The sequence below is a fragment of the Rhizobium sp. 05L419 genome, from assembly GCF_056397845.1.
In genome coordinates this window covers 55,813-111,821 of the sequence record NZ_JBFTOF010000002.1, presented here as the reverse complement: position 1 = coordinate 111,821, position 56,009 = coordinate 55,813, and the positions used below count along the sequence as shown (strand labels likewise).

General features: G+C 59.8%; 58 protein-coding genes, 1 pseudogene and 1 riboswitch (2 of these 60 only partly in view). Of the genes and pseudogenes, 27 read left to right on the top strand and 32 right to left on the bottom strand.

Annotated features, from left to right (window positions below):
- Positions 1-295 carry the 5' portion of an acyloxyacyl hydrolase gene (locus AC1DMK_RS02945; protein ID WP_037061376.1) on the bottom strand. 239 nt of this gene lie to the left of the window's left edge, so the window shows 295 of its 534 coding nt (coding positions 1-295); its start codon is at positions 293-295; its stop codon lies off the left edge, out of view.
- A gap of 169 nt (positions 296-464) precedes the next feature.
- The gene (locus AC1DMK_RS02940; RefSeq protein WP_477857022.1) at positions 465-1,883 is read right to left on the bottom strand and encodes an aminotransferase-like domain-containing protein; all 1,419 of its coding nucleotides are present in this window, start codon (positions 1,881-1,883) and stop codon (positions 465-467) included.
- Between the two features lie 79 nt (positions 1,884-1,962).
- Here AC1DMK_RS02940 and AC1DMK_RS02935 point away from each other — a divergent pair, with 79 nt between their 5' ends.
- A complete protein-coding gene (locus AC1DMK_RS02935; protein ID WP_477857020.1) occupies positions 1,963-2,223 on the top strand; it encodes a DUF1127 domain-containing protein in 261 nt (86 codons plus the stop codon).
- Here AC1DMK_RS02935 and AC1DMK_RS02930 read toward each other — a convergent pair whose 3' ends face one another.
- From AC1DMK_RS02930 to AC1DMK_RS02895, 8 genes are all read right to left on the bottom strand, one after another.
- The gene (locus tag AC1DMK_RS02930; RefSeq protein WP_037061337.1) at positions 2,224-2,622 is read right to left on the bottom strand and encodes a hypothetical protein; all 399 of its coding nucleotides are present in this window, start codon (positions 2,620-2,622) and stop codon (positions 2,224-2,226) included. It abuts the gene before it with no gap.
- 48 nt (positions 2,623-2,670) lie between these two features.
- Entirely contained in the window at positions 2,671-3,342 is a 672-nt protein-coding gene (purQ, locus tag AC1DMK_RS02925; RefSeq protein WP_037061338.1) for a phosphoribosylformylglycinamidine synthase subunit PurQ, read from the bottom strand.
- A gap of 78 nt (positions 3,343-3,420) precedes the next feature.
- The gene (locus AC1DMK_RS02920) at positions 3,421-3,567 is read right to left on the bottom strand and encodes a hypothetical protein (RefSeq protein WP_477857019.1); all 147 of its coding nucleotides are present in this window, start codon (positions 3,565-3,567) and stop codon (positions 3,421-3,423) included.
- Between the two features lie 19 nt (positions 3,568-3,586).
- Entirely contained in the window at positions 3,587-3,829 is a 243-nt protein-coding gene (gene purS / locus AC1DMK_RS02915; RefSeq protein WP_037061340.1) for a phosphoribosylformylglycinamidine synthase subunit PurS, read from the bottom strand.
- 32 nt (positions 3,830-3,861) lie between these two features.
- Positions 3,862-4,626, bottom strand: a complete 765-nt coding sequence (purC, locus tag AC1DMK_RS02910; RefSeq protein WP_037061342.1) for a phosphoribosylaminoimidazolesuccinocarboxamide synthase — start codon at positions 4,624-4,626, stop codon at positions 3,862-3,864.
- Between the two features lie 228 nt (positions 4,627-4,854).
- Positions 4,855-7,068: a putative bifunctional diguanylate cyclase/phosphodiesterase gene (locus AC1DMK_RS02905; protein WP_477857263.1), complete on the bottom strand. Its 2,214-nt coding sequence runs from the start codon at positions 7,066-7,068 to the stop codon at positions 4,855-4,857.
- A gap of 192 nt (positions 7,069-7,260) precedes the next feature.
- Entirely contained in the window at positions 7,261-7,539 is a 279-nt protein-coding gene (locus tag AC1DMK_RS02900; RefSeq protein ID WP_477857017.1) for a hypothetical protein, read from the bottom strand.
- Positions 7,540-7,589: 50 nt separating this feature from the next.
- Complete coding sequence (locus AC1DMK_RS02895; RefSeq protein ID WP_477857016.1) at positions 7,590-7,928, bottom strand: hypothetical protein; 339 nt, start codon at positions 7,926-7,928, stop codon at positions 7,590-7,592.
- Between the two features lie 473 nt (positions 7,929-8,401).
- Here AC1DMK_RS02895 and AC1DMK_RS02890 point away from each other — a divergent pair, with 473 nt between their 5' ends.
- Entirely contained in the window at positions 8,402-8,992 is a 591-nt protein-coding gene (locus AC1DMK_RS02890; RefSeq protein WP_477857014.1) for a hypothetical protein, read from the top strand.
- Between the two features lie 306 nt (positions 8,993-9,298).
- Here the strand turns inward: AC1DMK_RS02890 and AC1DMK_RS02885 are convergent, their stop codons facing one another.
- From AC1DMK_RS02885 to AC1DMK_RS02870, 4 genes are all read right to left on the bottom strand, one after another.
- Positions 9,299-10,279, bottom strand: coding sequence for an SDR family oxidoreductase (locus AC1DMK_RS02885; protein ID WP_477857013.1), 981 nt, complete (start codon positions 10,277-10,279; stop codon positions 9,299-9,301).
- Between the two features lie 36 nt (positions 10,280-10,315).
- Positions 10,316-10,609, bottom strand: coding sequence for a hypothetical protein (locus AC1DMK_RS02880; RefSeq protein ID WP_477857011.1), 294 nt, complete (start codon positions 10,607-10,609; stop codon positions 10,316-10,318).
- Between the two features lie 1,292 nt (positions 10,610-11,901).
- Entirely contained in the window at positions 11,902-12,141 is a 240-nt protein-coding gene (locus AC1DMK_RS02875) for a hypothetical protein (RefSeq protein ID WP_477857009.1), read from the bottom strand.
- A 449-nt stretch (positions 12,142-12,590) separates the two neighbouring features.
- Entirely contained in the window at positions 12,591-13,145 is a 555-nt protein-coding gene (locus tag AC1DMK_RS02870) for an RBBP9/YdeN family alpha/beta hydrolase (RefSeq protein WP_037066424.1), read from the bottom strand.
- A 157-nt stretch (positions 13,146-13,302) separates the two neighbouring features.
- Here AC1DMK_RS02870 and AC1DMK_RS02865 point away from each other — a divergent pair, with 157 nt between their 5' ends.
- A complete protein-coding gene (locus AC1DMK_RS02865; protein WP_477857007.1) occupies positions 13,303-14,106 on the top strand; it encodes a DUF2189 domain-containing protein in 804 nt (267 codons plus the stop codon).
- Between the two features lie 110 nt (positions 14,107-14,216).
- Here the strand turns inward: AC1DMK_RS02865 and purB are convergent, their stop codons facing one another.
- The 4 genes from purB to AC1DMK_RS02845 all read right to left on the bottom strand — a co-directional run bounded on the left by purB (position 14,217) and on the right by AC1DMK_RS02845 (position 17,896).
- A complete protein-coding gene (gene purB, locus AC1DMK_RS02860; protein ID WP_037066419.1) occupies positions 14,217-15,524 on the bottom strand; it encodes an adenylosuccinate lyase in 1,308 nt (435 codons plus the stop codon).
- Between the two features lie 63 nt (positions 15,525-15,587).
- Positions 15,588-16,079 carry a hypothetical protein gene (locus AC1DMK_RS02855; protein ID WP_037066441.1) on the bottom strand — a complete coding sequence of 164 codons (492 nt, stop codon included), beginning with the start codon at positions 16,077-16,079 and terminating at the stop codon, positions 15,588-15,590.
- 19 nt (positions 16,080-16,098) lie between these two features.
- Positions 16,099-16,776, bottom strand: a complete 678-nt coding sequence (rpe, locus tag AC1DMK_RS02850; RefSeq protein WP_477857005.1) for a ribulose-phosphate 3-epimerase — start codon at positions 16,774-16,776, stop codon at positions 16,099-16,101.
- Between the two features lie 37 nt (positions 16,777-16,813).
- Positions 16,814-17,896 (bottom strand): ABC transporter substrate-binding protein, encoded by a 1,083-nt coding sequence (locus AC1DMK_RS02845; RefSeq protein ID WP_037066439.1) that lies wholly within the window; start codon positions 17,894-17,896, stop codon positions 16,814-16,816.
- A gap of 169 nt (positions 17,897-18,065) precedes the next feature.
- Between AC1DMK_RS02845 and AC1DMK_RS02840 the strand changes: the two genes are divergently transcribed.
- From AC1DMK_RS02840 to AC1DMK_RS02810, 7 genes are read left to right on the top strand one after another with little or no spacing between them, the layout of a single operon-like run.
- Positions 18,066-18,560 (top strand): flavin reductase, encoded by a 495-nt coding sequence (locus AC1DMK_RS02840; protein WP_037066414.1) that lies wholly within the window; start codon positions 18,066-18,068, stop codon positions 18,558-18,560.
- Between the two features lie 21 nt (positions 18,561-18,581).
- Positions 18,582-19,517, top strand: a complete 936-nt coding sequence (locus AC1DMK_RS02835; RefSeq protein WP_037066412.1) for an AAA family ATPase — start codon at positions 18,582-18,584, stop codon at positions 19,515-19,517.
- A gap of 2 nt (positions 19,518-19,519) precedes the next feature.
- A complete protein-coding gene (locus tag AC1DMK_RS02830; RefSeq protein WP_037066409.1) occupies positions 19,520-20,782 on the top strand; it encodes a vWA domain-containing protein in 1,263 nt (420 codons plus the stop codon).
- A complete protein-coding gene (locus AC1DMK_RS02825) occupies positions 20,779-21,108 on the top strand; it encodes an XdhC family protein (protein ID WP_037066406.1) in 330 nt (109 codons plus the stop codon). Before AC1DMK_RS02830 ends, AC1DMK_RS02825 begins: the two co-directional genes overlap by 4 nt.
- Complete coding sequence (locus tag AC1DMK_RS02820; RefSeq protein ID WP_037066404.1) at positions 21,108-21,815, top strand: XdhC family protein; 708 nt, start codon at positions 21,108-21,110, stop codon at positions 21,813-21,815. Before AC1DMK_RS02825 ends, AC1DMK_RS02820 begins: the two co-directional genes overlap by 1 nt.
- Positions 21,812-23,446 carry an NTP transferase domain-containing protein gene (locus AC1DMK_RS02815; RefSeq protein ID WP_477857001.1) on the top strand — a complete coding sequence of 545 codons (1,635 nt, stop codon included), beginning with the start codon at positions 21,812-21,814 and terminating at the stop codon, positions 23,444-23,446. The genes AC1DMK_RS02820 and AC1DMK_RS02815 overlap by 4 nt, the downstream gene beginning before the upstream one ends.
- Positions 23,447-23,449: 3 nt before the next feature.
- The gene (locus tag AC1DMK_RS02810) at positions 23,450-23,767 is read left to right on the top strand and encodes a TfoX/Sxy family protein (protein ID WP_037066400.1); all 318 of its coding nucleotides are present in this window, start codon (positions 23,450-23,452) and stop codon (positions 23,765-23,767) included.
- 7 nt (positions 23,768-23,774) lie between these two features.
- On the opposite strand, the gene AC1DMK_RS02805 is transcribed toward AC1DMK_RS02810, so the two are convergent.
- The 6 genes and pseudogenes from AC1DMK_RS02805 to AC1DMK_RS02780 all read right to left on the bottom strand — a co-directional run bounded on the left by AC1DMK_RS02805 (position 23,775) and on the right by AC1DMK_RS02780 (position 29,475).
- Positions 23,775-24,197: an NUDIX domain-containing protein gene (locus AC1DMK_RS02805; RefSeq protein WP_037066398.1), complete on the bottom strand. Its 423-nt coding sequence runs from the start codon at positions 24,195-24,197 to the stop codon at positions 23,775-23,777.
- 6 nt (positions 24,198-24,203) lie between these two features.
- On the bottom strand, positions 24,204-25,703 hold the full coding sequence (locus AC1DMK_RS02800; RefSeq protein ID WP_477857000.1) for a DEAD/DEAH box helicase: 1,500 nt from the start codon (positions 25,701-25,703) through the stop codon (positions 24,204-24,206).
- Positions 25,704-26,012: 309 nt separating this feature from the next.
- Positions 26,013-26,435 carry a GFA family protein gene (locus tag AC1DMK_RS02795; RefSeq protein ID WP_477856999.1) on the bottom strand — a complete coding sequence of 141 codons (423 nt, stop codon included), beginning with the start codon at positions 26,433-26,435 and terminating at the stop codon, positions 26,013-26,015.
- A 715-nt stretch (positions 26,436-27,150) separates the two neighbouring features.
- Entirely contained in the window at positions 27,151-28,458 is a 1,308-nt protein-coding gene (locus AC1DMK_RS02790; protein WP_037066388.1) for a peptidoglycan DD-metalloendopeptidase family protein, read from the bottom strand.
- A 28-nt stretch (positions 28,459-28,486) separates the two neighbouring features.
- A pseudogene (locus AC1DMK_RS02785) lies at positions 28,487-29,005 on the bottom strand (DUF455 family protein).
- The gene (locus AC1DMK_RS02780; protein WP_037066385.1) at positions 29,002-29,475 is read right to left on the bottom strand and encodes a peroxiredoxin family protein; all 474 of its coding nucleotides are present in this window, start codon (positions 29,473-29,475) and stop codon (positions 29,002-29,004) included. Before AC1DMK_RS02780 ends, AC1DMK_RS02785 begins: the two are co-directional and overlap by 4 nt.
- Before the next feature lie 120 nt (positions 29,476-29,595).
- Between AC1DMK_RS02780 and AC1DMK_RS02775 the strand changes: the two genes are divergently transcribed.
- Positions 29,596-32,985, top strand: coding sequence for a YhdP family protein (locus AC1DMK_RS02775; protein WP_477856996.1), 3,390 nt, complete (start codon positions 29,596-29,598; stop codon positions 32,983-32,985).
- Between the two features lie 57 nt (positions 32,986-33,042).
- Here the strand turns inward: AC1DMK_RS02775 and tyrS are convergent, their stop codons facing one another.
- On the bottom strand, positions 33,043-34,299 hold the full coding sequence (tyrS, locus tag AC1DMK_RS02770) for a tyrosine--tRNA ligase (RefSeq protein WP_037066381.1): 1,257 nt from the start codon (positions 34,297-34,299) through the stop codon (positions 33,043-33,045).
- 116 nt (positions 34,300-34,415) lie between these two features.
- Here tyrS and AC1DMK_RS02765 point away from each other — a divergent pair, with 116 nt between their 5' ends.
- Positions 34,416-35,537, top strand: a complete 1,122-nt coding sequence (locus AC1DMK_RS02765) for an anhydro-N-acetylmuramic acid kinase (RefSeq protein WP_477856994.1) — start codon at positions 34,416-34,418, stop codon at positions 35,535-35,537.
- Positions 35,538-35,652: 115 nt separating this feature from the next.
- Here the strand turns inward: AC1DMK_RS02765 and AC1DMK_RS02760 are convergent, their stop codons facing one another.
- Complete coding sequence (locus tag AC1DMK_RS02760) at positions 35,653-36,330, bottom strand: alpha/beta hydrolase (protein WP_018902229.1); 678 nt, start codon at positions 36,328-36,330, stop codon at positions 35,653-35,655.
- Positions 36,331-36,533: 203 nt separating this feature from the next.
- On the opposite strand from AC1DMK_RS02760, the gene AC1DMK_RS02755 reads away from it, so the two are divergent.
- From AC1DMK_RS02755 to AC1DMK_RS02720, 8 genes are all read left to right on the top strand, one after another.
- Positions 36,534-37,700 carry a cysteine desulfurase family protein gene (locus AC1DMK_RS02755; RefSeq protein ID WP_477856992.1) on the top strand — a complete coding sequence of 389 codons (1,167 nt, stop codon included), beginning with the start codon at positions 36,534-36,536 and terminating at the stop codon, positions 37,698-37,700.
- A gap of 143 nt (positions 37,701-37,843) precedes the next feature.
- A complete protein-coding gene (sufB, locus tag AC1DMK_RS02750; RefSeq protein WP_477856990.1) occupies positions 37,844-39,313 on the top strand; it encodes a Fe-S cluster assembly protein SufB in 1,470 nt (489 codons plus the stop codon).
- 72 nt (positions 39,314-39,385) lie between these two features.
- A complete protein-coding gene (gene sufC / locus AC1DMK_RS02745) occupies positions 39,386-40,141 on the top strand; it encodes a Fe-S cluster assembly ATPase SufC (RefSeq protein ID WP_037066373.1) in 756 nt (251 codons plus the stop codon).
- A 23-nt stretch (positions 40,142-40,164) separates the two neighbouring features.
- The gene (sufD, locus tag AC1DMK_RS02740) at positions 40,165-41,439 is read left to right on the top strand and encodes a Fe-S cluster assembly protein SufD (protein WP_477856988.1); all 1,275 of its coding nucleotides are present in this window, start codon (positions 40,165-40,167) and stop codon (positions 41,437-41,439) included.
- A 12-nt stretch (positions 41,440-41,451) separates the two neighbouring features.
- Positions 41,452-42,693, top strand: coding sequence for a cysteine desulfurase (locus AC1DMK_RS02735; protein WP_477856986.1), 1,242 nt, complete (start codon positions 41,452-41,454; stop codon positions 42,691-42,693).
- An 11-nt stretch (positions 42,694-42,704) separates the two neighbouring features.
- Positions 42,705-43,085: an SUF system Fe-S cluster assembly protein gene (locus AC1DMK_RS02730; protein WP_037066365.1), complete on the top strand. Its 381-nt coding sequence runs from the start codon at positions 42,705-42,707 to the stop codon at positions 43,083-43,085.
- A 129-nt stretch (positions 43,086-43,214) separates the two neighbouring features.
- A complete protein-coding gene (gene sufA, locus AC1DMK_RS02725; RefSeq protein ID WP_037066363.1) occupies positions 43,215-43,607 on the top strand; it encodes a Fe-S cluster assembly scaffold SufA in 393 nt (130 codons plus the stop codon).
- 134 nt (positions 43,608-43,741) lie between these two features.
- A complete protein-coding gene (locus tag AC1DMK_RS02720; RefSeq protein ID WP_477856984.1) occupies positions 43,742-44,362 on the top strand; it encodes a LysE family translocator in 621 nt (206 codons plus the stop codon).
- Positions 44,363-44,389: 27 nt separating this feature from the next.
- Here AC1DMK_RS02720 and AC1DMK_RS02715 read toward each other — a convergent pair whose 3' ends face one another.
- The 6 genes from AC1DMK_RS02715 to AC1DMK_RS02690 form a co-directional block, all read right to left on the bottom strand.
- Positions 44,390-44,716, bottom strand: a complete 327-nt coding sequence (locus AC1DMK_RS02715) for a flagellar basal body protein (RefSeq protein WP_477856982.1) — start codon at positions 44,714-44,716, stop codon at positions 44,390-44,392.
- Positions 44,717-44,974: 258 nt separating this feature from the next.
- Positions 44,975-45,247 carry a DUF982 domain-containing protein gene (locus tag AC1DMK_RS02710; protein ID WP_037066356.1) on the bottom strand — a complete coding sequence of 91 codons (273 nt, stop codon included), beginning with the start codon at positions 45,245-45,247 and terminating at the stop codon, positions 44,975-44,977.
- 156 nt (positions 45,248-45,403) lie between these two features.
- Positions 45,404-48,268 (bottom strand): aminomethyl-transferring glycine dehydrogenase, encoded by a 2,865-nt coding sequence (gcvP, locus tag AC1DMK_RS02705; protein WP_037066353.1) that lies wholly within the window; start codon positions 48,266-48,268, stop codon positions 45,404-45,406.
- Positions 48,268-48,630 carry a glycine cleavage system protein GcvH gene (gcvH, locus tag AC1DMK_RS02700; protein ID WP_037066350.1) on the bottom strand — a complete coding sequence of 121 codons (363 nt, stop codon included), beginning with the start codon at positions 48,628-48,630 and terminating at the stop codon, positions 48,268-48,270. The genes gcvP and gcvH overlap by 1 nt, the downstream gene beginning before the upstream one ends.
- A 26-nt stretch (positions 48,631-48,656) precedes the next feature.
- Positions 48,657-49,793 carry a glycine cleavage system aminomethyltransferase GcvT gene (gene gcvT, locus AC1DMK_RS02695; RefSeq protein WP_037066436.1) on the bottom strand — a complete coding sequence of 379 codons (1,137 nt, stop codon included), beginning with the start codon at positions 49,791-49,793 and terminating at the stop codon, positions 48,657-48,659.
- Between the two features lie 154 nt (positions 49,794-49,947).
- A riboswitch (glycine riboswitch) is annotated at positions 49,948-50,040 on the bottom strand.
- A gap of 109 nt (positions 50,041-50,149) precedes the next feature.
- Complete coding sequence (locus tag AC1DMK_RS02690; protein ID WP_037066347.1) at positions 50,150-50,419, bottom strand: hypothetical protein; 270 nt, start codon at positions 50,417-50,419, stop codon at positions 50,150-50,152.
- 132 nt (positions 50,420-50,551) lie between these two features.
- Here AC1DMK_RS02690 and crcB point away from each other — a divergent pair, with 132 nt between their 5' ends.
- The 7 genes from crcB to AC1DMK_RS02655 form a co-directional block, all read left to right on the top strand.
- Complete coding sequence (crcB, locus tag AC1DMK_RS02685) at positions 50,552-50,929, top strand: fluoride efflux transporter CrcB (protein ID WP_037066344.1); 378 nt, start codon at positions 50,552-50,554, stop codon at positions 50,927-50,929.
- 90 nt (positions 50,930-51,019) lie between these two features.
- On the top strand, positions 51,020-52,015 hold the full coding sequence (locus AC1DMK_RS02680; protein ID WP_037066341.1) for an RluA family pseudouridine synthase: 996 nt from the start codon (positions 51,020-51,022) through the stop codon (positions 52,013-52,015).
- Complete coding sequence (locus tag AC1DMK_RS02675; protein ID WP_477856977.1) at positions 52,012-52,665, top strand: HAD-IA family hydrolase; 654 nt, start codon at positions 52,012-52,014, stop codon at positions 52,663-52,665. The genes AC1DMK_RS02680 and AC1DMK_RS02675 overlap by 4 nt, the downstream gene beginning before the upstream one ends.
- A gap of 9 nt (positions 52,666-52,674) precedes the next feature.
- The gene (locus AC1DMK_RS02670) at positions 52,675-53,460 is read left to right on the top strand and encodes an ATP12 family chaperone protein (RefSeq protein ID WP_477856975.1); all 786 of its coding nucleotides are present in this window, start codon (positions 52,675-52,677) and stop codon (positions 53,458-53,460) included.
- 70 nt (positions 53,461-53,530) lie between these two features.
- Complete coding sequence (locus AC1DMK_RS02665; protein WP_037066331.1) at positions 53,531-53,989, top strand: hypothetical protein; 459 nt, start codon at positions 53,531-53,533, stop codon at positions 53,987-53,989.
- A gap of 32 nt (positions 53,990-54,021) precedes the next feature.
- Positions 54,022-55,554, top strand: a complete 1,533-nt coding sequence (locus AC1DMK_RS02660; RefSeq protein WP_477856973.1) for an acyl-CoA carboxylase subunit beta — start codon at positions 54,022-54,024, stop codon at positions 55,552-55,554.
- Between the two features lie 126 nt (positions 55,555-55,680).
- Positions 55,681-56,009, top strand: partial view of a DoxX family protein gene (locus AC1DMK_RS02655; protein ID WP_037066326.1) — the 5' portion only. It continues 64 nt past the right edge of the window; only the first 329 of its 393 coding nucleotides appear in the window; the start codon lies at positions 55,681-55,683; its stop codon lies off the right edge, out of view.

The following is a 56,009-nucleotide window of genomic DNA, read 5'->3' as shown; positions in this document are numbered from 1 at the left end:
TCTCGTTGAAGTTTGCCGTCCAGGCAACGCCGGCGAAAACCTGCGTTGCTTCGCCGGATGTCCCAATCGACGTTCCGATGTTGACGCGCGGCCGAGCGAGCCGCTGTTTCCAGTCGGTTGCAGCATCCGATCCGAATGGATCGAAGAAAACCGTTACCTCGGGAAAAACGCCGTCTTCGCGGGAGTTGCCATCCTGTACCGACGCCGAGGCGCCGAAGCGCAACTCGTCGAATATCTTGTCGCCTGCGTAGACTGAAGCGGCAAACAATGAGGCATTGGCAAGAACCGCAGCCATGGCGGCCCCAATCGAGGCTGGTACAAATCCGCGACCATATACCGCCATGCACTGTCCTCGTCCTAGTGCAAATCACCTGGACGTATTGGTAGCATCGATAGTGAGTCGTTAAAGCAACCTGCCGTTGGGAAGGTCAGATTTTCCGGAATGCTGCCGATCGGCAACAACTTCAGATTTCGCCGTCGTACCCGGAGCCGCCACTCTCGAGCAGACGTCGGAGCGTCATGAAGCCCCCAACCAATTCCTCTCTGCTCTTCGGAGAGGAGAAGCTGATACGCACGCGGTGATACACCTTATCTGTGCGCGCTGCCTTGAACTCGTCTTCATCGTCGATCAGCACGCCGTCCCTGAATGCCGCGTTCTTGAAGGTTCCTGAAAGCCAGGGGTCGGGCAGCTTCAGCCACAGGAACGGCACGTGCGGATGCGACACGAAATCGAATCCGTGGAGCTTTTCACGGGACATGTGCTCGCGGATGCTCAATTCGGCGATGCTCGCCTTGCGGATTTCGTGCGCTTGACCGCTTTCGACCAGGCGCGCGCACGCTTCAGCCAGGATGAAGGGCAGTCCGCCGGTGATCATCTTGTGCGTAACCTTGATCCGCTGGGCAAAATGCGGCGGACAGGCGACCCAGCCGCCGCGAACACCTGCGGCGACGGCCTTCGACAGGCCGCTGATCAAAAATGTCCGATCCGGCGCCAAGGAGGCGAGGAGGGGGTTCTCGTCGCCGGTCATGCCGCCGTAGAGGTCGTCTTCTATCAGCCAGACGCCATGGCGCCGCGCGATCTCGGCGACTTTCGCCCGACGCTCATGCGGCATGGTTGCGAGCGTAGGGTTGTGAGCGGTCGGCATCAGAAAAGCCAGCTTGGGATGCTGCTGAAGGCATAGCCGCTCGAAATCCTCCGGAATGACACCGTTCTCGTCGGAGTCGACCGTAATCGTACGGCGACCGAGAATGCGGGCACTGCGGCTCACCTGGGTGTAGCTCAGGTTTTCGAAAACGATCTTGTCACCGGGCGACGACACCGCGGAGATGACAGCGATGGCGGCTGCGTGAGCTCCGAGGGTCGGAACGATGTTTTCCGCCTGCGGCATCCAGTCGTTTCGGGCAAGCCAGCGACGACCCGCCTCGTACCAGTTCTTCGGGAAGACGCGCGAATAGGAGGATATCTCCGACAGATGCTGCTCGCCGATCTCTGCGAGAATGCGCCCGATGATCTTGCCCTGGCCGAGATCTGGCGCCGCTGTCGTGTCGAAGCGAATCTTGTTCGGTGGCGCATCGATTGTACGGGTGCCGCCCAAGGCGATTGTCAAGGGATCCGCTTGATTGCCCGGTGCGGTTTGTGCCCGGTCCAGGACATAGGTACCGCGCCCGACTTCGCCTGCGACCAGTCCGCGCTCGTGCACCAGCGCGTAGGCGCGGCCAATTGTGCCGATTGTCACCCCTATGTCGTAGGCAAGATTGCGTTGTGGAGGGAGCTTGCTCCCCGCGGGCAGTGTGCCGCTCGATATTGCGGATTCGATACTATCCGCCAGCCTGAGATAGACGGGACCGGACCCTCGAGTGACGTCGGGAAGCCAATTTGTCATGATGACAATTTCCTAGATTGTCACTGTTTCGATGTCAATAGTATCAGTGAAATGCTTACAATGATAGATCGGAGCCAAAATGTCTGCCGCCGCCCCTGATGTCAAACACTCAACTGTATGTCTCCCGACGCAGGAGCAAGCGCGTGAGATGGCCATTCGATGCGTTCGATCTGACGTTCCTCGACTTCAGGGGCTTTTGTGGCGCCGTTTCGTGCTGTGGCATCAGAAACGCGAGACGCGCAGAGCGTTGAGAGATCTGACGGACACGGAACTGCTAGACATCGGCCTCACGCGCACAGAGGCGCGCAAGGAAGCGAGCAGGTCATTCTTCTGGGATTGATCAGCTGCAGCTCTTCCTGCCGGATGCCCAACGCGTGACATCTTGGGCGATGCGCGGCCCGAGGGGCGATTGCATCATCGGCCCGAAGGCGTCGAGCTTGGAAGGATTGCCTTCCGCCTGGACAACGAGCAGCGGTCTGCTCTCCGGGCTGCCCTCGTGGACGACGAGAATACGCGGCCGGCCGGAGAAGGAATTCAGCTCCGGTGCCAGCTTGTAAGCCGCAAAGGCCGCATCACGCGATTTGAACCAGCAGGTATTTGCCGCTACTGCAACGCGCTCCATCGTTGACAGCGCGTCACGATCCGGAGCACGAACCGTCGGCTTCGACTGGCAGGAAACGACCAGCGCCGCAGTAGCGGCGATGGCGAGAATATGCAGTGCAGCGAGGCGAGGGCGCATCGATCTTACTCCAGTGGACCGGACGAATGGCCTCTTACGCGGGAAGGGTTAAGCAGCGATTACGTCGAGCGCCGAAGCGAAGAGACCGCGACCGTCGGAGCCGCCGTGTGCAGCCTCGATAAGGTTTTCGGGGTGCGGCATCATTCCGAGAACATTGCCTCTTTCGTTCATGACGGCGGCAATATCGTTGATCGAGCCGTTCGGATTGGTGCCCTCGGCGTAGCGGAAAACCACCTGGCCATCGCCTTCGATCTTGTCCAACGTTCCAGTGTCGGCGAAATAGTTCCCGTCATGATGGGCAACCGGGCAGCGGATGACCTGACCCTTGCCGTAGGCCCGGGTGAAGTCGGTATCCGCGTTCACCACTTCCAGCTTGATCTCGCGGCAGACGAACCTCAGCGATGCGTTGCGCATCAGGGCGCCGGGCAGAAGGCCCGCCTCGACCAGGATCTGGAAGCCATTGCAGACACCAAGAACCTTTACGCCCTTGTTGGCTTTCTCGATGATCGCCTGCATGACAGGCATCCGCGCCGCGATTGCTCCACAACGCAGGTAATCGCCATAGGAGAAGCCGCCTGGAATAACGATCAGGTCGACATCGGGAATCTGCGTTTCCGTCTGCCAGATCGTCACAGGTGCCTTGCCTGAGATCTTAGTAAGCGCAGCGATCATGTCGCGATCGCGATTGAGGCCCGGGAGCTGAACGACGGCTGATTTCATGGGTGCGGTTCAAACCTTGCTTGTGCTTCTGCCAGTTCTCGAAGTTCGAGACGCTTTTCTATGCGGTCAAGTCGTTCGTCATGCCGAACGGATGCCGTAGATGTTATAAATGTCTTGGTGCATCCAAACCATCGGATATCCCCCAAGGGAAACATCTATCTTGTCGGTACGCTGGTGCTTCTTCTTCAACAACTCGTACATGAACTCTTGCGTCACCGCGGCCATCGCACAATCTCCACAACCTTCAGTCGAGAGAAATGGTATAATTCTCGATAACAGTGTTGGCGAGTAGTTTCTCGCACATGGCCTTGAGGTTGTTTTCGGCCATCGCCTTGTCGGCGCCTTCGAGTTCGACGTCGAAAACCTTGCCCTGGCGGACATGGCCGACGCCGTCGAAGCCGAGCGCGCCGAGCGCGCCTTCGATTGCCTTGCCCTGCGGATCGAGAACGCCGTTCTTCAGCGTGACGGTTACACGAGCCTTGATCACTTTGTCTTCCCTGTCTTCTTTGACCGAATGTTTTATTTCACGAGGACGGGCCCCGTGCCGCGCACGGGTTCGTTCTCGTTGATGATGCCGAGGCGGCGTGCCACTTCCGAATAGGCTTCGAGAAGCCCGCCCAGATCGCGACGGAAGCGGTCCTTGTCCATCTTTTCCTGGGTGTCGATATCCCAGAGGCGGCAGGAGTCGGGCGAAATTTCGTCGGCGAGGATGATGCGCATCATGTCGCCTTCGTAAAGGCGCCCGCATTCGATCTTGAAGTCGACGAGCTGGATGCCGACGCCGAGGAACAGACCGGTCATGAAGTCGTTGACGCGGATGGCCAGCGCCATGATGTCGTCGAGCTCGGCGGGGTTGGCCCAACCGAAGGCCGTGATGTGCTCTTCGGAGACCATCGGATCCTCGAGCGCGTCCGACTTGTAGTAGAACTCGATGATCGAGCGCGGCAGGACTACGCCTTCCTCGATGCCGAGGCGTTTGGCCAGCGAGCCAGCTGCGACGTTGCGCACGACGATCTCGAGCGGGATCATCTCCACTTCGCGGATCAACTGCTCGCGCATGTTAAGCCGGCGGATGAAATGGGTCGGAATGCCGATCTTGTTCAGATGATTGAAAATGAATTCGCAAATGCGGTTGTTCAGAACGCCCTTGCCATCGATGACTTCGTGCTTTTTCTTGTTGAAAGCGGTGGCATCATCCTTGAAGAACTGGATCAGCGTGCCCGGCTCGGGTCCCTCATACAGAATCTTTGCCTTGCCCTCGTAGATACGGCGGCGACGGTTCATTGCGATTGTTCTCTGTCGTTGGCGCTCTGGGATAGCGCGAGTGGATCGATCTCGTGGCGTCCCCTTAAAGGAAAAGCGAGGGTTTCACAATCCGCCTGTCACTCCTTCCCCGGATTCCGGATTATCCGGAGCGCCGGCAAGAGAATCGAAAGGTTTCAAGAGCCTATTTTACAGGGTTTTGCATGATAACGGAACGACAGGCGGTGCCTGGTCCCGTTTTGCAGCTATTTATTTGGAGACGTATCCTTTGAACGGCTTGCGCAGGTCCGTCTGCGGGCCTCGGGCGTCAGCTTCGGTCTGCCGCCAGCCTGCGGCGCGCACGAAAGCAGGGATCTGCAACGCCGGCATAGGGCGGGCAAGCGCGTAGCCTTGCAGCATATCGCAACCGAGATCGGCGAGAATGCGGACGTGGTCCATCGTTTCCACGCCTTCCGCGGTGACCAGGATGTTCAGCGACCGCCCGATATCGATGATGGACCGGACCAGCTTTCGTTGCCCTGACGAATGCGGCACCATCCGCACAAGTTCCCTGTCGATCTTCAACGTCTTGGGGCTGAGCTTCAAAAGACTGACGATCGACGCATGTCCGGTGCCGAAGTCGTCGATTTCGATGTCGATGCCCAGCCTGCGCAACTGCCGCAAGTTAGCGATGACGGCCTCGTCGCAATCGTCGAGCGATATCGATTCAAGCAACTCGAATGCGACTGTTCCAGGCACGATCTTCAGCGCGCGAAGCTTCTTCCCGAGATTGGGATCGTCGAGGCGACGGGACGAGACATTGACCGCGATCTTCGGAATGACGACGCCTTCGCTTTCCCACCGGTCCCTGTCCGCCAATGCCTGTTCGAGAATGAGGCCGTCGATAGTCGCGACGACGTTGATATCCTCGGCAATTGCCAGGAATTTATCGGGCGTCATCAAGCCGCGCTCGCGATGCTGCCAGCGGGCGAGGGTCTCGACGCCGGCAATATCAAGCGTGCGGGCATGAAACTGCGGTTGGTAGAACGGAACGAACTCCCGGCGTTCCAGCCCGAGGAGAATATCGTCCGCAAGGCGCTTGCTGGCAATGATGCGGCGACGGGCGTCGGTGGAATAGAACTCGTGGCGGTTCCGCCCGCCGCTCTTTGCGCGATAGAGCGCGATATCCGCATTCAGGAGGAGTTGCTTCCCGTCGAGCGCTGAGCCGCTTCCCGTTGCAATGCCGATACTCGCACCGAAGCGGCAATCGTGGTTTTCGTAGCGGATCGGGCGGCAGAGTTCGCGGATGATTCGCTCCGCGAGGTTGGATATTTTCTTCGGTGTGACGTCGATCGTGCAAAGGACGACGAACTCATCGCCACCGATGCGCGCGACGAAATCGTTTGAGCGCACGTTTGCCTTGAGGACCGTTGCCGCATGTTGCAGCATCGCGTCGCCTGCGCGGTGGCCAAGCGTGTCGTTGATCTGCTTGAACCGGTCCAGATCAATATGAAGCACCGCCAGCGTCAGGTTGTCGCGGCGGCATCTTGCGGAATATTCGTCGAGCATACGGTCGAGATAGCGGCGGTTCGGCAATCCGGTGAGGTAATCGTGTAGTGCAAGATGCTCTATGTTCTCTTTGGCAGCCTCGAGATCGAGGTTGCGGGCTTCGGCAAGGTCTTTGGCGCGTTGAAGTTCGGCGTTCAGAAGGGCTTCCTCCGTCACGTCCCAATTCGCGCCGATCAGCTTGCGGCGGCCATCGCCATCGATGAAAAACGCGCTCTTCGCGCGAATGACGCGTTCTGCACCGTCCCCACGGATAATGCGAAACTCGTGCTGGAAGCCGCTATTTCGCTCTACGTTCTCGGCGATTGTCGCAAACACGCGTTCGCGGTCGTCGGGGTGGAGTGCCTTGGCCCAGGCGTCGCCAGCAGTCTTCCGCGATGGCTGCTCTATGCCGTATATGGCAATCAGACGAGCGTCCCACTCAACGGTGCCCGCGTCGATATCAGCTTCGAACACGCCGATGCTCGAAATATCGAGAGCAAGATCGAGTCGTCGCGACATGTGAGCCAGCCGCTCCTCGGCTGCCTTGCGCGCTGTTATATCCGTATCCGTGCCGATAAGCCGCGCCGGCGCGCCTCGGTCGTCCCATTCGACGCAAGCGCCCCGGCATTCTATCCAGACCCAATGGCCGTCCTTGTGGCGTTCCCGGTACTCGAAAATCTGATAGTTCGGATCGCCGGCATTCTGGCGTTCGATTGCTTCGATGACGAAGTCCCGGTCGTCCGGATGGATCAGCGCGATCCACGTCTGGTAGTCGCCATCCGCTTCCTCCTCCGGAGCCATGCCGCGTATGGCTTTCCACGTATCGGAATAGTATCGCGTACCAAGACGAAGATTGTGGTCCCATACGCCCAGCCCTGAGCCGACAAGAGCGTAGTTCCAACGGCTCTCTCGTTGCACAAGTTCACCAGTCGCCACTCTCAGAGCCGCGTTGCGGGATTCGGTATCCGCGGCGTTGTCTTTTGCAATGACCCGTTTGTCCGGCTTCGTCTGCTTCAATTTGTACACTCGCTCGGCTAGCGCGTGTCAGTGTGCTTTTGTTGAATTAAATTGCCATTAATTTAGAGAATGAAAATAGCCAAACCTTTTCATGTAGATGGGGAACGCGCGTTATCGCTTTGTTTCCCTTCGCTCTTTGCGTCCTTTTGCAATGCGTTCGGCGACTTCAATCGTCGTGCGATCGTACACCTCGTTGGTCATCTGCTTGCTGCTGTGGCCAGCAACTTTAGCGACATCATCGGTGGCGACTGCGGTCTGACGCCCCTCGGTGATTCCGGACGCACGAAGGTCTCGTGCCCAAACATTGATCTTGATGCCCGCTACTTTCTTATCGAGCTTCCACGCCGCTCCCAGCACCCACCGATACGGCCTGCCGCGACAGGCACTCATAATTCATATCTGTCGCGCCCCGAAAGGCAGCTTTGCGCCGCCAATCGCGGTCATTGCGGCGACTTGAGCGCGAAGCTATGTATTGCGGCTGTACGCATCAGCCCTGGAGAAACAAAATTATCAAGATAATGGTATTGCTGCACAGCGCCGTTGGCGTGGACTGGCAGTCTCCCCCAAAAGGCACGAGCCTGAAGACTTTGAGCGAAGCCGAAGAGCAAGGCTTCATCCTTGTCCGCGGGGAATTTCAGAAGCGACAATTCCGTCTGACACAACGCGGCTTCGAATATGTTGAGCGCGACAAGCGGCGTCTGGAAGCTCGCAGGCTCTAAGCCGATCTCGTCACGCTGGAGCCAACGACGCACTCCTTTTAACCGCTTAAGAAATTTCACGCGGATAAGCCGTTATGGCTCGATCGCGCCGCCAGGAGCAGACATTGCGGTAGCCCGTGCGGTTGCCAGAGACCCCTATTCAAATAGCATCGGAGTGACGAAATTGAAGGTCGAAATTTCAGAATGGTCGCCGATATGGGGCGAGTAGTTTCAGCGATTGGGAGCCGAAATTCGCGCTTCACTCGGCAACAGAAGCGAGAGAGGTGGCCAGACAGGCGCGGCCATCGCCTCGCTCTTAGAAGGTGACATCATGAAGTTGATCAGTTTACCTAAGCGCGCTAAAGTAGTATAAATTTCTTCGTAACTCTTGAGCTCGGACCTAAGCCCGACCTCACGCGACTCACCGAAATCTGATTGCTTCTACCTGAAAAGGCCGAGATTGCTGTCGGAATCCTCGCCGTGACACCGCAGGTTTGCGGCGCGATCTGTAGATGACCGCCCTAGCATTTCGGATACATCGAAGGAGAGAAATCATGCTGCAAAGACACGTCCTGTCGCTCGCGATCGGCGTTGGCCTCACGAGTGCCTGTCTTCTTTTCGTTGAACCTTTGGCGGCTGCGGATCAAGAACCGTGGCCCAGCACCAAAGTTGGAGAGCCCACCCCGAAGGTCGAGGGGATGCCGTCCGAGTTGGCAAAACTCCTGGCTAACTTTGACGACCTCGATTTCCGCGTCTACAGCGGCCAGCAGTGGGAGGACCTTCATAAGAGCCACGGCAAGGACATCATCGTACACTATCCGGACGGTCACACCACCAAGGGCATTCCGGATCACATCAAGGAGCTGGAGTTCATGTGGACATTTGCTCCAGACAACCGGATTACCGAACATCCTGTAAGGTTTGGCACAGGCGACGCCGAGTGGACTGCTGTGATGGGATTTCTTGACGGCACCTTTTCTAAGCCTATGACCCTGGCGGATGGAACGGTTATTCAGCCGACAGGGAAAACCTACCATCTACCCATGGCAACGCTAGGGCGTTGGAACAAGGAAGGTACGATGGATGAAGAGTATCTGTTCTGGGACAACGCAACCCTCATGACGCAAATCGGCGTTGGTAAATAGAGACTACAACGAATTCCGGCGTAAGCGGTGTGCCGCTCGCAGCTTGTCAGTAAATCGTAGATTCGATGGCGAGGAATCGCTGCCTTACAGGGCAGCTGGTGATAGGTTCGTCATCATGGCAACTAAAATTGCAAACACCGAAGCGCGGCCTGCTCTAGCGCGCCCGCGAAGTCTGGCCGTCGCTTTGCCACATGATCTGATGCGCGGCGGCAGATAACGCAAACGTCCGCTCGGGGCCGACAGGTGACCACTACGTCGCGGCGGCAATGCGCGACCTTCGTATGCCGAACGTCTCAAAGAAGATGCTTATCCGAGAGCGCTTTGAGCGACGCAGATTCTGTCGACCAGAGCATCGAGTTCACCCCTTGGCGGACGGCTTTTGTCCAGGCGCTGCTTGAGGTGCATGATCGGATCAGCTAGGATTTCATCCAGGCTATCGGCGCATGTAAAGTCACCCGCAACGCGCTTGACCTTCGAATTGTCGAAGGTCGCAGTCCAGACCTTGTCGCCGATCAGCGGGCCAACCCAATCCGGATTGTACTTGATCAGGGTGTCCGTAGGTACGTGGACGATCTTAGCCTCTACACCCAGCAGCCTGGCGATTGCCTTTTGAATATCGTCCCAGATGTGCGCGCGATCGGAGGTGATGTGGAAAATGTCGCTTAGGGCCGCCTGCTTGCCGAAAAGTCCGACGAAAGGCACCGCGAAATCGACCGAGCGGGTCAGTGTCCAGGGCGTGTGGCCATCGCCCGCCACGATGGTGGGCTCGCCATCCAGCATGCGTCTCGCCATGACGTCGCTGTCGCCCATCATGATCGGCAGGCGCGTGCGAACGGTGTGGCTCGGGCGGACGATCGTCCAGCCCAGATTCATTGATTTCTTGAGCAACTCCTCGCATGCAATCTTAGCTTGGCTGTAGGACCAGTAGGGATTGATCGCCGGTGTCTTCTCAGTAATTACATAGTGACGCGCGGGCTTCTCATAGACCGAGGCCGAAGAGATGAAAATGTACTGACCGCAATTGCCCGCAAACACCTCGATGTCGCGCGCGACCTGATCTGGCGTGAACGCGATGAACTGACACACGACGTCATAATTGGCCTTGGCGAGATCCGCGTAGGCCGTCGAGCTAAGTTGGCCGACGATCGAGGTCACGCCCTCAGGCACCGGTTCGTTTCTCAAGCCGCGGTTGTAGACGCTGACATGATAACCCTGGGCAACCGCACGTTCGACGCATGGATAAGAGATTTGGCCGGTGCCGCCAATGAAAAGGACTTTCAAACCCATGTGGGGACCTCAGTATCTGACGGACGGGATCTACAATCACTCTTCATAGCTCGAAAGAACTTGAGCGTCTCCCGCGAAATCTCGTGCACCCATGATCGCGGCCGTTTGCGTGGGAGTGTCCGCCAACCGAATGGGGCATTGGCGCAGTAGCTTATGAATGTGCAGAAGCCCGGTGCCGGAGGGCACCAACACCGGGCCCGACCAGCGAGTGGGTTCGCCGACGCCCGAGCGACCGAAACGGGAGCCGAGATTGAATTTCCAGCCCGCATGAGACCCGCCTTCATAGGCCGTCGCCTGCAGGCGGGACAGAAAGGCGCGGAACTGGATCATTCTGCTGGGCGTCTACGGCTCGTCAGATCAGCCGGCTTGCACGAGCCTCATCCTTGGAATGCAATTGATGACGGAATCTTGAAGTTAAGATGTGTTCATTTCAGCATCTCCGGCACTATCTGTCTCGAGAGCGCTTGCGGAATGCAGTGGGCAATATCGGGAGGATAAAATGGGCAACTTGGGGCGCTGGTGGCTGGTTGCTATGCTTGCTGCAACCACTGTCGTTTCAGCATGCAGCACCACTTCGGACACTTCGTTGACGACCGGTTCGGTCGGATACGGTCGTCACAATGCGGATTACGCCCTCCGGCCCGCTTGCGCGGGCGGATTCGGCAATGACCGTCCTTGCAGCTACTGAGGCCATTTTGCTCCAACTGCCAAAGACTCGACTTTGGGTCTGGGGGGCGGCCCGAGAAGTCTCTGCAGTTGCTATATCTGACGGCTCGCGAACGCGGGAGCGCATACGCGCGGCAAAGACCAGTAAATCGTGATCGGTCAGGCACAGGAAATGTAGCAACATGCAATAAGTTCAAAGCCTTAAGTTTAAATCGCCATTAATTTCGGTGGGTGCCGTGTTTTTAGCTTGTATGGAAAGCCTGTCGGGTAGGGCGGCGCTGGGCTACCCTACCTGCTTTCAGATCGTGCGCAGGAATGTTACGGTTTTGTCCCGCTGTCCGATGGTGCCGCCGGTGCTGCGGCTGGCGGCGTGGCCGGCGTCATCGGTTCAGGCGTAGGCTGCGTAATTGGGGGCTTCGTCGATGCCGTAGTTGCCGGGTCTGTTCCGGACGAGCCACCCCATTCAATCCATGCGAAGGCAGCCACTATAATAGCAGCCGCGACGGCAATCCACGTGCCCCACATGCTGCCGCGACGCGTTAACGGAGGGGTGGTTCGTAGATCAGGCTCTCTGCTAGGATCGTAAGTCATTAGGATTCCTCCATGTTGCAATGGAATATTAAATCCACAGGTGAGTTTTTGTTCCATCGCGAGGCATTTGGTGCATTGCGGATCCGAGCCGCAAATATGAGAGCCCGGCGCCAAGTAGCGACGCCGGGCTCATTATTTCCCGCCAGCGAGTTGAGGTTGAACGCCGGCCGAGCAGCGCTACAGGAACAACGCCACTGTTGTATCAATGAGGATCAAGCCACATTGTTCCCTAAATGAAAGTGCCCGGTGCTAGGGCGAGCACCGGGCCTTTAGGGGCTGCTAAAGAGGGCTGTCGCAGCCCGCGCGCAACGTTTGTTTGGGGCATGCGTTGCGAATGTAAAACGCAGAATGACCGTATTAGTTCCCTAGCGCCAGTAAGTTTGGCTCTCGGCGTAAGATCTCCCGATGACGTATCCAACTGCGAATGCTAGCGCTCCAATGGCGAGCACGACCGTCGTCGCCGCGTTTGGGTGATCCGTCGCGCCGACAGCGAGTGCATTCGTTTCACGCTTCAGTGCGTCTGTAGCGGTTTGCGCGACCCTGCGAATTCCCTCAGTCGGTTCGAACGGGGCTCCGGTAAAGCCCGCCTTTAGGTTTTCTGCCATGATGGTCTCCTCGTTGCTACCTAGCTAAACTGGCCGGGCCGAGATGTGTTCCATCGACGATTTGGAGTTCGTGTTTCCGCACAGCTTTCAACCAAGACGGAGGCATCCGTAGATGGGAACCGTCCAGAAGGTGACTGGGAGCAGCTGAAAGTCGTCAAAGAACCTGGACCGGATCACGGCACGCGCGGGCACCTCGATAGCAAGATCTGCACCCGCCGCTACAGGTTTTTATTCTAATGTCTGACAGGTCCCACTTGGCGGCCTCCTGCCCTACATATAAGGCAGGGAGGAAGAGCTATGGCTCAGGATTGGCCCATGTTCATCATGCAGTGCATTGTGCTGATAGGTCTGGCTGGCGCCTTCTGTATTCGCGGCGAAGGCGACTAGGCGGAATACGCCTCTACATACCGTCGCAGGCAGCCGCTCGCGTATGACCGTATGCCGCCGCCCTACGGCTGCAGACGGCTGAGGAATTGTGCGAACACCATCGTGCCTTCGGGCCATGGTCCATGGCCGGACTCAGCGTTGATGTGGCCGGACTCGCCTGCATCGATAAGAAGTGAACCCCAACTTGCGGCGATCTCGTCGGCATGTTCGTAGGTTCCAAAGGGATCGTTGCGGCTCGCGACCGTCATGGTCGGGAAGGGCAACGGCTCGCGAGGGTAGGGGCCGAAGGTCATCAGATGCTTGGGGCGTATGTCGGGATTGGCAACGTCCGGTGGTGCCACGAAGAACGCGCCGGCAATCTTGTTGCGAAAATGCGGGATAGCATGAATGACGGATGGCACGCCGAGCGAATGGGCGACCAGCACGACGGGCCGTGTCGATGCATTCACCTCTTCGGCAATCCGTGCCACCCAATCGTCACGAACAGGCTTCGACCATTCAGCCTGCTCGACGCGGCGGGCAGTGCTGAGCTTCGCCTGCCAGCGGCTCTGCCAGTGATCGGGACCGGAGTTCGTGTAGCCGGGAATGATGAGGATATCGGCGTCTGAAGCTTTCATGGTGCCGCCGATTTGAGAAAGCTTGACGGCAAAGTCAAGGGAAAGCAGGACAAGCGCGCCGATTTTTGTTATCCTTCCTCCAGTGCCGGTTGCGTTTTTGTATCGGCTTTCGCCGATGCCTTCGCCGCCGGCCAACTTGGCTGAGGAGGAGAAAGCAATGACGGCATTTCATGTCATGTCCGGCGCGAGCGACCTGTATGCGCGACCGGTCGTCAACAAGATCAGCATTGCAGATATTTTCGACGCGCTGCGGCGCGGATTTGATGATTTTCGAGAAAAGCCGTCACATTACGTGTTTCTGTGCCTGATGTATCCGATCGCCGGCATCTTTCTCGCACTCGCCACGTCGAGCGCCAATCTGCTGCCAATGATCTTTCCTTTGGTGGCTGGCTTCGCTTTGATCGGCCCGATCGCTGCAATCGGTCTCTACGAGATCAGCCGACGTCGGGAAGCCGGAATGGACACATCGTGGACGCACGCGTTGGAGGTGACCCGATCGCCCGCATTTCCGTCGATCGTGACAGGGGGGCTTATGCTTTTCGCCTTTTTTGTCGTTTGGCTTGTCGCAGCACAGACATTGTATGCGAATGTCTTCGGCGATGTCTTTCCGAGGTCGATTTCGGCGTTTTCCTCGGAGGTGTTCGGCACGCCGCAGGGCATGCAACTGATGGTCTGGGGCAATCTGCTCGGTCTCGGCTTTGCGATCATCGTTCTTGCGACCACCGTGGTCACATTCCCGATCCTGCTTGATCGCGACGTCGGGCTTGTTGCGGCGATGGAAGCGTCGGTGCGCGCCACGATCACCAACCCGATACCTGTCTTCTGCTGGGGCCTTATCGTTGCTGTGTCCCTGGCTATCGGAACAATCCCGGTCTTCGTTGGTCTCGCGCTCGTAATCCCGATCCTTGGTCACTCCACTTGGCATCTTTATCGGAAGCTGATTGCACTACCGGTAGTCTGACGTCGTCGCATCAGTCGCGCAAGAAGGCCGCTGCGGCGAAAGCATCCAGGCAGAAACGAAAAACGGCGCCACGAAGGGCGCCGTCCGAAAGCTGATTACTTGATGTCAGGTCAAGCATTGCCGAATACACGCTTGAAAATCGTGTCGACATGCTTGGTGTGATAGCCGAGGTCGAATTTCTCGCGGATCGCCTCCTCGGAAAGCGCTGCGCGAACTTCGGCGTCGGCCAGCAGTTCTTCAAGGAAGTCCTTGCCCTGTTCCCACACCTTCATCGCGTTGCGCTGGACAAGGCGGTAGGAATCTTCGCGGGATACACCTGCTTGCGTAAGGGCAAGCAGAACGCGCTGGGAGTGAACAAGTCCGCGGAACTTGTTCAGATTGTTCATCATGTTCTCGGGATAGACGAGCAGCTTGTCGATAACGCCGGTCAGACGGGCAAGCGCAAAATCAAGCGTGATGGTGCCGTCCGGTCCGATCATGCGCTCTACCGATGAATGGGAGATATCGCGTTCGTGCCAAAGTGCCACGTTTTCCATGGCAGGCAGGGCATAGGACCGCACCATGCGGGCAAGACCGGTAAGGTTTTCGGTCAGCACCGGATTGCGCTTGTGCGGCATGGCCGAGGAGCCCTTTTGGCCGGGGGAGAAATATTCCTCGGCTTCGAGCACTTCGGTGCGCTGAAGGTGGCGGATTTCGGTCGAGAGACGCTCGATGGACGATGCCACGACGCCAAGCGTGGCGAAATACATCGCATGACGATCGCGCGGAATGACCTGGGTAGAGACCGGCTCTGGCTTCAGCCCAAGAGCCGCCGCGACATGCTCCTCGACGCGCGGATCGATGTTGGCGAAGGTGCCGACGGCGCCCGAGATCGCGCAGGTTGCGACTTCCTCGCGAGCCGCCAAAAGGCGCTGCCGGCAGCGTTCGAACTCGGCATAGGCGAGCGCCATCTTGACGCCGAAGGTGATGGGTTCTGCGTGGATGCCATGCGAGCGGCCGATCGTTACGGTGTCCTTGTGCTCGAAGGCGCGGCGCTTCAGCGCCTCCAACAGCTTGTCGATATCGGCGATCAGGATGTCGGTTGCGCGCACCAGCTGTACATTGAAGCAGGTGTCAAGCACGTCCGAAGACGTCATGCCCTGGTGGACGAAGCGTGCGTCGGGGCCGACGATCTCCGCGAGATGTGTCAGGAAAGCGATGACGTCATGCTTTGTGACGGCTTCGATCTCGTCGATGCGGGCGACGTCGAAGGTCGCTGCACCGCCTTTTTCCCAGATCGTCTTGGCGGCCGCCTTCGGAATGACGCCCAGTTCGGCAAGCGCATCACAAGCGTGAGCCTCAATCTCGAACCAGATGCGAAACTTGGTTTCGGGCGACCAGATGGCGACCATTTCGGGTCGGGAGTAGCGCGGGATCATGGCTTCCTGCTTTCGTTCACCAAAGGAGTTCTGGCGCCCCTTTAGCAAAGACGGGCGGCAATCTCAACGCATGCGTTTCGCAAGCGCAAAACTCGTCGCCAAAAGGCAGACCAGACCGAGGGGCAGGAACAGCCGCAAGCCCAACACCGAGAACTGGTAGACGGCGCTGGCACTGGTGACCAGAAACTGAAACACCCATGTAAGTGTGCCGACAGGCGCGTGCCACCGCGCATAGAAAAGGCGATAGTCCATGGCGAACAGAAACGCCGTCATAAGCACTGTCCCGACAGCGAGCGTGACGAAGAAGGCTGCGAAGCGGGTTTCTATTGGCCTTCTGTGAGCAAGGAAGCGGCCGACGGGAAGCACAAACGGCCAGGCGAGCAGACCCCCCGCAAAATAGAGGATCGCGAGATCATCGACATGACCCGTCGCCATTCTATTGCGCAGGTAGAGAGCAACCAATGCCGATAGCAGCATCTGGGCGCCCCAGAGCGCGGCGCCCGCGATCAGGTCTGGGTAGGGCGGCCGCGCTGCCTTGAGCCGCTCCGATATCAACGGCAGGCCGCTTTCGCCATCACTTGGACTGGCCCTCAGCTGCGCTGCGCAGCGCATCGATAGCCACCTTGTAGGCTTCTGGTGCACCGCCCTTGAAAATCGCCGAGCCGGCGACCAGCACGTTGGCGCCGGCTTTGCCGATCAGCGGTGCGGTCTCTACCGTCACACCACCGTCGACTTCGAGGTCGATCGGCCTGTCTGCGATGAGTGACTTCGCGGCGGCGATCTTGTCCGCCATTGCCGGAATGAACTTCTGGCCGCCGAAACCGGGGTTTACCGACATGATGAGGATGAGGTCGATGTCATCAAGGACGTTCTCGACAACTGAGAGCGGCGTTGCCGGATTGAGCGTGACGCCCACCTTCTTGCCGAGGTTGCGGATGGTCTGCAGCGAACGGTGAAGATGCGGGCCGGCCTCCGCATGAACGGTTATCCGGTCGCAACCCGCCTTGGCGAAAGCTTCGAGATAGGGATCGACCGGCGCAATCATCAAATGGCAATCGAACGTGGCGTCTGTGTAGCTGCGAAGCGACCTAATCACATCGGGACCGAAGGAGATGTTCGGAACGAAATGACCGTCCATGACGTCAAGGTGGATCCAGTCGGCACCGGCTGCCGTTACGTCGCGAACTTCCTGGCCAAGCTTGGCGAAGTCGGCCGCTAGGACGGACGGCGCTATGCGAATGGGCTTAGTCATAGTGTGTCTCCGTTAAAGTCGCCTGAGCCGGCAAGCGCTACTGCATTGGTCCATCCGGCGCAACGAATGCCCCGGCGCGCCATTGCAACAGCTGGTAGGGGTTGTCGGCCAGTTCATGACCGGCATCGAATACGATCCGGCCGATAATAGTGTCGAAGGGCATACCGCCGAGGTGCTGAGCGACCGGTCTATCGTCGGCCGCCGCATCCTGCGCGGCCTTGGTTGCAATTTCGACGGCGGCATATGCGGGGAGCACATAGCCTTCCGGTTCGACACCGCCGGCGCGAAGGGCAGCCACGGCCGACGCTGCCTCTGCGCGCGTCGCGTATTCGGGTAAGGTCACGGCAAGGGTACCCTCGGCGAGGGCGAGAGGTTGGTCTGCCGCACGCATGGCGTCGCCGCCAAGCAGATCCAACTGGATCTTTTCAGCTTTGGCATCGCGTGCGATGATGGCGACATCGCTTCTGTCGCCGCCGACGAAGACTTTGGCTGCGCCGGCTTTCCTAAGGCGCCTGACAAGGGCGACCTGCTGTTCCTGACCGGGGCGGTAGGTATCGGTGAAGACGGGTTTCAGCCCGTTTTCCTCAAGCGCGTTGCGGATTGCCTCAGTCAATTCGCGACCATGGATCGTGCCGTCTTCCACCAAGGCGATCGGGGCAGATGCCCAATCGCGCAGAATGACCTCAATGATCCTGGCGGCCTCCGCGCCGTCAGCGGGAGCCATCCGGAAAAGCGGCCATCCGTTCTTTGCTGCATCCTCCATGAGAATGCGGGACCGGACGGACACGGTGATGGCCGGAATGTTGGCGTCCTTGAGCTTTGGAAGCGCGCCTTCGAGCGTTTCGCTGCAGAGGAAACCAACTGCCACTTGCACCTTCGCCGCGATCAGAGCATCTGCGATCGCTGCGCCGCTGTTTTCCTCGCAGGTTTCATTGATCGTGACGATCGTATTGCCGTCCAGGGCAATTCTCGCGCCGGCACCTGCGGCGACTTGTGCGCCCAGAGCCGCGAAATTGCCGTCATGCGGGGAAACGACGCCGATCGTCACGCCGGCTGCATGGCATTCGCCCGCTGCCAGAAGCAGCATCGGCAGAAGTCCTAAGCCACGCGAGATATTCATAAACGATGCACGCCCCTGCAGTTTGTCCTGCTCTTTTATCCGTACGGTGTCGATCGTCAAAGAAAAACGCGCGAATTGGCGGGTTTTCGCATGGTGTTTGTAGAAAAGGTAACCGATCACCGTCATATAGAGGAAAGTTGCGAGCCGGCGGCGCCGGGGAGGAGTGCTTTTGTTAAACAGACAACCGATCGATCCGGGCCTTTACCGAAATGCGATGAGCCGCTTTGGCGGCCACGTTCAGCTCGTCACGACGGCTGTCGGTGACCAGTTGCGCGGTGTTACCATCACCGCGGCATGCTCGGTATCGGACAATCCGGCGACGGTGCTCGTTTGCCTCAACAACAGCAATCCGAAGAACGATATCTTCTTTCGGAGCGGGATTTTTGCGCTGAATACCTTGGGCGCCCATCACCAGGCCTTGGCTGACGCGTTTTCCGGCCGCACCCAGCTCAGCAATGAAGAACGCTTTGCCACGGGCAAATTCGACAAGCTCGTGACCGGGGCACCCGTTCTCCACGATGCGCTTGCCTCCTTCGATTGCCGCGTGACGGAGATCAAGGAAATGACCACCCACCACATCATTTTCGGCGAAGTGGTTGCGGTGCGTTTTGATGAGGCGAAGCCCGCGCTTCTCTATATGAACCGCGACTATCACGCGCTATAACCTCCTGAAAAGGGAGGAAGCATGCCGGAACAAGTCCATCTTCATCCGTCGCTGCCGTCATCGATCGACCAGACGATCAACATGCTCGGCGATCAGAACTATCTCGCGGGGCGGGCGCTCGCGACGGTGATCTTCCTCGCATTGAAAATGAGGCGTCCGCTCTTTCTCGAGGGTGAGGCCGGTGTCGGAAAGACCGAAATCGCAAAGGTGCTGGCAAAGGCGTTGGACCGGCCATTGATCCGCCTCCAGTGCTACGAAGGGCTCGACATTGCCTCGGCAGTCTATGAGTGGAATTATCCGGCGCAGATGCTGGAGATCCGGCTGGCCGAAGCGTCCGGCCTTACGGATCGGGACCGGATCGAATCCGACATCTTCTCCGAACGCTATCTCATCCGACGGCCCGTCCTGCAGGCGCTTTCGTCCACGCAGGGGAAGTCACCGGTCTTTCTGATCGATGAACTGGACCGGACGGACGAAGCATTCGAAGCCTATCTTCTTGAAGTGCTTTCCGATTTCCAGGTGACGATCCCCGAGCTCGGCACGATCAAGGCAGCCGAGCCGCCGATCGTTATCATTACGACGAACAGGACCCGTGAAGTGCACGACGCGCTGAAGCGGCGTTGCCTCTACCACTGGGTGGATTATCCGGACGCAGCCCAGGAGCTTGAGATTATCCGGCGGAAGGTGCCGAACTGCAGCGAGGCACTCTCTGCCCAGATCGTGGCCTACGTGCAGAGGCTTCGCACGCTCGATTTGTTTAAGAACCCGGGTGTTGCAGAGACCATCGATTGGGCAACGGCCCTGACCGAACTCGACCGGCTGGCGCTTGATCCGGAAACGATCTCGGACACGATCGGAACGCTGCTTAAATATCAGGACGACATATCCAGGATCCAAGGTGGCGAAGGCACGAAGGTGCTCGATGACGTGAAGAACGAACTGCGGGCGGTCGGTTAGTCATGCAAGCGGCAAGCCGACACGATGGCATCGTCATTCCGCCCCAGTCGCCGGGCGACGGACGCTTTTCCGACAATATCGTGTTCTTTGGGCGAACGCTTCGAAAAGCCGGGTTGAAGATTGGCCCAGGCGCAATCGCCGACGCGATCGCGGCGGTCGAGATGATCGGCGTTGGGTCGCGAGAGGAATTCCACGCCGCGCTGCTCGCCGTCTTTGTGAAGCGCCACGAGGACAAAGCCGTTTTCGATGAAGTGTTCCGGCTGTTCTGGCGCTCCCGAAATCTCGTTGAAAAGATGATTGCGATGATGTCTCCCCGTGCGCCGGACGCGCGTGAGAAGGAGAAGGCAAGACCCGGTGAAAGCCGGGCCAGCGACGCGCTTCTCGGTGAACGGCAGGACAACCGGCCGCCGCGCGATGAACCGGATGTGGAGATCGACGCACGCTTCACCATGTCCGGCAGCGAAGTCTTCCGCCGAATGGACTTTGCTCAGATGTCTGCGCTCGAAATTGCTGCCGCCAAGAAGGCGCTCGCCGGATTGACGCTGCCTCTCGACAGGGTTCGCACCCGCCGCTTCGAGCTGTCGCATAGGCATGCCGACATCGATCCGCGGGCTACGATGCGGGCTGCTTTGCGCAACGGCGGCTCGCTGATCCTGCCTCGCTATCGCGAGGTGCGGGAGATCCAGCCGCCGTTGGTCGTGCTTGCGGATATCTCGGGCTCCATGAGCCAATACACGCGAATCTTCCTGCACTTCCTGCATGTGCTCACAGAGAAGAGGCGGCATGTTCATACCTTTCTCTTCGGGACGAGGCTGACCAACGTCAGCCGTCAGATGCGCCACAAGGATCCGGACGAGGCGATGGACGAATGCGCCGCCGCGGTGAAAGACTGGTCTGGCGGAACTCGCATCGGGGAGACACTGAAGGAATTCAACCGCTTGTGGGCGCGACGCGTACTGGGGCAGGGCGCTGTCGTGCTTCTGATCACCGACGGGCTGGAGCGCGAGGGAACGGAATTGCTGACCATGGAGATGGGCCGGCTGCACCGATCCTGTCGACGGCTCATTTGGCTCAATCCTCTGCTTCGGTTCGATGGGTTTGAGCCCCGGGCACGCGGCGTTCGCGCCATGCTGCCCCATGTCGATGAGTTCCGTCCGGTTCACAATCTGTCGTCACTCGGCGATCTTGCAGCAGCGCTCGGCGCAAAGCGATCCGGTTTGTATGATCCACGGCGGTATCTTGAAAAGCTGAAAGGTGGCGCATGACGGACGATCTGTCACCCCTCGATCCGCTGATGGCGGCGGAGGCATGGAAGAACGGCGGGCGTGATGTCGCGATCGCTACCGTCATCGAGACCTGGGGTTCTGCGCCACGTCCCGTCGGAAGCCATCTGGTTATCGATCACGACGGCAACTTCGAAGGGTCGGTTTCGGGCGGCTGCGTCGAAGGTGCGGTCATCGCCGAGGCGCTGGACGTCATTGCTGATGGCAAGGGCAGGATGCTCGAGTTCGGCGTCGCGGACGAGACGGCGTGGCGTGTCGGCCTTTCCTGCGGGGGGCGGATCCGTGTGTATGTCGAAAGGCTTGACTGATGGATGGGACTAGCCTCAGACGCCTCAACGAAGCACGGCGGGACCGCAGAGCTGTCGCTTTGATCACCGATCTCGACAGCGGCGGCGCTGTCGTCGCGCTGGAGGGGGACGATCCGGGCATCGCCCTGCGCCCCGCGATCGAGGCTGCCTTTCGTTCCGGAAGATCGAATCTCGTTGAGGCGGAAGGGCGGACATATTTCATCAATGTCCATCTGCCGCCCGCGCATATTGTGATTGTCGGCGCGGTTCATATCAGCCAGGTTCTTGCCAAGATGGCAACGCTTGCGGGCTTTGACGTGAGGATCATCGATCCGCGAACGGCGTTTGCGACGCCGGAACGTTTCGAAGGAGTTGATCTTGCGGCCGATTGGCCTGTCGATGCATTCAAGGATCGGCCGCTCGACGCCTTTGCTGCGCTTGTCGCTGTCACGCATGATCCGAAGATTGACGATTTTCCTATCGTCGAGGCGTTGCGGGTCGGCTGTTTCTATGTGGGTGCGCTCGGCAGCCGCAAGACACATGCGGCGCGCCTCGAGCGGCTCCGCAGCCAAGGCGCCGAGGAGGCTGCGCTCGGGATAATACATGCGCCCATTGGGCTTGCCATCGGCGCGGCGAACCCGGCGGAGATCGCTGTCGCCATCCTTGCGGAAATCGTCCAATCCCTGCGATCGCGTGATCTCGCGTCACCGAAAGGTGACGTGCGATGAGGTTCGGTGAGTTTCCTGTCGAAGATGCAGAGGATTTCGTGCTTGCCCATGCCGTGAAACTGCCTGACGGGACGCTTGCGAAGGGGCATCGGCTGCAGCGTGCAGATATTGCCAGATTGCGGGCCGCCGCTGTTTCCAACGTGATCGCAGCTCGTCTTGACCCCGGCGACATCGGCGAGGACGAAGCTGCGCAGAGGCTGGCGAACGCCATTGGCCGCGATCATATGCGCTTCTCGGAGGCGGCGACCGGGCGGGTCAACGTCTATTCCACGACAGAGGGTCTTTTCGTCGCCAATCGGCATGCCGTCGATCGGTTGAACCGGATCGATCCCGGCATTACACTTGCCTGCCTTGCCGACCATGTGCCGGTGAAGACGGGCGACATGGTCGCGACATTCAAGATCATTCCACTCGCCGTGCCCGGCGGCAAGATCGAGATCGCCTGCGAGGCGTTGCAAGCCGAGACCGTTTTTCAGGTCAAGCCGTTTGCGGCGCATTCGGTTTGGTTGATCGCGACCGAGCTGCCCTCGCTCAAGGCGGCGGTGATGGACAAGACAGCGCGCCTCCTCACACGGCGCCTTGCAGCTTCGGGCAGCAGGCTTGCGAGGGAAGAGCGGGTGGCGCATCGTGTGGAGCCTGTCGCCGTGGCCATCCGCAAGGCGTCCGATGCTCCAGGGTCAGACCTGAAATTGATTGTTGTCTTCGGCGCATCAGCGGTGATCGATCAGGAGGATGTTATTCCGGCCGCCATACGGCGGGCGGGTGGCGAGGTGATACAGGTCGGTATGCCGGTCGATCCCGGTAACCTGCTCGTTCTCGGCCGTGTCGGCGATACCCCGGTGATCGGCGCGCCTGGCTGTGCCCGCAGTCCCAAGGAAAATGGGTTTGATTGGGTGCTGGATCGCATTCTGGCCGGCGAGCATCCCGACGCACTCGATATCAGCAGCATGGGCGTCGGAGGCCTCCTCATGGAAATACGATCGCGCCCGCGTCTTCGCGATGCGGAAGACCACCCGGGCGCGTCGGCAAAGGTTGCTGCGCTGATCCTTGCTGCGGGAAAAGCGAGCCGGATGGGCAAGGGCGGTGCGCACAAGCTGCTTGCGGAGTTCGATGGTGTGCCGCTGGTCAGGCGCTGCGCGCTTGCCGCGATCGACAGCGGGGCTTCGTCGGTCAGCGTCGTCACAGGGCATCGGCAATCGGAGATAGAAGCCGCGCTCTCCGGACTGGAGCTGGACGCCGTTCACAATCCGGATTTTGCATCCGGCATGGCGTCATCGCTGGTAGCCGGGTTCACGTCGGAGGTGGCCAAGCAAGCGGACGGGATCCTGGTGATGCTGGCCGATATGCCCGACGTCTCCACTGCCGATCTCAACGCCCTGATGGAGGCCTTCCGGCAGGTGCATGGGCAAGCCATCGTGCGCGCTGTTTCGCGCGGCAAGCGCGGCAATCCGGTCATTCTGCCACGACAGCTATTCGACGCAGTGACGCGGCTGGAGGGCGACGTCGGCGCCCGCCATATCGTCGAGACAGCGGGATTGCCGGTTGTCGATGTTGACATCGGGGACAGCGCGCATCTGGATGTCGACACGCCGGAGGAAGTGATCGCAGCGGGCGGCATATTGAAGGAATAGTCTATGGACGCGGCAGCAATCGAAGAGATGTTTCAAGGGCTTGGGCCGGTAACGATCAAGCGAATGTTTGGCGGCAAGGGGATTTATCATCTCGGCCGGATCGTCGCGCTGGAGGTTCGCGGCGAAATGCTGCTGAAGGCTGACGAGAAAAGCGCGCCGGAGTTTTCGGCCGCCGGTGCATCCCAGTGGTCTTACGATGGCAAGAAAGGCAATCCCGTGAAGATGCCCTATTGGTCGATACCCGAGGATGCCTATGACGATCCTGACGTCATGGCGAAATGGGTACGTCTTGCCTACGAAGCAGCGCTAAGAGCTGAATAGAGTTTTCTCAGGAGAACTGTTCGGCATCGAGATGGGCAATCGCGGCCTGCGCGAAAGCCGAGAGTGGCAGGGGCAGGTCTCTGCGCGTGAACCAGCCGAAGCTGGAAAGCTTGTCGGGTTCTGTAAGCTGTGGTTCACCTTGAAAATCTGCGGCGATGTAGAGCAGCGAAATCCAGTGATGCCCGTCCGTCTCGGTGATGAGTTCGGCCGGACCGAGCAGCTCGACGCGACCAATTTTAAGGCCGGTTTCTTCTTCGGCCTCGCGCCGGGCGGCCTGTTCGGCAGGCTCCATATGATCCACCTTGCCGCCCACGATGCTCCAGTGGTCGGCTTCAGGCGCGCGCAGGCGCCTGTAGAGCAGGATCTTCCGATCACGCAAAATCACCAGGCCCACGCCGAGGCCCGGAAAATCAATGCCTGGCTGACCCATCGCAGATCAGATCTTGGCGTTGGCCGTGATCAGCATGAATGCGGGGATTTCGTCGCCAAAACCAACCGGGGTCGGGCCGTCGTCGTGATCGCGGTAGCGGCGGCGCTCGCGGTTGTCGTCGTTTGCCGGATACGGCCGACTGTTGCGCGCATTGTTGTGCGGCTTGTTGTGGTCTGCTTTGCGCTCTTGCTTCACGCTTTCGGCCTTTGCTGGTGCTGCTGCGGCTACTTCGATCGTCTCGACGTCATTATGCTCGACGGCGATATCAGATTTATGACCCGAGCGGCTCTTGCCCCGGCCACGGTCCTTATCCCGCTCGCGACCCTTGCGGCGGGAGCGATCGTCATCGCGGCTGGGTTCAGCTGGCGGCAACGCGGAAAGATCGCCACTATGCCATTCGACCTTCTCGCCGATCAGCTTTTCAATCGCCTCGACATGTTTCTGGTCGTGGCGGGTGACGATGGTGAAGGCAGCGCCGGAACGGCCTGCGCGGCCTGTACGGCCGATGCGATGCACGTAATCCTCAGCATGGATCGGCACATCGAAGTTGAAAACGTGGCTCACATCAGGAATGTCGAGGCCACGAGCGGCAACGTCGGACGCCACTAGGAGCTGGAGCTGACCGTCGCGGAAACTCTGCAGCATCATCGTGCGCGAACGCTGATCCATGTCACCATGCAGAGCGCCGACGGAAAAGCCGTGGCGCTCCAGAGACCTGAACAAATCAGCGACATCTTTTTTGCGATTGCAGAAGATGATTGCGTTCTTCAGTTCTTCCTGGGCCCGGACGAGGTCGCGCAGAACGGAGCGCTTCTCATAGTCCTTGCCATGGGAGGCAATAAAGCGCTGGGTAATGTTCGTGGCCGCGGAAGCTGGCTTGGCGACTTCGATGCGCTCAGGGTTCTGCAGGAAGCGATCCGCCAGCTTCTGGATTTCAGGCGGCATCGTTGCCGAGAAGAACAGCGTCTGGCGCGTGAACGGGATCATCTTGGCGATGCGTTCGATATCTGGAATGAAACCCATGTCAAGCATGCGGTCGGCTTCGTCGATGACGAGAATTTCGACACCGCTCATCAGCAGCTTGCCGCGCTCGAAGTGGTCAAGCAGGCGGCCGGGCGTGCAGATCAGAACGTCGGCACCGCGCTCAAGCTTGCGATCCTGGTCTTCGAACGATACGCCGCCGATCAGCAGTGCAACGTTGAGACGGTGGTTCTTGCCATATTTTTCGAAGTTCTCCGCGACCTGTGCGGCGAGTTCGCGCGTCGGCTCCAGGATCAGCGTGCGCGGCATGCGAGCGCGGGCGCGGCCTTTTTCCAGAAGCGACAGCATCGGCAGCACGAACGAAGCGGTTTTGCCCGTTCCCGTTTGTGCGATGCCACAGATGTCGCGGCGCTGAAGAGCAAACGGAATTGCACCAGCCTGGATAGGGGTTGGCACCGTGTAGCCCGCGTCGGTGACAGCGGAAAGCACTTTTTGGCTTAGGCCAAGATCAGCAAATGTCGTCAAAGGGAAAACTGTTTCCGTTCCGGTTCGGCCGGACTCAGGTTGAGTCGGCGTGATTGCATGCCGCAATGCAGCGCGACATAGGCCCAAATGGCCGTGAAGTCAAGGAATAGGAGTGTTGCGAGTGGTGTAGAGGTAAAGGCGTGGTTAGTACAATTAATTATATTTAAGGGTCGCGCAGCAAATGCACTGTCGGCTGCCAAAGCCTTGCACATGCCCGATCCCGTTCAGCAAGCCAAAGGGTGGCTGCATCGGCCCTCGGTATAGCACCGATCAATGTTTGCGAGTCGCTTCGAAAGCATGGCTGCCCGGCTAGAACCAGACATCTGCGACCACGCGCCCATCCGGCGGGAGGTCTTCAAAGCTGTGGAGGCCGTCGAAGCGTTGCAGCCTGATGTCGGCCACTTCAGTCGGCTCCGCAAGACGAAGGTTCACCGCGATCCGCGTCCGGCCGCTGTCGTTTGGTCTCAAGCCGCGCCAGCTCACGAGGTTGCCGCAGAACCTGCAGAAATTGAAGGAAATCGTCTGCGAGCCACAGATGTAGGCGACGGCAGCACCGCTCTGGTCCTCGACTTGAACGTCATGGCCGTCATACCCGTAGGCCCAGAGTACGCCATAGCGGCGACAAACCGTGCAGTTGCAGATTGTCGCATCCGGAATTGCTCCTCGAAATTCCCAATGAACCGCTCCACAATGACAGGAGCCACGGGTTGTCTTGGGCACATTTTGCTGCATGCGGACTGCTCCCATCCACGACGCTTAGCTGATGTTCGTCTACCGCAGTCGACACAGGCGCGATAACTGCGATTGCGCCCAGTCGCGCGCAAGGTCCCGGGTATCCGAAAGGCCCGACAAAAGGCTACCCAACTCGCCGCCGATTTCAATATCGGCGTTCGTTATTCTGCATGCGCCGACATCGACGGATGCGGTGGCGACAACTTCGCTCTCAATCGACGGTGTTTGAAAAAGGGCATCTGGTCCAGTCTCGCAGCTTACCAGGGCAGTAGCCCTAATCGTCGAAAGGCCGTCTCCGTTCGAACAAACATCCGCGGACAAGACCTCGAAGCTTCTCGTGTGATTTGGCCCCATGGGGAGTTGTTCACATAACTGGGCCGAAGCCATTGCGCGCGCGATCCCGGGCCACTCCGGGCTCGTGGTTGCCGACCTGCAACTTGCCCAAGCGGGAGTTAGCGACATCGCGAAAAGAGCGGCGGAAACCCAGACCACTTTGCATAACCTCTCGCCAGGCTTCATGCTCTTCTCCCAGATATTCCGCCCCAGGCAAGGATAAAACCCTCAATATCGGAGTTTTTGATGGCGCTGTTGGCATATCGTCCAGGGAGTGGTGTGGCGCGTCGGCCAACCGTTCGCGTCCAATGGGCCGCTACCCAGCGCCCCATGCTGCCGATCTCGCGCAACGAAGGGTCAATGGTAGCGCGGAGCAGGGCGGTTACTTTATATAGCTGGCAAGCTTCATGCCCGCATTCATGAAGTAGATTGGATCGACAGCGCGCCCATCCTGCCGCACTTCATAGTGCAGGTGCGTACCGGTGGAGCGGCCGGTGCTGCCGGCAAGCCCGATGACATTCTGGCGGTCGACGGTGTCGCCGATCTTGACCAGGATTTCGGACAAGTGGCCGTAGCGCGTGGATATGCCGTTGCCGTGATCAACTTCAACCATATTGCCGTAGCCGCCGGTCCAGCCTGCCGCAACGACTTTTCCGGGGGCCGTCGGGCGCACTTTCTCTCCGGGCGAAAATCGAAAGTCGATGCCGGAGTGCAGGGCAAGGCGCCCCAGGAAGGGGTCGCGCCGGTTGCCGAAAGGACTGGTGATTTCCTTGCCGATCGCCGGGCTCTGAAACGGAAGCGCTGCCGCCGTGTTGCGGATCGCTTCGAGACGGGTGAGGGCGCTATCGAGTTGGGTTAGCGACGTGTCGAAATCATCGTCGCTCTCAGGTTCGACATAAGGGCCGCCGACTGCATTTTCGTCTCCGGCGTTGATACCGGCTGTCTCCGCCGGCACGGCTATGCGAAAGCGCGTCAGTATGCGCGAGATTGCGTCCGCGGTGTCGCTGGCGTCGTTGGTCAACTGGGCGACCCGATCGCGTTGCCTCTGTTCGACACCTTTCAGCGACAACGTTACCTTTGAAAAGACGCGATCGGCCCGGTCGCCGATCGTTTCACGCGCGGGGACATAGGCAAGCGTCGTATTGTCAGGTGTCGCGTCGGCCGGGTCCGCGCTCTTCGCAAGCTGTTTCTCTATGGCCTGCATGGGGCCGGAAAGTGCGGCTCGCTTGTCCTTGGCATCCGGTGCATAGGATTGTGCGGGCAGGTCCTTCTTCTCGTTCAGGCCGGAGCTTTCGGCGCGATCGAGCAGAGAACCCAGTTTTCCGTGGCGAGACGTCAGCGCCATCTGCTGTTCCATCAGCTTGTCGACCTTGTCCTCGACGACCTGCTGGTCGAGCAGTTGGCGCGATGTTACACGATCAACCTGCGCTCTGAGGGCCGCTATCCGATCCTCATAATCGTGCTGCATGCGGGCCTGACGCGCCATCGTTGCGCCGATAAGGTCGTCGCGCAGAACCAGATAGGAAGTAGCCAGCAGATAGGCGATGGCGAACACGCCGACGAAACAAAAGGTGAGCGCGGCCATCCACGGCTTGACCGTGAGGTGACGGACTCGGTCGCCGCTTGCGAGGATCAGGATATGTTCCTGTTTTCGCTTGCCGAATACGCGGCTCTGCTGTGCGTGCGTCACGGAGAATCTCCCAATTGACGGCCATGCCTCAATTGCCTTGATTACACACGGTTAAGGTTAATAAATACTTAGATCGACCTACGGGCGCACGCGGCTCACGCATGGCTAGCCGCGCACAAGCGATGTCGTTGAATGGTGGCTTCAGCGGACCGCGGAAATTGGCGCGCACAAGTTTATGTAAGGTCCTGGAGGGATCGCGCTTTTCGCGGGCGCAGAGGAAGCGAGACCATTTGGCGCCAATGGCGACATGTCCTTTCTCGTCATTGTAGATCACGTCCAGTGCGCGATCGCGCAGAAAAGCGCGATCCTGCCCTTGAGCGTATGGGAGCGCTTCTTCACTTGCGCGGGGTCGAGTGAGCTCCGGCTTCGCCGGCCGGCCGGGGCGCTCCGGCAAGGCTGCGTCGAGCGGCGAACGCAACGAAAGCTAGCGCGCAAACCAGCGCGTTGCCGTTTCCTGTGCAAGTGCCGTCTTCCGGTTGAGATMAGTCGCGCCTATAGCGATGATCGCGCCGCCTCGGAGCGATGGGATCGGCGACGTTGAGCTCATTTTGCGAGGTTCTGGACGGCCGCCAGCACAGCTTCTGCGTGGCCGGGTACCTTCACCTTTTGCCAGATCGTGCCAATCGTGCCGTCAGCACGGACCAGGAATGTCGTGCGTTCGACGCCCATGAAGCTGCGGCCGTACATCCTCTTCTGCTTCCAGACGCCATAGGCTTCGAGAGTGGTCCGTTCCTCGTCGGAGGCAAGGACGACCGACAGGCTATGCTTCTTGATGAAGCGATCGTGGCACTGAACGGAATCGGGCGACATGCCGACGACTGTCGTGCCGGTCTTTCCGAACTCCTCGGAAAGCGCCGTGAATGCCAGCGATTCGGCCGTGCAGCCAGACGTGTCGTCCTTTGGATAGAAAAACAGCACCAGCGGTCTACCGTGGAAATCTGTCAGTTTCACGCGGCCTCCGCCGTCACGAGGAAGATCGAAGTCAGGCGCGCTGGAACCGATACCGATATCCGCCATGGTGAAACCTTTCTTTTGCCGGGTTTATGGATAACAGGTGATTTGCCAGATATATATCGGACCAATATGCGTCCAGACCAGTCTGGTCCAAACCACAAGATACGGAGTTAGGCGAGGCGCATGTCGGCGATCCGCGGCGAAAAGATTACATTTCGCAAAAAAGATATGGTCGCCCTGCACGAGCTTCCCTCCGCGCAGGCAGAAGAGCCTATGATCGTGCATTGCCCGCCGGCGCGTTCTCGCGCCCGGCGAACGGCAAACTTCGCGGGAGGCTGTATCGGGATACTGATCTTTATTTTTGCGGCCGTCATCTTCACGGTCGAAAGCGGTGTTTTCGATGAGACGCTCTCAAGGCAGGCTCAAGCCGCCCTGAACTCGGCCATTGGCCCACGCTACCGAGCCGAAGTCGGTTCCACGGTTATTCGTTTCACCTCGAACATGCGGCTCGCGCTCGAGGCCCGCAACGTCGTCATGATAGACGAAGAAAGCGGCCAACACCTGTCGACGACCGGTGCGATGCGGATTGCTCTCGACCCGCTGCAGCTGTTCCGCGGGCGAATCGCGATCGGGCAGGTCGAGGCGGAGAATATCGCGCTCGACACCGCGCTTCTGCCATCGGGAAAGCCCCTCAAGCTGGAGGATATGCGCATCGACGCAATTCCAGCGGCGATGGAAGCGGCTTTCGATCAGCTCGACATGATCGACAGCTTCGTTGAACGCGGCGGAACGCGATCGGTGAAATTAGAAGGTATCGACATCAAACTTGGTGATACCGCCAACGGGCCGCTGGCGATCGTGGTCGATAGTCTGACGTTTTCCAGGAACGAGCAGAACGCGCTGCAACTTGACGGCGAGATCTCAATTAATGGTCAGGACGCGACCCTGAGCGTCGTCACGGACAGGTCAGGCGGACGCACTTCCAGGCTGACGGGTCAGTTGGCCAACGCCGATCTGGCACCGTTCACGCTCAAGCGCAACACGCTCGGCCAGATCCGGCAGGGTATTGACGGTTTCGCCGACCTGTTGATTTCGGCTGTCCGGACGGGAGAAACTTCGAAGCCTTCGCTTGCGGCTGCGATCGACCTCAAGCCGGGCAAACTTTATATGGACGGTGACGCGCAGGAACTGAGCGGTGGCCGGATCAATCTCGCCTATGATTTTTCCAAGGAAACGCTGGAGATTGGGCGCTCGCTGGCTCAGTTTGGCGCCACCACCATTCCCTTGAACGGTGCTCTCATCGATCTGGACAAGATCGACGCCTCGGCGGGGAAAGGTTTCGGCGTCGATCTTCTGATCAGCGGCGGCACTGCGGCGGCAACCGGGCCGGGCGAGCAGTCGCTTGCCTTCGATGTACAGGCCACCGGCAGGTATTATGTCGCATCCCGTGAACTTCAGTTTGCCAACATGACGGCATCTAGCGCGGCCGGATCGCTGTACGGCTCGCTGCATGTGCGCTTCGGGGATGTTTCCCCGGAAATCAGCTTTGTCGGAAAGTCGCAGCAATTGCAGACGACGGCCATCAAGCAGCTCTGGCCGTTCTGGATGGCGACCAAGGCGCGAGACTGGGTAGAACGCAATCTGTTCGGCGGAACGGTGACGGACGCTTCGATCTCCGTTTTCATTCCGTCCGGGCGGCTTGACGAAGCCATCGGCAAGGGGCTGAAACTGGATGAGAAGCAGATCCAGATCGCCTTCGATATTGCTGGCGCGCGTATGAACGTCAGCGGCGACATACCGCCTATCCGTGACACCAATGCGCATTTTGATCTGACTGGCCCCAAGGCGACGATCTCGATCAAGAGCGGCAAGTCGTTCTTCCCATCGGGGCGTTCGGTGGATATCGGGGAGGGAACCTTCGTCCTGCCCTCGACCTACGACAAGCCACTCATGGCGGAAATCAATCTGCCGATTTCAGGTGCTGCGGACGCGATCGGGGAGCTCCTGACCTACAAGCCTGTACAGGTTCTGCAGCGCGCCGGTTTCGTGCCTGAGGACCTGAAGGGCCAGATAGCTGCCAACGTTCAGGCGCGCATCGGTCTCGTTTCCTCGCAGAACCCGCCCCCAGCCGAATGGAAGGCGTCGTTGCGGCTGCAAGATGTCGATGTCGCAAAGCCGATCTCGGGCAGGAAAATTACAAGTCTTGACGGCGTTCTCACCGCCGATCCGAAACAGGTCAGCCTTGATGGCAAGGGCAATATCGATGGTATCCCGGCGACTATCGAGCTCACCGAGCCGACGGACAAATCGTCGGACGTGCAGCCGCAGCAGACGATCAGCGCGACGCTGAGCAACAATCAACGGGAGAAATTCCTGCCAGGTCTATCGAATATGATCGATGGCCCTATCGGCGTGGAACTCAATCGCCTCGACAAGGATCGGCAGGCTGTTTCGCTCGACCTTGCAAAGGCGCGGCTTGATCTGCCCTGGATCGGCTGGTCCAAGGGAAGCGGCATCGGGGCCAACGCGACCTTCGAGATTTCCGGACAGGACGATAACCAGCAGATCAGGAGCTTTGTCCTGAAGGGCGACGGATTTGGCGCCAATGGGGCGCTTTCGCTGAGTAAGGGGAATCTCCTCAAGGCAGACTTCGACAGCGTGAAACTGTCGTCGCTCGATGACTTTGCCGTTTCTCTCAAACGCAACAAGGGAAGCATCGATGTTTCCATTTCCGGAAGCAGCGCCGACGTACGCCCGATCATCGCAAGAATGAAGTCCGGCAGCGGGCAGGGCGACGGCAGGAGCGACGGAAGCTTTTCGGTTCGAGCAAAACTCGACCGCGTTATCGGCTTCAACGACGAGAAACTGCGAAATGTCGAAGCTGCCTATTCAGCTCAGGGCAGCCGCATTCTATCGCTCAATCTAACCGGCGTGACCGACGGCGGCGAAGCTGTGGTCGCTCAGACCCAGGCTGGCGGCGTGATCAACGTGACCAGCGGGGATGCCGGCGCGGTTTCACGGTTTGCAGACCTCTACCAGCATATGAGGGGCGGACTGCTCAACATGGCCATCCGTCTGGGCGCAGGCGACGACTGGGATGGATCGATCGATGTCCGGCGCTTTTCGCTCGTCAACGAGCAGCGTTTGCATTCGATCGTATCGACGCCGGTCGGCCAGGAGCAGCGAAGCCTGAACTCAGCAGTCAAGCGCACCATCGACACATCCGCGCAACGTTTCCAACGCGGTTTTGCCCGTATCTTCTCGCAGGGCGGAGTGGTCAGCGTGGAAAACGGCGTGGCACGCGGCGATCAGGTCGGCGCCGTCTTCCAGGGGGTACTGAGGGACCAGCGCGGAAACATGGACATGACGGGAACGTTCATGCCTGCCTATGGTCTCAACCGCCTGTTTGCCGAGTTGCCGATCATCGGCATTATCCTCGGCAACGGAACGGACCGGGGGCTCATCGGCATTACCTTCAAGCTGACAGGCAAGTTGGAGGCGCCAAATCTGGTGGTCAATCCCTTGTCGATCATCGCGCCCGGCGTTTTCCGCAATATCTTCGAATTTCAGTAGGCGCAAAAAAGCCGGCACACACGGCCGGCTTTTTCATCATATCCTGTAATCGCTCGTTCAGGCCGCGCGCCGGATGAGGATATGCTTCTTCTTTCCGAGTGAGAGCTTGATGACCCCATCGGAGGTGATCTCGCCGCTACCGATCAGCTTGCGCTCGTCGCTGACAGCCTGATCGTTGACCCGAACGGCGCCGCCCTGGACGTGACGACGAGCTTCGCCGTTCGAGGCGGCAAGGCCGGCACGTACGATGAGCGAAAGCAGGCCGATGCCAGCATCGAGTTCAGCCGCGGGTACCTCGACCGAAGGCAGGTTTTCGGCGAGGCTGCCTTCCTCGAAAGTCTTGCGGGCGGTCTCGGCGGCCAGCTCTGCCGCCGGGCGACCGTGCAGGATCGCGGTCACTTCGGTCGCCAGGATCTTCTTGACCTCGTTGAGCTCGGAGCCAGCGAGAGCGGACAGGCGCGAGATTTCAGCCATCGGCAGCGTCGTGAACAGTTTCAGGAAGCGCGGTACGTCCGCGTCTTCGGTGTTGCGCCAGTACTGCCAGAAATCATAGACCGGCAGCAGTTCGGCGTTGAGCCACACGGCTCCCGATGCGGACTTGCCCATCTTGGCGCCGGAGGATGTCGTCAGAAGCGGCGAGGTCAGCGCGTAGAGCTGCTGTGTCCCCATGCGGTGACCGAGATCGATCCCGTTGACGATGTTGCCCCACTGATCCGAACCGCCCATCTGCAGACGGCAGTCGTAGCGCTTTGCCAATTCAACGAAGTCGTAGGCCTGCAGGATCATGTAGTTGAACTCAAGGAACGACAGCGATTGCTCACGATCAAGGCGTGTCTTGACGCTATCAAACGACAGCATTCGGTTGACCGAGAAGTGACGACCGACGTCACGCAGGAATTCGAGGTAGTTGAGCGAACGCAGCCATTCCGCATTGTTGATCATGAGGGCCGCATTGGCAGGTTTGCTGTAGTCGAGATAGTTGGCGAAGCAGCGCTTGATGGAGGCGATGTTTTCCTCAATCGTCTCAATCGTCATCAACTTGCGCGCCTCTTCCTTGAAAGAGGGATCGCCGACCATGCCGGTACCACCGCCCATCAACGAAATGGGCCGATGGCCGGTCGCCTGCAGCCAGTGCAGCATCATGATCTGGGTCAAGTGACCGACGTGCAGGCTCGATGCAGTCGGGTCATAGCCGATATAGGCCGTCACGGTTTCCTTGGCGAAGAGGTCGTCGAGGCCGGATTCATCGGAAATCTGATGAATGAAGCCGCGTTCTTTCAACGTGCGGAGGAAATCGGATTTGAACTCGGACATGACCTTTTGCTCTCGGATCAGGATTTTCGGATTGGCTATTGTTGAAGCGTCGCGGCGCGTTTAGCACTGTTTTGCCGATCAGTCACCATTTGGTGGGAATCTTCCAGCGAGGGACAATGGGGAACATACGCACCGCAATCGGACTGATGAGCGGAACGTCTATGGACGGGATCGATGTTGCGCTGCTGCGCACGGACGGCGACGCGATCGTCGCGCGCGGCCCATTCCTCGGCGTTGCCTATGATGTCGGCTTTCGGGCCCGGCTGAAGCAGGCGCTCGAGCAGGCGAAGGCCATCACGCGGCGTGAACAGCGACCGGGCGAGCTTGCGCAGGTCGAGCGGGACCTTACGTTACGTCATGTATCTGCCGTCAGGGAATTTCTCACCCTGAACGACCTTGATGTGGCCGCGATCGACGTTGTCGGCTTTCATGGTCAGACGGTGCTGCACAGGCCGGATCAGGCCCTGACAGTGCAGATCGGTGATGGCGCCTTGCTGGCGCGTGAGACTGGCATCACCGTGGTCCATGACCTCAGGGCCAATGACATGGTGCATGGCGGCCAGGGAGCGCCGCTGGTTCCGGTCTACCATGCAGCACTCGCAAGCACTCTCAAGGACGCAAGGTTGCCGGTCTGTTTCGTCAACATCGGCGGGATTTCGAACCTCACCTATATCGGCGCCGACGGACTGATTGTCGGTTATGACAGCGGGCCGGGCAATACGCTGATCGACCAATGGGTCGAAACCCATGCCGGTATCCCATTCGATCAGGGCGGCATGATTGCATCGGAAGGCAAGGTCATTGACGGCTTGGCGGATAGCTACCTGAACAGCCCCTTTTTCACGGCCGGGAAACGGCGGTCGCTGGATCGAAACGATTTTCAGCCGCCCTCCGGGGCCGACGCAGAGCTTGCGGATGGGGCAAGGACGCTTGCCTACGTTGCGGCGGCATCGATCATCAAATCGGCACGTCACCTGCCGGTGATGCCGACGCTGTATGTCGTCTGCGGCGGCGGCCGGCTTAACCGCATCCTGATGAACGACCTGGCGGCTCTTGCCCGCCAACAGGGCGCGGATGTGATGTCGGCCGAGGAGGCTGGCTTCGACGGCGATGCTATGGAGGCGGAGGCCTGGGCCTATCTCGCTGTTCGATCGCTCAACGGATTGCCTCTGACATTTCCGGGCACGACGGGCGTCCGTGAACCGGTCAGTGGCGGGGTTGTCACGGCGAGACGCTAGTGTCGACGCTGTTGGCACCCAATCTAGGGAAAATCGGCATGCGAAGCCGCATGCCGGTCATCATCGACGGGATATCCTGTCCGGCGTTCGAGGTGTCCGCCGGGATGCGAGCAGCCTAGCGGATGCGCTTGGCTGCCGGTTCCGGGACGAGTTCGCCATTGAGGCGGCGATCGAGGTAGTCCTCGCATTCGCCCATCAGCGTTTCCACCTGGCCGTTGAAGAAGTGGTTGGCGCCCGGCACTGTTCGGTGCGTGATCAGGATACCCTTCTGTGTCTTCAGCTTCTCGACGAGGCCGTTCACGTCCTTCTCCGGTGCCACCTTGTCGGCATCGCCGTTGATGATCAGGCCGGAAGACGGGCAGGGCGCCAGGAACGAAAAATCGTAGGTGTTCGGCTGCGGAGCAATCGACATGAAGCCTTCGATCTCTGGGCGGCGCATCAGAAGCTGCATTCCGATCCACGAGCCGAAAGAATAGCCGGCGACCCAACAGGTCTTCGAATCAGGATGCAGGCTCTGCACCCAGTCAAGGGCTGACGCGGCATCGGAAAGTTCGCCAGCGCCGTGGTCGAACTCGCCCTGGCTGCGGCCGATTCCCCGGAAGTTGAAGCGCAACGTCGTAAAGCCGCGCTTCTGGAACATGTAGAAGAGCTGGTAGACGATCTGGTTGTTCATCGTGCCGCCGAACTGGGGGTGCGGGTGCAGAATGAGGGCAATCGGCGCGCTTTTTTCCTTGGAGGGCTGGTAGCGGCCTTCAAGGCGGCCTGCGGGGCCGTTGAAAATGACTTCGGGCATCGGTACTCCGGCTTTTRTTTCTTCGCGTTCACACTGCGCAGACTTGACGAACGTTGTCAGCTTTTCTAAAACGCAGTTTAGAACAATTCGAAACTTGTATGGCGATCCACGCATTGTGGATGTGTCATAAGGCAAGCCCGGCGGACTTTTCAAGGAAAATGAGCCGAGGCGCCTCGCAAGGACCTAGCCCAGGACGAAAGATCATGGCGCCAGCACGCCTTTATCTCGATTGGAACGCGACATCGCCGCTGCATCCAGCAGCGCGGGAAGCGGTTCTGCGCGCGCTCGATCTCTTCGGCAATCCGAACTCCGTACATCGAGAAGGTCGTGTCGTGCGCGCCGCTGTTGAAAGCGCACGCCGACAGGTGGCGACTTTGACCGGCGCCGATCCGGCGCATGTGATCTTTACCAGCGGTGCCACAGAGGCAGCCAATATGGCGTTGACGCCCGATTTCCGGATGGGCCGCACGCCGCTTGTCATCAGTCATCTCTATTGTTCGGCAATCGAGCATCCGGCGGTGCGCGAGGGTGGCCGTTTTTCGAAGGCCAGCATGACGGAGGTCGCCGTGACGTCGTCTGGCGTCGTCGATCTCGAAGCGCTGCGCTCGCTGCTTGCTGTGCACGACATGTCGGCCGGCCTACCGATGGTCGCCATCATGCTGGTCAACAATGAAACCGGCATCGTTCAGCCGATTAAAGAGGCGGCCGAGATCGTGCACGCCCATGGCGGTCTTCTCGTGGTGGACGCCGTTCAGGCGGCAGGCCGGCTGAAGCTCGATATCGGTGATCTCGGCGCAGACCTCATGATCGTCTCGTCGCACAAGATCGGCGGCCCCAAGGGCGCCGGCGCGCTTGTCACTCGCGGCGAGGTTTTGATGCCTCGCCCCCTCATACACGGCGGAGGCCAGGAGAAGGGTCACCGGTCGGGGACCGAGAATTCGCTGGCGGTGATCGGCTTTGGCGCTGCCGCGCAGGCTGCCACCGGTGACTTCGAGGAGCGAAACCAGACCGTGTCGCGATTGCGCGACCGCCTGGAGGCCGGAATGCGCCTCGCTGCGCCTGATGTCATCATCTACGGCGCAGATGAAGTGCGCGTTTCGAACACGACGTTTTTCACGCTTCCGGGGTTGAAGGCCGAGACGGGACAGATCGCTTTCGATCTCGAGGGAGTGGCACTTTCGGCAGGCTCTGCCTGCTCCTCCGGGAAGGTCGGCGAAAGCCACGTCCTGACCGCCATGGGCCACGATCCGAAGCTGGGCGCGCTGCGCATCTCGCTCGGCTTTGCGACAACGGACGCAGACATCGCCGAGGCGGTTGCCGCCTTCACGAAAATTGCCGCCCGGCGCAAGCCGGCGGGCGAGGCGGCATGACCGTTTCATAAATTTGCCGAAACGCAAATTTCCGCTTGCCATTCGGGCTGAAAAGTCCCTTTTGGCCACTTACATAAAGGGCAAGCCAAATTGCCCGAACGACAAGCTGCCGGACCTTTTATCCGGCAAGATTGGAGAACGACATGCCCGCCGTCCAGGAAACCGTTGATCGCGTCCGCGAGATCGATGTTGACCAGTACAAATACGGTTTCGAGACCATCATCGAAATGGACAAGGCGCCCAAGGGCTTGTCCGAGGAGATTATCCGCTTCATTTCCGCCAAGAAGCAGGAGCCGGAATGGATGCTGGAGTGGCGCCTTGAAGCCTACAAGCGCTGGCTGACGCTTGAAGAGCCGACTTGGGCGCGCGTCGACTATCCGAAGATCGATTTCAACGACATCTATTACTACGCCGCGCCGAAGAGCACGCCGGGTCCGAAGTCGCTTGACGAGGTCGATCCGGAACTCCTGAAGGTCTACGAAAAGCTCGGCATTCCGCTCATGGAGCAGGAAATCCTCGCCGGCGTCGAGAAGCCCCGGATCGCAGTTGATGCTGTCTTCGATTCGGTCTCGGTCGTTACGACTTTCAAGGACGAGCTGAAGAAGGCCGGCGTGATCTTCATGTCGATCTCCGAAGCCATCCGCGAACATCCCGAACTGGTGAAGAAGTACCTCGGCTCCGTGGTGCCGACGAGCGACAACTACTACGCAACGCTGAACTCGGCAGTCTTCACGGATGGCTCGTTCGTGTTCGTGCCAAAGGGCGTTCGTTGCCCGATGGAATTGTCCACCTACTTCCGCATCAACGAGAAGGGCACCGGCCAGTTCGAACGCACGCTGATCATCGCGGAGGACGGTGCCTACGTCTCTTATCTCGAAGGCTGCACGGCGCCGCAGCGCGACGAAAACCAGTTGCATGCTGCCGTCGTCGAACTCATTGCTTTTGATGACGCCGAAATCAAGTACTCCACCGTCCAGAACTGGTATCCGGGCGACGCACAGGGCAAGGGCGGCATCTACAACTTCGTCACGAAGCGCGGCGATTGCCGCGGCGACCGGTCGAAGATCTCATGGACGCAGGTCGAAACCGGCTCGGCGATCACCTGGAAGTACCCTTCCTGCATCCTGCGCGGCGACGACAGCCGTGGCGAATTCTACTCCATCGCGGTTTCCAACGGCCATCAGCAGATCGACAGCGGCACCAAGATGATCCACCTCGGCAAGAACACGTCGAGCCGCATTGTTTCCAAGGGCATTGCGGCCGGCGTCTCGCAGAACACCTATCGCGGCCAGGTTTCGGCCCACCGCAAGGCTTCGAACGCGCGCAACTTCACGCAGTGCGATTCGCTCTTGATCGGCGACAAGTGCGGCGCGCACACGGTGCCATACATCGAGGCGAAGAATTCGACGGCGCAGTTCGAGCACGAAGCGACGACCTCAAAGATCTCCGAAGACCAGCTGTTCTACTGCCTGCAGCGCGGCATCCCGACAGAAGCTGCGATCGCACTGATCGTCAACGGCTTCGTCAAGGAAGTCCTGCAGGAGTTGCCGATGGAATTCGCCATCGAGGCGCAGAAGCTGATCAGCATCTCGCTCGAAGGCAGCGTCGGCTGACGCCAACACAATTGACATGCGAAGACGCGCTGGTCGCGTCTCTCTCCGAACGTTTTTCTATGGGACACGACCATGCTTGAAATCAAGAACCTACATGCCCGCATCGCCGAAGACGGCACCGAAATCATCCGCGGTTTGAACCTGACGGTGAAGGCCGGCGAAGTGGCCGCCATCATGGGGCCGAACGGCTCCGGCAAGTCGACGCTGTCCTACATCCTGTCCGGCCGCGAAGACTATGAAGTGACCGAAGGCGACATTCTTTACAACGGCGAGAGCATCCTCGAGCTCGACGCTGCCGAGCGTGCCTCGAAGGGCATCTTCCTTGCCTTCCAGTATCCGGTCGAAATCCCGGGCGTTGCCACCATGCAGTTCCTGAAGGTTGCCATGAACGAGCAGCGCAAGGCGCGCGGCGAAGAAGAGCTGAAGACGCCCGACTTCATGCGCCTTGTCAAGGATGCTGCGGCCAAGCTGCAGATCAACACCGAGATGCTGAAGCGTCCGCTGAACGTCGGGTTCTCAGGCGGCGAAAAGAAGCGCGCCGAGATTTTGCAGATGGCGCTGCTGCAGCCGCAGCTTTGTGTGCTCGACGAGACCGATAGCGGTCTCGACATCGACGCGCTGAAGATCGTCGCCGACGGGGTGAACGCGCTGCGTTCACCCGATCGCGCGGTCATCGTCATCACCCACTACCAGCGTCTCTTGGACTACATCGTGCCGGATACCGTTCACGTTCTCTACAAGGGCCAGGTGATCAAGTCGGGCGACAAGACGCTGGCGCATGAACTGGAAGCCAATGGCTACGCCGACATCATTGGAGCGGCAGCCTGATACAGGCGGAAAGGACGAGTCTCATGAACATGCAGACGACGAGCCGCCTGACCGCCGCGGAAGCGGCGCTCATCGAGGCTTTCAACAACCAGATTGGCGAACTGCCCGGCGACGGCGCGGTCATCGCCATCCGCGACCGGCTGCTGGACGACCTGAAGAAGTCAGGTCTGCCGACGCGTCGTATAGAGGCCTGGCACTACACCGACCTCAAGAACCTTTTGCGCGCCATCCCGGCGCAGGCTGGTGATCCTGGTTCGGAAGCGCGGGATCCGCTTGTCGAAGGTTCTCAGGTGCTAGCAGTGATCCAGGGTACGGCCAATCGCCATGGACAGGCAGCAGGTCTCGATATCTCGCCATATTCGGCGCAACTTTCGAATGGCTCTGCCGCAGTCAGCCTCGGTGCGCTCGACAAAGACGACGCAGTCGGGCGGATCAACGGCAGCTTCGTGCGCGACGGCTATGTCATCGACGTACCTGCCGGGATGGAGCTGAAGGAACCGCTGGAAATCCAGTTCGTTCACGCTGGCGGCGAGGCACATACACGACTTCCGGTGAATTTCCGTTCCGCCGTCAAGGCGACGGTGATCGAGCGTCACCTGTCAGTGACGCCAGACGCGGCGCTCTTGTCTCACGTCAGTGACATCACCGTCGGCGAGGGCACCGAGCTCACCTGGATCATCCTGCAGCAGCAGGGCGTAGAAGATACGCATCTGGGCCAGATCCGCGTCGATCTCGGTGCCGACGCCAAGCTGAAGCTGTTTGTCATCAATGCCGGCGGAAAGCTGGTGCGACAGGAGCTGCACATTAGCGTAACCGGCGAGGGCGCCGATCTGACGCTTCGCGGCATCAATCTTCTCGGCGCCGAAACCCACACCGACGTGACAATGGTGCTCGGCCATAACGTGCCGCATACGGGCTCGACGGAAGTGATCCGCAATGTGGTCTTCGATCGCGCCAGGGGCATATTCCAAGGCATGATCAGGGTCGCACCGGACGCGCAGAAGACCGACGCCAAGATGGCGTGCAACACGCTGCTGATGTCTGACGACGCGGAATTTTCGGTGAAGCCGGAGCTCGAGATCTTCGCCGACGACGTTCAGTGCGGCCACGGTGCGACCGTTGCCGATATCGACCACAACCACCTATACTACCTCATGGCGCGCGGCATTCCGGAGAACAAGGCGCGGGCAATGCTCGTCAACGCCTTCGTCGCCGAGATCGTCGAGGAACTGGATGACGAAGCCCTGGTCGAGGCGCTGGAAGGCGTGATCTCGACCTGGCTCGAAAAGCACGCCTGATCGGATCGCATCATGGACAAGATAGTGCCGGCCACCGCTTACGACGTCGAAGCCATTCGTAAGGATTTCCCGATCCTTGCCAGGGAAGTCTATGGCAAGCCGCTGGTTTATCTGGACAACGGCGCCTCCGCACAGAAGCCGCAGGCCGTCATCGACGCCGTTTCGCATGCCTATTCGAACGAATATGCGAATGTGCATCGCGGGTTGCACTTCCTCTCGAATGCCGCCACCGACGCATATGAGGGCGCGCGCGAAAAAGTGCGGCGCTTCCTGAATGCACCTGACGTCAACGACATCGTCTTCACGAAGTCATCGACCGAAGCGATAAACACGGTGGCTTACGGCTGGGGCATGCCGAAGATCGGCGAGGGCGACGAGATCGTCCTTTCGATCATGGAGCATCACTCTAATATCGTGCCCTGGCATTTCATCCGCGAGCGGCAGGGCGCCAAGCTCGTCTGGGTTCCTGTCGACGACGAGGGCGCGTTCCATATCGAGGATTTCGAGAAGAGCCTGACAGAGCGCACCAAGCTCGTCGCGATCACGCATATGTCGAATGCGCTCGGCACTGTCGTGCCAGTGAAGGAAATCTGCCGCATCGCGCATGAGCGCGGTATTCCCGTGCTCGTCGACGGCTCGCAGGGAGCCGTGCACATGCCCGTCGATGTCCAGGACATCGATTGCGACTGGTACGTGATGACCGGCCACAAGCTCTACGGCCCGTCCGGTATCGGCGTGCTTTACGGCAAGAAGGATCGGTTGCGCGAGATGCGCCCGTTCCAGGGTGGCGGAGAGATGATCTTCGAGGTGACGGAAGACAACGTCACCTACAACGAACCGCCGCATCGCTTCGAAGCAGGCACGCCGCCGATCGTTCAGGCGATCGGCCTCGGCTACGCGCTGGATTACATGGACAAGATCGGCCGCGAGGCGATCGCACGCCATGAAGCCGATCTGGCGGCCTATGCGGCCGAGCGGCTCCAATCCGTCAATGCGCTGCGTGTCTTTGGGACTGCGCCCGGCAAAGGTGGTATATTCTCCTTCGAGCTTGCGGGCATCCACGCCCACGACGTCTCGATGGTGATCGACCGGCAGGGCGTTGCGGTGCGCGCCGGCACCCATTGTGCGATGCCGCTCTTGAAACGCTTCGGCGTCACCTCCACATGCCGTGCGTCCTTCGGAATGTACAATACCCGTGCCGAGGTCGATGCCTTGGCCGATGCGCTGGAATATGCGCGCAAGTTCTTTGCTTAAGGAGTGTCCGTATGAGCCTGGACGAAAGCGAACAGAAGATCGACGTGCGCGAGGGCATCGTGCATTCCAGCATTCCGGCAGACGAGCTGGCGCGGCTCAGTGATGATGTCATTTCTGCGCTGAAGACCGTCTATGACCCGGAAATCCCGGCCGACATCTTCGAGCTTGGTCTGATCTACAAGATCGACATCGAAGACGACCGCATGGTGAAGATCATGATGACGCTGACGGCGCCCGGTTGCCCTGTCGCCGGCGAGATGCCGGGCTGGGTCGAAAATGCCGTCGGTGCCGTTGAAGGCGTGTCTGGCGTGGACGTCGCGATGACCTTCGATCCGCCGTGGACGCCTGAGCGCATGTCGGAAGAGGCGCAGGTTGCTGTCGGCTGGTATTGAAGCCTGAAGCCGCACGCTTTACATTAAGACTCGAAGCGCCGGATCTTGACCCCGGTGATGTCTAAGAATGGCGTCGATTGATCCGAGCCGAAAACACTTTTCGGATCGATGCCAGAGGAGAATGAGCCGATGGGCTTTGCAGTGATGAGCATGACGGATGGTGCCGCGGCACGCGTGAAGGCGATCATCGAAAATTCCGGACCGGATGCCAAGGGTATCCGGATTGGAATCAAGAAGGGTGGTTGCGCGGGGATGGAATATACCATCGACATGGTAACCGAACCCGATGCCCGGGACGACCTGATTGAGCGCGACGGCGCCAAGGTATGGATTGAGCCGTCTGCGGTTCTCTATCTGCTCGGCACCGAAATGGGCTTCGAATCGACAACGCTTCGCTCAGGCTTCACCTTTACCAATCCGAACCAGACGTCTGCCTGCGGCTGCGGCGAATCCGTCGAGCTGAAGCCTGCCGATCTGGCAGCGCTCGCAGCGCGCGGCGACGCCGTGGTGCCTGCGCACTGATTGTCACATTCTCTCGGATTTTATCGCAGGCCGCCGTTTCCGGCGGCCTTTTTCGTTGCGATGGTTCCCCAGGCGGTTAGAGAGCTTGCAAAGAGCCGCAGGCTGACGGCTGCGGATAAGGAATCGATTGAAGAATGCTATTGCTGTTCCTGAAAGGCGCTCTGCTGGGTGTCATCATCACCGCGCCGCTTGGGCCGATCGGAATGCTCTGCGTCAACCGGACACTGGAACGCGGGTTCCTGGCTGGGTTCTCCTGCGGATTGGGAACGGCGGTCGGTGACGCGAGCTATGCGCTGGTTGCCGTCACGGGCATCGCTGTCTTTGCCGAGACCATGTCGGCAGCTACCTTGCCGCTTGCGATCGGCGGCGGGGTGCTGCTGGTCTGGCTTGGCTATCGCGGATTGACACACGATCCGGTCGAGGCCGTCGATATCGGCACCGGCGGACTGCTTGCCACCACGGTCGCTACCTTCCTGCTGACAATCTCGAACCCGGCGACGATTCTCTCCTTCGGGGCGCTGTTTGCCGGCTTTGGTTTGATGGACGAGACGCGGCGCTTCAGTTCTGCCGCTATCGTCGGCGGGGTGTTCTCAGGTTCGCTGGCCTGGTGGTTCTTCCTCAGCGGCGCCGTCAGTCTGGCGCGGGAGCGTCTGTCGGAGAATTTCACGGTCAAGGTGATGCGGGGAACGAGCTACCTGCTCATCCTCTTCGGTTTTATCGCGCTGGGGTCGGCCGCTTATACCCTTCTCAAGTGAGTCATTCGCGGTTGCGTTGAGCAAGGCTTAGTCGCGCTTGATGCTCATTAGCATGTCCCACATGTCCGCACCGGTTTCGAAGACCACGGCATTGGCCTTGTAGCTCTGTGCCGCCTCGACAAGGTCAGCAATTTCCATGCCGAGATCGACACTGGTCTGCGTCGGCGTAGCGCCAGCGGTCGGGGCGACCACAGCGTGAATGCCGCCGTTGATGCCTGCTGCTTGGAGACTGGTGTTCAGTCTGCTGTATCCCGGCGTGCTGCTGTTAGCGACGTTTCCGGCAATCGAGCCGATCCTCGTCGTTTGCGCCTGCATTCCCGATAGAGCCGTGTTCATGACGCCCGATACACTCACCCGCAATCCCTCGCCCGTTGAATGAAAACCTTGTACCCGCAAGGATTTAGCGAATGCTGAAGGCGTTGCGTTAGCAAATCACCAGCCGCGGGCGTCGAGCGGCGAAAGATGTTCCGGATTAGGACAGGAATGCCATGCCATATTACGCGTTCGTTGCCGCATTGGTCTGTTTCCAAGCTTGGATGCAAGTTCGGACCGCCGGGGAATAAGAGATCGAAGCGGCCATGCAGTGGCCGGGAGAGGGGACGGCCGGCGACCTCAGTCAGCCTTCATGTCAATGCCGGCTTCGACAGCGGCTGCGATGAAGGCCTTGCGAGCCTCCTCGTTGGTGCGCTTGCCCTTGATGACGTCAGCGCAGACCAGCAGGGCTCTGTCGAGCGCAGGGCCATCTTCCGTCGGCCAATCCTCGATCATCGCCCAGGAGGCGGCCTGGGTAGTCGCTATGGTCACGTATTTGCCCGGTTCTTCCAGCGCAAGCAGCACCGGCTTCGGCCAGAGTGCCTGAGTGAGATCGCTGTCGGATTTTGCCATGGCGCTCGTGCCTTGTTTTTGCGTCGCGGGGTTTGCGGTGGTGCGGATGCTTACCCGTCGCCAACCCCTCCCCACAAGGGGGAGGGACTGAGAGAGTGCATCGTCGGCTGTATTCGAACCACCGGATCGATTGCCCGGGCTTCGCCCGATTGCTACTCACTCCGCGGCTTCCGCGTAGCTTTCGACCGGCGGGCAGGTGCAGATCAGGTTGCGATCGCCGAACACGTTGTCGACGCGGTTGACCGGCGACCAGTACTTGTCGACGCGGAAGGCGCCGGGCGGGAAGCAGGCCTGCTCGCGCGAGTATGGGCGATCCCATTCGCCGACGAGGTCTTCGACGGTGTGCGGGGCGTTCTTGAGCGGGTTGTTGGCTTTGTCGGCGCGGCCCTCCTCGATGTCGCGGGCTTCCTGACGGATGGCCAGCATCGCTTCGCAGAAGCGGTCGAGTTCGGCCTTGGTCTCGCTTTCCGTCGGCTCGATCATCAGCGTACCGGCGACCGGCCAGCTCATGGTCGGCGCATGGAAACCGCAATCGATCAGGCGCTTGGCGACGTCGTCGACAGTGACGCCGCAGCTGTCGACCAGCGGGCGGGTGTCGATGATGCACTCATGCGCGACACGCCCGGCCTCGGACTTGTAGAGCACGTCGTAGGCGCCCTTGAGCCGTGCCGCGATGTAGTTGGCGTTGAGGATCGCCACCTTGGTCGCCTGCGTCAACCCTTCGCCGCCCATCATCAGACAGTAGCTCCAGGAGATTGGCAGGATGGAGGCGGAGCCAAAGGCAGCTGCCGAAACCGCGCCCGAGCGGCCGTCCGTTTCCGGGTGGCCGGGGAGATAGGGTGCCAGATGCGCCTTGACGCCGATCGGGCCCATGCCGGGACCGCCGCCGCCGTGAGGGATGCAGAAGGTCTTGTGCAGGTTGAGGTGGGAGACGTCGGAGCCGATATCACCTGGACGGGACAGGCCGACCATGGCGTTCATGTTGGCGCCGTCGAGATAGACCTGGCCGCCGTGCCTGTGCACCAGGTCGCAGATTTCCCTGACTGTTTCCTCGAAGACGCCGTGCGTCGAGGGGTAGGTGATCATGCAGCAGGAGAGGTTGTCTGCATACTGCTCCGCCTTGGCGCGGAAATCGTCGAGGTCGATGTCGCCGTTTTCGCGAACCTTGACGACCACGACTTTCATGCCGACCATCTGGGCTGAGGCCGGGTTGGTGCCGTGGGCCGAGGTCGGGATGAGGCAGACGTCGCGGTGGCCGTTGCCATTGGCGATATGGTAGTTGCGAATAGTCAGCAGGCCCGCATATTCGCCCTGCGCGCCGGAGTTCGGCTGCATGGAGAAGGCGTCGTAGCCGGTCACGGCGCAGAGCTTATCCGTGAGATCGTCGATCATCTCGCGGTAGCCAAGCGCCTGATCCGATGGCACGAAGGGGTGGATGTCGGAAAACTCCGGCCAGGTGATCGGCAGCATTTCSGCTGTCGCRTTCAGCTTCATCGTGCAGGARCCGAGTGGGATCATCGAGCGGTCGAGCGCCAGATCGCGGTCGGAGAGCCTGCGGATGTAGCGGGTCATCTCGCTTTCGGCGCGGTTCATGTGGAAGATCGGATGCGTCAAGTATTCGCTGGTGCGGGCGAGGCCTTTCGGCAGGCGATAGCTTGGTTCGAAATCGGCGACGGCGAAACTGCCGCCGAAGGCGCGCCAGACGGCTTCCAGCGTTGCCGGGCGGGTGCGCTCGTCGAGGCTCATGCCGATCTTAGTTGCGCCGACCTTGCGCAGGTTCACACCCTCGGCGACGGCAGCGCGCAGGATGACGCCCTGCATGTGGCCGACATCGACGGTAAAGGTGTCGAAGAAGGCCTCCGGCTCGATGGCATAGCCAAGCTTTTCCAGGCCCTTGGCCATGAGCACGGCCTTCTGGTGGACCTGCTGTGCGATCGCCTTGATGCCCTTGGGGCCGTGGAAGACGGCGTACATGGACGCCATGACGGCGAGCAGGACCTGTGCTGTGCAGATGTTGGACGTCGCCTTTTCGCGACGGATGTGCTGTTCACGGGTCTGAAGGGACAGACGGTAGGCGCGGTTGCCGCGGGCATCGACCGAGACGCCGACGAGACGGCCGGGCATGGAGCGCTTGTGTGCGTCCTTGACCGACATGTAGGCCGCATGCGGGCCGCCGTAGCCAACTGGGACGCCGAATCGCTGCGAATTACCGACGGCAATGTCGGCGCCCATTTCGCCTGGTGATTTCAGCAGAGTCAGCGCGAGGATGTCGGCGGCGACGATGGCGATGGCGCCGGTCTGGTGCAGGCGGGAAATCAGACCCGTAAAATCATGCACATGGCCGTGCGTGCCCGGATACTGGAAGATGGCGCCGAAAACGTCGACCGGGTCGAGATCGGTGAAGGGGTTGCCTGTGATGACGCTCCAGCCGAGCGGTTCGGCGCGCGTCTTGATCAGTTCGATCGTCTGCGGATGGCAGGCGGCGTCGACGAAGAAGGCCCTGGCCTTCGACTTGGAGACGCGCTCGGCCATGGCCATGCCTTCTGCGGCTGCGGTTGCTTCATCGAGAAGCGAGGCATTGGCGACATCGAGGCCGGTGAGGTCGCAGATCATCGTCTGGTAATTCAGCAGCGCCTCGAGGCGGCCCTGGCTGATCTCTGGCTGGTAGGGCGTATAGGCCGTGTACCAGGCCGGGTTTTCCAGGATGTTGCGCTGGATGACCGGCGGCGTGATCGTGCCGTAGTAGCCCTGGCCGATCAGTGAGACGAGCACCTTGTTCTTGTTGGCGGTCTCGCGCAGCTTGTCGAGCGCCTCGCGTTCCGTCATCGGCGCGCCCCAGACGAGCGGCGCCTTCTGGCGAATGGAGGGCGGGACGGTCGCGTCGATCAACCCATCGAGGCTATTGTAGCCGATGACCTTCAACATGTCCGTCATTTCGGCCGGGGAGGGTCCGATATGGCGGCGGTTGGCGAAGTCGTACGGCTGGTAGTCGGTGAACTGGAATTCTGTCGGCGTCGTCATTACGCGGTGAGCTCCTTGTAGGCCGCCTCGTCGAGCAGGCCATCGGCGTCGGCGCCGTTCTTGAGCTTCAGCTTGAAGAACCAGCCGGCGCCTTGAGGATCGGAATTGACCAGCGACGGATCGGCAACGATGGCCGGATTGACCTCGGTGATCTCGCCATCAAGCGGACAATAGACGTCGGAGGCAGCCTTTACGGATTCGACCGTTGCGGCGTTGTCGTTCTTGGAGAAGGTCGCGCCGACCTCAGGAAGCTCGACGAAAACCAGGTCGCCGAGTTGATCGACGGCATAGTTGGTGATGCCCACCGTTGCAACGCCGCCTTCGATCTTCAGCCATTCGTGTTCCTCGGTAAATTTCAGCATTGTTCGTCCTCTCTCTGAAAAAAGGTTTAGCGTTTGTAGGTCGGCGTGATGAAGGGCAGGGCGCTGACGGTGATGGGCAGATACTTGCCGCGCACCTCGGCGTAGATTTCGGTTCCCGCGGCAGCGTGGGAGATCGGGACATAGCCCATGGCGACAGGGCCTTCGACGCTCGGGCCGAAGCCGCCCGAGGTGACTTCGCCGATTTCGGTCTTGCCCTCGGCATCGGCATAAAGCTTTGCGTGGCTGCGCACCGGCGCCTTGCCTTCCGGCTTCAGGCCGACGCGGCGACGCGAGGCGCCGTTGTCGAGTTCGGAAAGGATGCGGTCTGCACCGGGGAAGCGGCCGGCGCGAGCGCCGCCGGTCTTGCGGGCCTTCTGCATGCCCCATTCGAGCGCCGCTTCAACGGGCGTCGTCGTGGTGTCGAGATCGTTGCCATAGAGGCAGAGGCCGGCTTCCAGGCGTAGCGAATCGCGGGCTCCAAGGCCGATCGGTTGGGCATCCGGATGCTCGAGGAGGCGCTTGGCGATGTCTTCCGCCATTTCGTTCGGCACCGAGATTTCGTAGCCATCTTCTCCGCTGTAACCGGAACGCGACACAAGACAGGAAACGTCGTGCAGATGGCAGTGGCGCACGTCCATGAATTTCATCGAGGCGACATCGGCCCAGAGTTCGGCCAGCACATCGACTGCGCGAGGTCCCTGGAGCGCGATCAGAGCGCGGTCGAGCACGGTGATGTCGCAGGTCCCACCGATGTGTTTTTGCAGATGTGCGAGATCAGCGTCCTTGCAGGCGGCGTTGACGACGACGAAGAGGTGGTCGTCAAGATGAGTGATCATCAGGTCGTCGAGGATGCCGCCATTGTCGTCCGTGAAGAAACCGTAACGCTGGCGACCTTCCGCGAGGCCGAGGATGTCGACGGGAACGAGGCTCTCGAGTGCAAGGGCCGCATCCTCATACTTGCCCGACTTGGCCTTGATGACGACCTGGCCCATGTGGGACACATCGAAAAGACCGGCGGCGGCGCGCGTCTGCAAATGCTCCTTCATGACGCCGGCGGGATATTGCACCGGCATGTCGTAGCCGGCGAATGGCACCATACGGGCGCCGAGCGACACATGCAGCTGATGCAGCGGGGTTTTCTTGAGGGCAGCAGTATCGTCCAACGACGCCTCCGGGGTTTGCGCGTGGAATTCCATGCGCGGGCTCAAACTTTCAGGCGCAGCTACGCCTTGTCTTTCGAGCCCCCTCTGTCCCTTTGCCTGAGATTGTTATCCCTTCGGCGCGCGTTTCAAGAACGCTTCTCTCCAGAGTTCCGTCTGCCCCTTGCTGGTCCTTTGGCCTGAGAGTTTCCGGGGCGGTTGCTCCTTCGGCACCGATCGCAAACGGACCGGCTTCTCCCAACAAGGTTGAGCGCAATTATCTGGCCATGACGGTACTTGGCAAGAGGGGAATGTCGCCATCGAACATATTTTTGTCGCGTGACCCGAATACGGACGAAGAGTGCCGGCCCTCGGCGGGGTCAGACGTCCTCGTAGAACTGCAGCGCCTGCTTCAATCCGGCTTGCGGCTGTTTCTGCCCCATGGTCATGAGATCGAGGGCGACTTCGGTGGACTGAATGATGTTTGACGGTTCGTCGATGTCCTGACCGCTGTCGCCTTTGGTCTTCCGGTCGGCAGCGCGACGTGCTTCCTTTGCGGCCGTACTTGCTGGTACGCGCTGAGGGATACGCAGCGTTTCGAATGCTGCGGCGGCCGTGCTTGCGGATATGGTGCCTACCAGGACTGTCATTTTGTGAGCTTACAGGAGCGCCGGTTCGCGACAGGCTAAGAAAAATCATCGCATTTTATGCAATCCCAATTCGACCCCAATTTTGCGTGGTCCAGAATTGGATTTCACACTCTGCTGCGGTAAACCGTGTGCATGACTCAAGCTCTTCTTGTCGCATTCGGCGGCGCAATCGGTTCGGTTCTCAGATACTACGTCGGCCAGTGGGCGCTTAGGGCGGCAGGGCCGGCGTTTCCGTGGGGGACGCTGACGGTCAATGTCGTCGGCTGTTTCGTCATCGGCGTCTTCGCCGAAATGATCGCGCGCAGGTTCTACGCTTCGCCGGAACTGCGGTTGCTGCTGATCACTGGATTCCTCGGCGGCTTCACGACGTTCTCCGCCTTTTCCCTCGATGCCATCTCGCTCTTCGAACGCGGCGCAGTGATAGCCGGGGCGGCCTACATGATCGCAAGCGTGGGCCTTTCCATGGCTGCCGTTATCGCAGGCCTCGCGATCATGCGGGCCATCTTCTGAGATTACGATTTCCGTTTTCAGGAAAAATGCTCTAAAGCCTGCGACAAAGGCCGCGCTTGGCGCGAGCGACAGTTTTCCGAAAGAATATAGATGGCTGGCATTGAACATATAAAGGTGGAACCGGACGAAGCGGGCATGCGGCTCGATCGCTGGTTCAAGATCCATTTCCCCGGGCTCGGCTTCGGTCCGCTTCAGAAGCTCATGCGCTCTGGGCAGGTGCGCGTCGATGGTGGGCGCGTCAAAACCGATGCGCGCGTGCAGCCCGGACAAGTCGTGCGCGTCCCGCCGCTGGATGTCGATGCTAGATTGAAAAACACACCGATCGCCAGTCACGATCTGAAGCATTCGGGCGATTACGAACTGCTGCAGCGCATGGTGCTGCATGAAGACGACAAGGTGATCGTTTTGAACAAGCCAGCCGGCCTTGCAGTGCAGGGCGGGTCCGGCGTGACGCGGAATGTCGACAAGATGCTTGAAGCCTGGACCAGCCCGAAGGGCGAGAAGCCGCGGCTGGTGCATCGTCTCGACCGCGACACGTCAGGCGTCCTGGTCATCGCCCGTACCCGGGGTGCCGCACAAAAGCTGACGGCCGCCTTTCGCGAGCGCGATACCAAGAAGACATACTGGTCTCTGGTGAAGGGCGTGCCGCGCAAGCACGAGGACAAGATCTCCACCTGGCTGGTCAAGGAAGCGACGCCGGACGGCGACCGCATGCGTGTTGCCAAGCATGGAGAGGATGGTGCCGATCACGCGATTTCCTATTATCGCGTCATCGAGACCGCCGCACAGAACCTCGCCTGGCTGGAGATGGAGCCCTATACCGGCCGCACACACCAGCTGCGCGTCCACGCGTTGCACATCGGGCATCCCATCATCGGCGATCCGAAGTATTTCGACGACGACCACAACTGGGATTTCCCCGGAGGCGTCCAGAAGAAGCTGCACTTGCACGCGCGCAAGATCGACATTCCGCATCCGTCGGGCGGACGCCTGCGCATCACCGCACCCCTGCCGCCGCACATGGTGCAGACCTGGAACCTGCTGGGGCTTGATCTTGCGTCGGCGGAAAGGGAAGACCAGGAATGAAACTGGCGCTGTTTGATTGCGATGGAACGCTGGTGGACAGCGCCGCGCTCATTCATGAAGTCATGGCGCGTACCTTCACACATTTCGGCTACGACAGGCCCGACGTATCGCTGACAAAGTCGATCATCGGCCTGACCCTCGACATCGCGATCGCGCGAATGCAGGCAAAGCCGCATGTCGACGACGAAGCCGTGGCAATGACAGCGCATTACAAGGCGATCTACGCTGACGTGCGCGATGAGCCGGGCATGGACGTGATGTTGTTTGACGGCATCAAGCCGCTCATCCAGACGCTGGCTGGCAAGAACGAAATCCTGATCGGTGCCGTGACCGGAAAGTCGCGGCGCGGTCTCGTGCATATCCTTGAGACGCACGGCTTTGCGCCGCATTTCATCGTTTCGCGTACTGCCGACGACTGTCCGTCGAAGCCGCATCCGGCGATGGTCATGGAGTGCTGCAGCGAAACAGGCATGAATCCAGCCGATACCATTGTCATCKGCGACGCCGTCTACGATATGCAGATGGCAAAGGCCGCGGGTGCAACCGCGGTGGGTGTTTCCTGGGGTTATGCCAGCGTCGAGGACCTGGTTGCCGCAGGTGCCGACAGTATCGCCTACCGTCCAGGCGACGTTTTGAAGCATTTTTCCTGAGGTGACGCCATGCGCGATCTGCTGAACGACCTGTCCGAAGGACTGAGCAATCCTGACCCGATCCGCCGCGCGCAGATCCAGATGAAGAAGCCGCTGCCGAAGCGCTTCTACAACACCGTATCCGTTGCCGCGCGTGACGAGGGATTTGCAGTCGAACTGGACGGCAAGCCGGTCCGGACGCCAGCACGTCAGATTCTGGCCCTCTCGACGCCGGCACTCGCGGAGCTGGTCGCCGCCGAGTGGCACGCGCAGGTCGATGTCATCGATCCGGCAAAGATGCCGGTGACGCGGCTCGTCAATACGGCAATCGACGGCGTGGCCACGGATATGCAGGCCGTCTTCGAAGACATCTTGCGCTTTTCGACCAGCGACCTCCTCTGCTACCGGGCTGACAGTCCTGAGGCGCTGGTGCAGCGGCAGGCGGAACGCTGGGATCCGGTGCTCGACTGGTACGCCAACGACCTGGGTGCCCGCTTCATGCTGATCGAAGGCGTCATGCATCACGATCAGCCACACGAGGCTATTGGCGCGTTCTCGGCTGTGTTGCGCAGACACAGCGGCGCAATGGCGCTCGCTGCCCTTCATACGATTACCACCCTGACCGGCTCTGCTTTGCTGGCGGTCGCCTTTGCCGAAGGCTTTCTGCGGATGGAAGAGGTTTGGTCGCTTGCCCATCTCGATGAAGACTGGACAATCGAGCATTGGGGTAGCGACGAAGAGGCCGAAAAGAGACGGGCGCAGCGTTTCGAAGACTTCAAAGCGGCCGTGAGTGTTTTTTTGGCGTTGAGAGACTGAAACAGGTTGCCTTGATGCCTGTTATGGCGAAAATCTGCGACTCTATCGGGGGCGGGCGCGGGTTTTCTATATGAATTGGCTTAGGTCGAGTTTTTTTCGGGTCGCGTTGATCTGCGTGGCGCTGACATCCTGCGCTACCTTCTTCTCCAGAGGGCAGCCGTCGCCTGTGTACGATGTTCGCAATGTCGTGGTATTGGCCGGGCCCAACATCCCGGCGACAGTGCTTGCCGGGGTCGGCGATCGCGTCAACAAAGCAATCAATGCGACAGTGCGGACCGAGGTCTATCCTCGCGTTGTCCTGACCATTCGGGTCCTTTCCGTTCAGAAGGGGCAGGGCTACGACAAAAAGCACAGCGTTGCCAAGGTGACGGTCGATGCCGCATCGGTGGATGACGGTACTGTGATTGCAGTCAGCTCGTTCGAGGTCAACAGTAAATCAAACAGCGCAGATGCAGCCGACGAAATCCTGGCCGAGGACATCTCGGCCCGGATACGTTCCATATTTTCCCTTAGTGCCGGCCACGCATAAAACATGAGCCGCATGCGCGGCGAGGGGTGTCCATGAAGGAAATTCTCATAGAACTCGAGCGTCGCCGCGGTGTCGCCCGGCTGGGCGGAGGGCAGCAGCGCATCGATGCGCAGCACAAGCGCGGCAAGCTGACGGCACGCGAGCGTATCGACCTGTTCCTAGACGAAGGGTCGTTCGAGGAGTTCGACATGTTCGTCGAACACCGGTCTACGGATTTCGGCATGGACAAGAGTCGGATCGCCGGCGATGGCGTTGTGACGGGCTGGGGAACGGTCAGCGGCCGGACCGTTTTCGTGTTCGCCAAGGACTTCACGGTCTTCGGGGGCTCGCTTTCGCAGGCGCACGCCGAAAAGATCATGAAAGTGCAGGACATGGCGTTGAAGAACCGCGCGCCGATCGTCGGCATTTACGATGCCGGTGGCGCGCGCATTCAGGAAGGTGTCGCGGCGCTCGGCGGTTATGCCGAGGTCTTCCAGCGCAACGTGCTGGCATCCGGCGTCATCCCCCAAATTTCCGTCATCATGGGGCCATGCGCCGGCGGGGATGTGTATTCGCCTGCCATGACCGACTTCATTTTCATGGTGCGCGACAGTTCCTACATGTTCGTGACCGGTCCTGATGTAGTGAAGACGGTCACCAACGAGACCGTGACAGCGGAGGAGCTTGGCGGGGCGTCGGTACATACGACACGGTCTTCGATTGCCGATGGGGCATATGACAACGACGTCGAGACGTTGCTGCAGGTTCGCAGGCTGATCGATCTGTTGCCGCAATCGAACACTTCGGCCGTGCCGGAAATCGCTTGCTATCAGTCGGTAACCGAAACGGATGCCTCGCTGGATACGCTGGTGCCTGGGAACGCCAACAAGCCTTATGACATCAAGGAACTGATCCTGAAGACCGCAGATGAGGCTGATTTCTTCGAGATCCAGCCGAGTTTCGCCGGGAATATCGTCTGCGGCTTCGGGCGAATCGAAGGATCAACCGTCGGCTTTGTCGCCAACCAGCCGATGGTGCTGGCCGGTGTGCTCGATAGCGATGCGTCGCGTAAGGCGGCGCGTTTCGTGCGCTTTTGCGATTGCTTCAACATTCCGATCGTGACTTTCGTCGACGTGCCAGGGTTCCTGCCGGGCACGGCGCAGGAGTATGGCGGGCTGATCAAGCACGGCGCCAAGCTGCTCTTTGCCTATGCCGAGGCGACCGTTCCGAAGCTCACCGTGATTACGCGCAAGGCCTTTGGCGGCGCCTATGACGTCATGGCGTCCAAACACCTTCGCGGCGACCTTAACTATGCCTGGCCGACGGCGCAGATCGCGGTCATGGGTGCCAAGGGCGCGGTGGAGATCATCTTCCGCAAGGACATCGCCGATCCGGAAAAGATCGCCGAGCATACGAAGATGTACGAGGACCGATTCCTGTCTCCCTTCGTCGCTGCCGAGCGCGGTTATATCGATGAGGTCATCATGCCGCATTCGACACGCAGGCGGCTTGCGCGTGGTCTCAGGATGCTTCGCAACAAAGATCTGGCCAATCCCTGGAAGAAACACGACAACATTCCACTCTAGAGAGTAAAAAGTGGGGAAAACCAAACAAAATCAAGAGGAAGTGATCGCACGTCAGCGATCCGTGTCTTCATTCCTCTTTGTGAAGCAGCTAACGCTCGGCTGTCATTACACAAAAGGAGAGTTTTCATGTCGAGTTTGGAACGTCTGAACGCATATCAACCCTATGCGCTTGCCGCTCTCAGGATCATCACTGCCTTGCTGTTCATCGAGCATGGCACGATGAAGCTTTTTGCTTTCCCCGCTGCACAGATGGAAGGCTCGCTGCCGCCCCTGATGCTCTTTGCCGCTCTTCTTGAAGTGATCGGCGGTATTCTTATTCTGATTGGCTTCTTGACCCGACCCGTTGCCTTTATCCTCTCCGGCCAGATGGCGTTCGCCTATTTCATGGCGCATTATCCGAAGACCTTCTATCCCGCCCTCAATGGTGGCGATGGCGCGGTCCTGTTCTGCTTCAT

Excerpts from the sequence above, each read along its gene's own strand:
- AC1DMK_RS02880 (WP_477857011.1), bottom strand. The coding sequence starts at position 10,609 with ATGATCCAGTTCCGCGCCTTTCTGTCCCGCCTGCAGGCGACGGCCTAT.
- purQ (WP_037061338.1), bottom strand. The coding sequence starts at position 3,342 with ATGAAATCAGCCGTCGTTCAGCTCCCGGGCCTCAATCGCGATCGCGAC.
- AC1DMK_RS02670 (WP_477856975.1), top strand. The coding sequence starts at position 52,675 with ATGCGCGATCTGCTGAACGACCTGTCCGAAGGACTGAGCAATCCTGAC.
- AC1DMK_RS02795 (WP_477856999.1), bottom strand. The coding sequence starts at position 26,435 with ATGCAGCAAAATGTGCCCAAGACAACCCGTGGCTCCTGTCATTGTGGA.
- AC1DMK_RS02730 (WP_037066365.1), top strand. The coding sequence starts at position 42,705 with ATGAGCCTGGACGAAAGCGAACAGAAGATCGACGTGCGCGAGGGCATC.
- AC1DMK_RS02820 (WP_037066404.1), top strand. The coding sequence starts at position 21,108 with ATGGATGGGACTAGCCTCAGACGCCTCAACGAAGCACGGCGGGACCGC.
- crcB (WP_037066344.1), top strand. The coding sequence starts at position 50,552 with ATGACTCAAGCTCTTCTTGTCGCATTCGGCGGCGCAATCGGTTCGGTT.
- AC1DMK_RS02755 (WP_477856992.1), top strand. The coding sequence starts at position 36,534 with ATGGCGCCAGCACGCCTTTATCTCGATTGGAACGCGACATCGCCGCTG.
- purB (WP_037066419.1), bottom strand. The coding sequence starts at position 15,524 with ATGATCCCGCGCTACTCCCGACCCGAAATGGTCGCCATCTGGTCGCCC.
- AC1DMK_RS02760 (WP_018902229.1), bottom strand. The coding sequence starts at position 36,330 with ATGCCCGAAGTCATTTTCAACGGCCCCGCAGGCCGCCTTGAAGGCCGC.
- AC1DMK_RS02720 (WP_477856984.1), top strand. The coding sequence starts at position 43,742 with ATGCTATTGCTGTTCCTGAAAGGCGCTCTGCTGGGTGTCATCATCACC.
- AC1DMK_RS02665 (WP_037066331.1), top strand. The coding sequence starts at position 53,531 with ATGAATTGGCTTAGGTCGAGTTTTTTTCGGGTCGCGTTGATCTGCGTG.
- AC1DMK_RS02775 (WP_477856996.1), top strand. The coding sequence starts at position 29,596 with ATGTCGGCGATCCGCGGCGAAAAGATTACATTTCGCAAAAAAGATATG.
- AC1DMK_RS02935 (WP_477857020.1), top strand. The coding sequence starts at position 1,963 with ATGTCTGCCGCCGCCCCTGATGTCAAACACTCAACTGTATGTCTCCCG.
- AC1DMK_RS02835 (WP_037066412.1), top strand. The coding sequence starts at position 18,582 with ATGCCGGAACAAGTCCATCTTCATCCGTCGCTGCCGTCATCGATCGAC.
- AC1DMK_RS02875 (WP_477857009.1), bottom strand. The coding sequence starts at position 12,141 with ATGGCAGAAAACCTAAAGGCGGGCTTTACCGGAGCCCCGTTCGAACCG.
- AC1DMK_RS02830 (WP_037066409.1), top strand. The coding sequence starts at position 19,520 with ATGCAAGCGGCAAGCCGACACGATGGCATCGTCATTCCGCCCCAGTCG.
- sufC (WP_037066373.1), top strand. The coding sequence starts at position 39,386 with ATGCTTGAAATCAAGAACCTACATGCCCGCATCGCCGAAGACGGCACC.
- gcvH (WP_037066350.1), bottom strand. The coding sequence starts at position 48,630 with ATGCTGAAATTTACCGAGGAACACGAATGGCTGAAGATCGAAGGCGGC.
- AC1DMK_RS02865 (WP_477857007.1), top strand. The coding sequence starts at position 13,303 with ATGACGGCATTTCATGTCATGTCCGGCGCGAGCGACCTGTATGCGCGA.
- AC1DMK_RS02825 (WP_037066406.1), top strand. The coding sequence starts at position 20,779 with ATGACGGACGATCTGTCACCCCTCGATCCGCTGATGGCGGCGGAGGCA.
- AC1DMK_RS02845 (WP_037066439.1), bottom strand. The coding sequence starts at position 17,896 with ATGAATATCTCGCGTGGCTTAGGACTTCTGCCGATGCTGCTTCTGGCA.
- AC1DMK_RS02680 (WP_037066341.1), top strand. The coding sequence starts at position 51,020 with ATGGCTGGCATTGAACATATAAAGGTGGAACCGGACGAAGCGGGCATG.
- tyrS (WP_037066381.1), bottom strand. The coding sequence starts at position 34,299 with ATGTCCGAGTTCAAATCCGATTTCCTCCGCACGTTGAAAGAACGCGGC.
- sufA (WP_037066363.1), top strand. The coding sequence starts at position 43,215 with ATGGGCTTTGCAGTGATGAGCATGACGGATGGTGCCGCGGCACGCGTG.
- AC1DMK_RS02765 (WP_477856994.1), top strand. The coding sequence starts at position 34,416 with ATGGGGAACATACGCACCGCAATCGGACTGATGAGCGGAACGTCTATG.
- AC1DMK_RS02660 (WP_477856973.1), top strand. The coding sequence starts at position 54,022 with ATGAAGGAAATTCTCATAGAACTCGAGCGTCGCCGCGGTGTCGCCCGG.
- AC1DMK_RS02805 (WP_037066398.1), bottom strand. The coding sequence starts at position 24,197 with ATGGGTCAGCCAGGCATTGATTTTCCGGGCCTCGGCGTGGGCCTGGTG.
- AC1DMK_RS02810 (WP_037066400.1), top strand. The coding sequence starts at position 23,450 with ATGGACGCGGCAGCAATCGAAGAGATGTTTCAAGGGCTTGGGCCGGTA.
- AC1DMK_RS02870 (WP_037066424.1), bottom strand. The coding sequence starts at position 13,145 with ATGAAAGCTTCAGACGCCGATATCCTCATCATTCCCGGCTACACGAAC.
- AC1DMK_RS02930 (WP_037061337.1), bottom strand. The coding sequence starts at position 2,622 with ATGCGCCCTCGCCTCGCTGCACTGCATATTCTCGCCATCGCCGCTACT.
- sufB (WP_477856990.1), top strand. The coding sequence starts at position 37,844 with ATGCCCGCCGTCCAGGAAACCGTTGATCGCGTCCGCGAGATCGATGTT.
- AC1DMK_RS02885 (WP_477857013.1), bottom strand. The coding sequence starts at position 10,279 with ATGGGTTTGAAAGTCCTTTTCATTGGCGGCACCGGCCAAATCTCTTAT.
- AC1DMK_RS02920 (WP_477857019.1), bottom strand. The coding sequence starts at position 3,567 with ATGGCCGCGGTGACGCAAGAGTTCATGTACGAGTTGTTGAAGAAGAAG.
- AC1DMK_RS02690 (WP_037066347.1), bottom strand. The coding sequence starts at position 50,419 with ATGACAGTCCTGGTAGGCACCATATCCGCAAGCACGGCCGCCGCAGCA.
- AC1DMK_RS02940 (WP_477857022.1), bottom strand. The coding sequence starts at position 1,883 with ATGACAAATTGGCTTCCCGACGTCACTCGAGGGTCCGGTCCCGTCTAT.
- AC1DMK_RS02710 (WP_037066356.1), bottom strand. The coding sequence starts at position 45,247 with ATGGCAAAATCCGACAGCGATCTCACTCAGGCACTCTGGCCGAAGCCG.
- AC1DMK_RS02900 (WP_477857017.1), bottom strand. The coding sequence starts at position 7,539 with ATGAGTGCCTGTCGCGGCAGGCCGTATCGGTGGGTGCTGGGAGCGGCG.
- AC1DMK_RS02815 (WP_477857001.1), top strand. The coding sequence starts at position 21,812 with ATGAGGTTCGGTGAGTTTCCTGTCGAAGATGCAGAGGATTTCGTGCTT.
- AC1DMK_RS02780 (WP_037066385.1), bottom strand. The coding sequence starts at position 29,475 with ATGGCGGATATCGGTATCGGTTCCAGCGCGCCTGACTTCGATCTTCCT.
- sufD (WP_477856988.1), top strand. The coding sequence starts at position 40,165 with ATGAACATGCAGACGACGAGCCGCCTGACCGCCGCGGAAGCGGCGCTC.
- AC1DMK_RS02735 (WP_477856986.1), top strand. The coding sequence starts at position 41,452 with ATGGACAAGATAGTGCCGGCCACCGCTTACGACGTCGAAGCCATTCGT.
- rpe (WP_477857005.1), bottom strand. The coding sequence starts at position 16,776 with ATGACTAAGCCCATTCGCATAGCGCCGTCCGTCCTAGCGGCCGACTTC.
- AC1DMK_RS02890 (WP_477857014.1), top strand. The coding sequence starts at position 8,402 with ATGCTGCAAAGACACGTCCTGTCGCTCGCGATCGGCGTTGGCCTCACG.
- purC (WP_037061342.1), bottom strand. The coding sequence starts at position 4,626 with ATGAACCGTCGCCGCCGTATCTACGAGGGCAAGGCAAAGATTCTGTAT.